General features: G+C 46.5%; 39 protein-coding genes and 1 tRNA gene (2 of these 40 cut by a window edge). 16 read left to right on the top strand and 24 right to left on the bottom strand.

What is annotated here, in order from left to right; all coding sequences use genetic code 11:
- The 7 genes from C5O19_RS15805 to C5O19_RS15780 all read right to left on the bottom strand — a co-directional run.
- Window positions 1-58: the 5' portion of a glycoside hydrolase family 88 protein gene (locus C5O19_RS15805; RefSeq protein ID WP_104714337.1), read on the bottom strand. 2,195 nt of this gene lie to the left of the window's left edge; the window shows 58 of its 2,253 coding nt (coding positions 1-58); it begins with the start codon at window positions 56-58; its stop codon lies beyond the left edge, outside the window.
- A 248-nt stretch (window positions 59-306) separates the two neighbouring features.
- Window positions 307-3,411, bottom strand: coding sequence for a sensor histidine kinase (locus C5O19_RS15800; RefSeq protein ID WP_104714334.1), 3,105 nt, complete (start codon window positions 3,409-3,411; stop codon window positions 307-309).
- Window positions 3,412-3,485: 74 nt separating this feature from the next.
- Window positions 3,486-4,139, bottom strand: a complete 654-nt coding sequence (locus tag C5O19_RS15795) for a response regulator transcription factor (protein ID WP_104714332.1) — start codon at window positions 4,137-4,139, stop codon at window positions 3,486-3,488.
- A gap of 522 nt (window positions 4,140-4,661) precedes the next feature.
- Window positions 4,662-5,390: a LytR/AlgR family response regulator transcription factor gene (locus C5O19_RS15790; RefSeq protein WP_104714330.1), complete on the bottom strand. Its 729-nt coding sequence runs from the start codon at window positions 5,388-5,390 to the stop codon at window positions 4,662-4,664.
- 1,204 nt (window positions 5,391-6,594) lie between these two features.
- Window positions 6,595-6,753 (bottom strand) — tRNA-Ser (locus C5O19_RS26055).
- Between the two features lie 132 nt (window positions 6,754-6,885).
- The gene (locus C5O19_RS15785; protein ID WP_104714328.1) at window positions 6,886-7,644 is read right to left on the bottom strand and encodes a nucleotidyltransferase domain-containing protein; all 759 of its coding nucleotides are present in this window, start codon (window positions 7,642-7,644) and stop codon (window positions 6,886-6,888) included.
- 255 nt (window positions 7,645-7,899) lie between these two features.
- Window positions 7,900-9,462, bottom strand: coding sequence for a TROVE domain-containing protein (locus tag C5O19_RS15780; RefSeq protein WP_104714325.1), 1,563 nt, complete (start codon window positions 9,460-9,462; stop codon window positions 7,900-7,902).
- A gap of 101 nt (window positions 9,463-9,563) precedes the next feature.
- Between C5O19_RS15780 and C5O19_RS15775 the strand changes: the two genes are divergently transcribed.
- The 3 genes from C5O19_RS15775 to C5O19_RS15765 all read left to right on the top strand — a co-directional run bounded on the left by C5O19_RS15775 (window position 9,564) and on the right by C5O19_RS15765 (window position 13,863).
- Complete coding sequence (locus tag C5O19_RS15775; protein WP_104714323.1) at window positions 9,564-10,616, top strand: helix-turn-helix transcriptional regulator; 1,053 nt, start codon at window positions 9,564-9,566, stop codon at window positions 10,614-10,616.
- Window positions 10,617-10,762: 146 nt separating this feature from the next.
- Window positions 10,763-11,464 (top strand): NUDIX hydrolase, encoded by a 702-nt coding sequence (locus C5O19_RS15770; protein ID WP_104714321.1) that lies wholly within the window; start codon window positions 10,763-10,765, stop codon window positions 11,462-11,464.
- 293 nt (window positions 11,465-11,757) lie between these two features.
- Window positions 11,758-13,863 carry an alpha-glucuronidase family glycosyl hydrolase gene (locus tag C5O19_RS15765; RefSeq protein ID WP_104714318.1) on the top strand — a complete coding sequence of 702 codons (2,106 nt, stop codon included), beginning with the start codon at window positions 11,758-11,760 and terminating at the stop codon, window positions 13,861-13,863.
- Between the two features lie 269 nt (window positions 13,864-14,132).
- Here C5O19_RS15765 and C5O19_RS15760 read toward each other — a convergent pair whose 3' ends face one another.
- Entirely contained in the window at window positions 14,133-15,365 is a 1,233-nt protein-coding gene (locus C5O19_RS15760) for a PQQ-dependent sugar dehydrogenase (RefSeq protein WP_104714316.1), read from the bottom strand.
- A gap of 1,050 nt (window positions 15,366-16,415) precedes the next feature.
- On the opposite strand from C5O19_RS15760, the gene C5O19_RS15755 reads away from it, so the two are divergent.
- The 3 genes from C5O19_RS15755 (at window position 16,416) to C5O19_RS15745 (ending at window position 19,955) form a co-directional block, all read left to right on the top strand.
- Window positions 16,416-17,369, top strand: coding sequence for a ParA family protein (locus tag C5O19_RS15755; RefSeq protein ID WP_104714314.1), 954 nt, complete (start codon window positions 16,416-16,418; stop codon window positions 17,367-17,369).
- Window positions 17,370-17,374: 5 nt separating this feature from the next.
- Window positions 17,375-18,226 carry a hypothetical protein gene (locus C5O19_RS15750; RefSeq protein WP_104714312.1) on the top strand — a complete coding sequence of 284 codons (852 nt, stop codon included), beginning with the start codon at window positions 17,375-17,377 and terminating at the stop codon, window positions 18,224-18,226.
- Between the two features lie 736 nt (window positions 18,227-18,962).
- Window positions 18,963-19,955 (top strand): replication initiation protein, encoded by a 993-nt coding sequence (locus C5O19_RS15745; RefSeq protein WP_104714309.1) that lies wholly within the window; start codon window positions 18,963-18,965, stop codon window positions 19,953-19,955.
- A 159-nt stretch (window positions 19,956-20,114) separates the two neighbouring features.
- Here the strand turns inward: C5O19_RS15745 and C5O19_RS15740 are convergent, their stop codons facing one another.
- Window positions 20,115-21,215, bottom strand: coding sequence for a DNA alkylation repair protein (locus C5O19_RS15740; protein ID WP_104714307.1), 1,101 nt, complete (start codon window positions 21,213-21,215; stop codon window positions 20,115-20,117).
- A gap of 343 nt (window positions 21,216-21,558) precedes the next feature.
- On the opposite strand from C5O19_RS15740, the gene C5O19_RS15735 reads away from it, so the two are divergent.
- The 3 genes from C5O19_RS15735 to C5O19_RS15725 all read left to right on the top strand — a co-directional run bounded on the left by C5O19_RS15735 (window position 21,559) and on the right by C5O19_RS15725 (window position 26,538).
- Entirely contained in the window at window positions 21,559-23,985 is a 2,427-nt protein-coding gene (locus C5O19_RS15735; RefSeq protein WP_104714304.1) for a TonB-dependent receptor domain-containing protein, read from the top strand.
- Window positions 23,986-24,573: 588 nt separating this feature from the next.
- Window positions 24,574-25,290 (top strand): DUF92 domain-containing protein, encoded by a 717-nt coding sequence (locus C5O19_RS15730; RefSeq protein ID WP_207766445.1) that lies wholly within the window; start codon window positions 24,574-24,576, stop codon window positions 25,288-25,290.
- A gap of 330 nt (window positions 25,291-25,620) precedes the next feature.
- Window positions 25,621-26,538, top strand: a complete 918-nt coding sequence (locus tag C5O19_RS15725) for a DUF808 domain-containing protein (protein ID WP_104714302.1) — start codon at window positions 25,621-25,623, stop codon at window positions 26,536-26,538.
- 504 nt (window positions 26,539-27,042) lie between these two features.
- Here C5O19_RS15725 and C5O19_RS15720 read toward each other — a convergent pair.
- Window positions 27,043-27,825: an acyl-CoA desaturase gene (locus C5O19_RS15720; RefSeq protein WP_104714299.1), complete on the bottom strand. Its 783-nt coding sequence runs from the start codon at window positions 27,823-27,825 to the stop codon at window positions 27,043-27,045.
- 434 nt (window positions 27,826-28,259) lie between these two features.
- Here C5O19_RS15720 and C5O19_RS15715 point away from each other — a divergent pair, with 434 nt between their 5' ends.
- Entirely contained in the window at window positions 28,260-28,652 is a 393-nt protein-coding gene (locus C5O19_RS15715; RefSeq protein WP_104714297.1) for a response regulator, read from the top strand.
- A 428-nt stretch (window positions 28,653-29,080) separates the two neighbouring features.
- Here the strand turns inward: C5O19_RS15715 and C5O19_RS15705 are convergent, their stop codons facing one another.
- The 10 genes from C5O19_RS15705 to C5O19_RS15660 all read right to left on the bottom strand — a co-directional run bounded on the left by C5O19_RS15705 (window position 29,081) and on the right by C5O19_RS15660 (window position 39,386).
- The gene (locus C5O19_RS15705; protein WP_104714293.1) at window positions 29,081-30,721 is read right to left on the bottom strand and encodes a serine hydrolase domain-containing protein; all 1,641 of its coding nucleotides are present in this window, start codon (window positions 30,719-30,721) and stop codon (window positions 29,081-29,083) included.
- A 72-nt stretch (window positions 30,722-30,793) separates the two neighbouring features.
- Window positions 30,794-31,597 (bottom strand): helix-turn-helix transcriptional regulator, encoded by an 804-nt coding sequence (locus C5O19_RS15700; RefSeq protein ID WP_104714291.1) that lies wholly within the window; start codon window positions 31,595-31,597, stop codon window positions 30,794-30,796.
- A gap of 312 nt (window positions 31,598-31,909) precedes the next feature.
- Entirely contained in the window at window positions 31,910-32,656 is a 747-nt protein-coding gene (locus tag C5O19_RS15695) for an SDR family NAD(P)-dependent oxidoreductase (protein WP_104714289.1), read from the bottom strand.
- A gap of 10 nt (window positions 32,657-32,666) precedes the next feature.
- Window positions 32,667-33,500 carry a universal stress protein gene (locus C5O19_RS15690; RefSeq protein ID WP_104714287.1) on the bottom strand — a complete coding sequence of 278 codons (834 nt, stop codon included), beginning with the start codon at window positions 33,498-33,500 and terminating at the stop codon, window positions 32,667-32,669.
- 297 nt (window positions 33,501-33,797) lie between these two features.
- A complete protein-coding gene (locus tag C5O19_RS15685; RefSeq protein ID WP_104714284.1) occupies window positions 33,798-34,697 on the bottom strand; it encodes a glycerophosphodiester phosphodiesterase family protein in 900 nt (299 codons plus the stop codon).
- Between the two features lie 290 nt (window positions 34,698-34,987).
- The gene (locus C5O19_RS15680; RefSeq protein ID WP_104714282.1) at window positions 34,988-35,800 is read right to left on the bottom strand and encodes a helix-turn-helix domain-containing protein; all 813 of its coding nucleotides are present in this window, start codon (window positions 35,798-35,800) and stop codon (window positions 34,988-34,990) included.
- Window positions 35,801-35,823: 23 nt separating this feature from the next.
- Window positions 35,824-36,795 (bottom strand): aldo/keto reductase, encoded by a 972-nt coding sequence (locus tag C5O19_RS15675; RefSeq protein ID WP_104714280.1) that lies wholly within the window; start codon window positions 36,793-36,795, stop codon window positions 35,824-35,826.
- 90 nt (window positions 36,796-36,885) lie between these two features.
- Complete coding sequence (locus C5O19_RS15670) at window positions 36,886-37,770, bottom strand: helix-turn-helix domain-containing protein (RefSeq protein ID WP_104714278.1); 885 nt, start codon at window positions 37,768-37,770, stop codon at window positions 36,886-36,888.
- 125 nt (window positions 37,771-37,895) lie between these two features.
- Window positions 37,896-38,210: a putative quinol monooxygenase gene (locus C5O19_RS15665; RefSeq protein ID WP_165796038.1), complete on the bottom strand. Its 315-nt coding sequence runs from the start codon at window positions 38,208-38,210 to the stop codon at window positions 37,896-37,898.
- 81 nt (window positions 38,211-38,291) lie between these two features.
- Complete coding sequence (locus C5O19_RS15660; protein ID WP_207766444.1) at window positions 38,292-39,386, bottom strand: NADP-dependent oxidoreductase; 1,095 nt, start codon at window positions 39,384-39,386, stop codon at window positions 38,292-38,294.
- 849 nt (window positions 39,387-40,235) lie between these two features.
- Here C5O19_RS15660 and C5O19_RS15655 point away from each other — a divergent pair.
- The 6 genes from C5O19_RS15655 (at window position 40,236) to C5O19_RS15630 (ending at window position 50,613) form a co-directional block, all read left to right on the top strand.
- The gene (locus C5O19_RS15655) at window positions 40,236-40,895 is read left to right on the top strand and encodes an RNA polymerase sigma-70 factor (protein ID WP_104714272.1); all 660 of its coding nucleotides are present in this window, start codon (window positions 40,236-40,238) and stop codon (window positions 40,893-40,895) included.
- Window positions 40,896-40,940: 45 nt separating this feature from the next.
- Window positions 40,941-41,948 (top strand): FecR family protein, encoded by a 1,008-nt coding sequence (locus C5O19_RS15650; RefSeq protein WP_104714270.1) that lies wholly within the window; start codon window positions 40,941-40,943, stop codon window positions 41,946-41,948.
- 15 nt (window positions 41,949-41,963) lie between these two features.
- Window positions 41,964-45,395, top strand: coding sequence for a SusC/RagA family TonB-linked outer membrane protein (locus C5O19_RS15645; protein ID WP_104714268.1), 3,432 nt, complete (start codon window positions 41,964-41,966; stop codon window positions 45,393-45,395).
- Between the two features lie 21 nt (window positions 45,396-45,416).
- Complete coding sequence (locus C5O19_RS15640) at window positions 45,417-47,027, top strand: RagB/SusD family nutrient uptake outer membrane protein (RefSeq protein ID WP_104714265.1); 1,611 nt, start codon at window positions 45,417-45,419, stop codon at window positions 47,025-47,027.
- Between the two features lie 173 nt (window positions 47,028-47,200).
- Entirely contained in the window at window positions 47,201-49,411 is a 2,211-nt protein-coding gene (locus C5O19_RS15635) for an alpha-N-acetylglucosaminidase (protein WP_104714263.1), read from the top strand.
- Window positions 49,412-49,434: 23 nt separating this feature from the next.
- Window positions 49,435-50,613 (top strand): acyltransferase family protein, encoded by a 1,179-nt coding sequence (locus tag C5O19_RS15630; RefSeq protein ID WP_207766443.1) that lies wholly within the window; start codon window positions 49,435-49,437, stop codon window positions 50,611-50,613.
- A gap of 141 nt (window positions 50,614-50,754) precedes the next feature.
- Here the strand turns inward: C5O19_RS15630 and C5O19_RS15625 are convergent, their stop codons facing one another.
- The 4 genes from C5O19_RS15625 to C5O19_RS15610 all read right to left on the bottom strand — a co-directional run.
- Window positions 50,755-51,780 carry a hypothetical protein gene (locus C5O19_RS15625; protein WP_104714258.1) on the bottom strand — a complete coding sequence of 342 codons (1,026 nt, stop codon included), beginning with the start codon at window positions 51,778-51,780 and terminating at the stop codon, window positions 50,755-50,757.
- 326 nt (window positions 51,781-52,106) lie between these two features.
- Window positions 52,107-53,330, bottom strand: coding sequence for a PQQ-dependent sugar dehydrogenase (locus C5O19_RS15620; RefSeq protein ID WP_104714256.1), 1,224 nt, complete (start codon window positions 53,328-53,330; stop codon window positions 52,107-52,109).
- A 384-nt stretch (window positions 53,331-53,714) separates the two neighbouring features.
- On the bottom strand, window positions 53,715-55,586 hold the full coding sequence (locus tag C5O19_RS15615) for a RagB/SusD family nutrient uptake outer membrane protein (RefSeq protein WP_104714254.1): 1,872 nt from the start codon (window positions 55,584-55,586) through the stop codon (window positions 53,715-53,717).
- Window positions 55,587-55,604: 18 nt separating this feature from the next.
- Window positions 55,605-57,671, bottom strand: the 3' portion of a protein-coding gene (locus C5O19_RS15610) for a SusC/RagA family TonB-linked outer membrane protein (protein WP_104714252.1). It continues 981 nt past the right edge of the window; 2,067 of the gene's 3,048 nt are visible here — the last part of the coding sequence; its start codon lies beyond the right edge, outside the window; it ends in the stop codon at window positions 55,605-55,607.

The following is a 57,671-nucleotide window of genomic DNA, read 5'->3' as shown; positions in this document are numbered from 1 at the left end:
AAACCTGTTCGGTACGAACAAAGGGCTGCCCAAAAGCATTTTTGTCAGTAGTCAGCATAGTTTATATACTTGCTTATGTAATTACAAAAAAGTGGGGATCGGTATACATTGTAAAAAAAACATTCCTTCGAAGGGGAAGTTCTACCGGAATTCGATAAACGTTTGAAGCTGAACGGAAAGGCCGGAACGCATGGGTAAGGCGTATACCTGATGAAGCTATACGTCAAAAGTACTGTGGATCGTTTTGGGCTAAACGATCCACAGTTTTCTGAGTCGAGATAGACCTACGGTTCGATCAACTGTTTGTTAACTGAAATGAGTGTTTACTTCAAAATCTTCCGGCATCTGGTTTTGAAAGATGAGTAGCACCTCCGTACCTCCCCTTTCTTGGGAAAGCACCGTGAGTCGGATTTTTAATAACTGACTTAAATCTTTAAGGATAATCAATCCCAGACCCAATTGCGGCGGTAGTTCCTTACTTGCCTCTTCTAAACTACGCGATTGGGGCTGATTGATCCAGTTTACTAAAGTTAAAGGCATGCCAGGGCCCGTATCGCGAATGGACAAATGAGTTTCGGACTCCATCTCCTGAGCTTTTATCGTTACGTAGCCATTTTTAGTAATGCGGATTGCGTTATCTAATAAGTTATGAATAATGATGGCTAGTAATTCGGGGTTACTGGTCACGCTCAAGGCATTCGCCACACGATTTACCACGGTTGTACTATTTTTACGGGCACTATCCCGGAAGAATGAAATTTTATTCGTGACCAGCTCGTGAAGATTCACCGGTTGCAAGGATACGCTTCCCGACTGCTTCATTTGGGGTTTTACGTACTCCAGTAAATTATTGATCAATTGTTGAATTCGAAAGGTCGAATCATAGATTCCCTTAGTCATTTCCAACATTGTAGGGGAAGTTCCTTCTTTCTGAAAATGCTGATAGACGAGCTGATTCAAGTCGACGACGTACCTTAAGGGAGCTTTTACATCATGACTTATGGCCGCAATGATATGATCCTGAATGAATTTTCGCCAGAGCAATTCCTGCTGTGAGTTTTCTACGAGGGCGAGCATTTGTTTGAGTTCACTCGTTCGTTCGGAAATGACGGCTTCCAGCTTCCGGTTTTTATTCTTTAAGTACGAAGATCGAAGTTCAATCATTCCGTACACGCATAACATTGCGATGACTCCAATGATTATCAAAAATGCCGTACGCAAATACCAAGGCTTTTGAATGATTACCGTAAGGTGGCAAACCGAGTAATTATCGTTTCCGAAACCATTCGTAAGCCGAACGGATAGCTTGTACGTACCGGGACTTAAGTGCGTAAGTTGAAAGGTTCGATTAACGCTATTGAGCTCATTCCAACTGTTTGCTTTTTCATCATCGGCGGTAAACGCGTAGGACAGGCGTAGGTTATTGACATTACCAAAGTATGGCGTAGTAACGTAAATGGTTAAGGGTGTATGATTGGGGGGTAGTACAAGGGTATCCGAAGACAGAAATTGCGTAGCTCCATCCAGGCTTATACGATCAATGAGTACTTTCTGCTCCGGTAGTTCCGGCTTAATCTTTTCCGGTTCAAACCACACCAATCCATTTAAAGTAGGTAAGGAAAAATACCGATCTTGTACGCGTAAACCACAGGGTTCACAGCCACCGTTGAATTCATTGATACGAAAACCGTGCTCTTTGGTATAATGATGGTAATAAATAGTTCCGTCGCTTTTTCCTTCAGCAAACCGAAGCAAGTCCTCCTTAGCCGCCTGGAATAAGCCTTTATTAGTAGTAATCCAGAGATAGCCCTTACGGTCTTCCATCATGCAATGGGCCTGGGCCATATAACGATGCGGATCTAGGGGTAGGTGTGTCACTTTTGTTCCCTGAATCAGATAAATACCATTTTCAGCAGTGCTAACCCATACTTCACCGATTTTGGAAGTGTGTAAACTTCGAATATATATCTGATCAAATGCTGGTACCCAAGTCACCTTGCGGGCAGAGCCTTGAATATTAAAAAGTCCAGCGTAGGTCCCTACCCATAACTTATCGGCATTTTCGTATAGAAAGTAGGAGACGCGTACCTTAGGCATTTTGAGGTAAAGCTGGGGAGCTTGCTGCTGTTCATCTACCTGGAAAATACCCTGCCCATCAACGCCAATCCAGAGGGGTCCTTGATCACCCTGATAGATACAGGAAATGTGCCCAGGAAGCTGCCACTGCTGCAGTAGACGGTCGCCAGTTGCATTGAATTTATAAAGTTTATTTTCGCTGGTAGTCCAGATATTCTGATGGCGATCGAGGGCCATCATATACCGATCAAATTTAGTTTGAGCAAGAGCGGTCAAGTACTTACGTACGGTTCGCTGGTGATTGGGCCGCATGACCACCCCCTTATTCGTTACTACACTCGAATCCTGAAATCGAGACTGGGCATAGAATACATTCGTCTGACCACCTTCCTTCAGGTACAGGGTTTGAAAATCCATTCGGGTACATACGTATAGCCCTTGACTTAAGCTTCCCAAAAAAACCCGTTTATATACTGAATCATAATATACACTAGCAATGTTGACTTGTGAGAAATCAAAGTCTTTTAAAATTAGCTCGGTTTTTAAAGCATCCGTCGTTTGGCTCAGTTGGTACAGACAACCCTCCAAATACAGGAAGGCCTGATCCGCTGCATTGTTCCAGTAGAGTTGTATAGTAGGCTTTGACGTTTTATACGAAGGATTAAGAAGAATATCTCCCGTTAACGGAAAAAGGCGTGGTTGTTCTTCGCTAACCCGTTTCATCTTTCCATCAGGCCGAAACTCGAATAAACTAGTACCCAGCCGGAATAGGTGCTTGAAATTGCTGAATTCCCTTTTGAAACTACACGCTTTTTTGCCCTGTACATATGCATCCAGGGTAGTATGTGTACACAGAAAAAAACTACTATTCTTTATAGGAATCAGATACTTGCGAACAGTGTCTAACATGAAATAATTATCCGGTAATCCCGTAGAAATGCTCAGCGGGAAAGAGGGTAATTGGGGTTTGAGATGGGGTTGATAGTAGGTCTGCTTGGGATACGTTTTACCGTTCTTAATTTTTATAAACTCGTTTTTTTCATTGATGGCATATAAACTTTTCCCCTCGGCAGAAAGATCTGGATACAATGACTTAAAACGTTGGCTATGCGTATGAAGGGACGTGTAAAATTGTTTCCCGTCAAATCGTACTAGCCCGGCTTCCGTCGTTAGCCAAAGAAACCCTTCAGCATCCCGAGCAATGCTTTTTACGCTGTTTTGAGGCAGACCATTATCGTCTGTATACTGTTCGATGTGAAAGGTTTGAGCATAACCCGGTAAGCCTACCAATACGCCACAGCTAATCAGCCAAACTGTAAGTATTCTTGATACCATGAAAGTAGGTAAAAAGCTTGACCAGCTACTCTGAGGTTTTCAGAGTAGCTGGTCAAGCTTCGTAAACAAAAAGTCTATACTGCTACGGAAGGCGTACTTTGAAGTACTCGCATGGTTTCGAGTAAGGAGACGATACTGTTGACCCCTAACTTACTAAAAACCCGATTTTTGACCGTGCTGATGGTGGATATATGTAGGTTGAGCTGCCGTCCAATATCAGCGGGGCCATAGCCCTTTACCAGGTAGTGTAAAACTTCCTTTTCGCGATCTGATAGATTTTCCAAAGGATTGTTATGGACTTCCTCGGCCTGATGGAGCAGTTTGTCAATACTAACCTGCCGCATTTGAGGACTTAAATATTTCTCATTATTAAATACTGTTTTAACCGCCAGCAGTACCTCTTCTTGAGCAGCGTGCTTGGAGATATAACCTTTTGCACCCGCTTTCAGACAGGGTAAAGCGTAAACTTTTTCATCATAGGCCGAAAAAACCAGTATGCGAGCTTGCTGTTGTTTGTAAAGAAAAGTTTCCAGCATTTTGATTGAATTACCCCCCGGCACATTCAAATCTAGTACTAGCATATAAATGGGCAATGTGCTAAAGTAGTGCAAGGCTTGCTCATAATCACTACAGAGGTAAACGTTCAATTTAGGAAAGTTAGATTCTAATAAGTACTTGATTCCTAAACCTACGACGGGGTGATCTTCGCAAATGAGGACATTTTTCATAGAATAATTGGACTCGAAAAAGTTTGGTATTGAAAAGTATTAAGACTCAAGAATCTCCGTTTTCGAAGACCTGGGTGTGGGAAAGTAATCGGTTGGTTCTGCCTCGCGTAAGCGGTTCCTATACTATATAGCATGTTCATAAACAGATTCTCTCAATCTTTAAGATTGATACTATCCCGACAAATTGCTAGATGAATGCGGAGTATGAAATGAAAGTATATTTCAAATCTCTAGCAGGCCAACATTAGAAATGAACGTAAACTGTTTTACTAACAGATGGTGTATCTGATATATAAATAGGCAATGTGTAGCAAGGAGCAGAAAATTGCTTGAAAAGCATAAAGGCGGCATGATAATTGATCGTTAATACTGTTAAAAAAATCTGCTTAAGTGTGATTCTGATAAGCGGCTCTCTCTAACGAAATTAAGTAAGCAATTGATAATATTAGCCTATAAAATGCTGAAGTGGGCAAAAAACCGACTGAAGAGGACAGTCATGGAAAATTATTTTTCTGATTACAACTAGTTTTTCAGCCATTGTAAAAATTCAGATGCTCTGGCTTTACTAACTACAACGGGTTGAGGAGTAGGTACGGTTAATTTTACGGTCAATTTTCGGGTAAAACTACGTTCTACGTGCTGTACTTTTCGCTGTGGAATGATGTATTGTCGATTAGCCCGGTAAAAATCACGCTCAGGCAGTAGTAAAGCAAGTTCATCTAATGTTTCACGGATCTCATACTGCTGGGAATCCGTGTGAATGTAAGCGACATGGTTATGTGTATATATATAATTGATCGCCGTAGGCTCGATAGGAATTAACTTATCACGAAAGTGAACGAATATATTCTTTGGGCGACTCATGTCTTCGAGAAAAGACTGATGCGAAAAAACATTTTTCAGCCTTTCTACCTTTTCCAAACTTCGCTGTAGCTTTTCTTCTTCAATGGGTTTTAGTAAATAATCAATGCCATTCGCTTCAAAGGCTTCCAAAGCGAATTCATCGTAAGCGGTGCAGAAGATTACGGGAGACTTTACTTCTATCTCTTTAAAGAGATGGAAGACTTTACCGTCGGATAAGATTATATCAGCAAAAATAAGATCTGGTGCATCATGAGTGGACAGCCAAGTACGTGCTTCTTCAATGGACGGCAGGATAGCACAAACGTGAAGGTCGCTCCTCAGGTTTTCCAAAGATTGTTTCAATTCATTCGCCGCTTTCCGTTCATCTTCTAAAATCAATAAATTCATGGTATTTAATCAGGACTAATAGGATAACTAGAGTTGCCATTATTGCTAAATCATGTATCAGCTGATAGGAAGGATCGTAATTTCCTATACATTTTGATTCAATTATTCGAAAACAGATCCTCGAATTCTGACAAAACCTAGTTCGGAAATTTTAGCTCAGCTAATCACATAATAGATAGCTAAGTACTATTAAATGTTAAACTTTGATATTTTTTCAAACTAACAAAACTACAATTTCTTGAGTAATTATTGTACAAACTTATACGTATATAAGAACTAGCTTTACTATAAAAAAAAGATACACTGAAACAAATACTAAATATCTTACGCATTTTATAGTAGTAATTATGATATTTAATGACATATATTAATTGCTTAATATCATCAAATGAGCATTACTTCTTAAGTACAAAATGTATTTGTAGTATTAATACTACAAAATAAATCAATAATTACTACAACACAATTCTACATCACGTTATTAGATGAATTCTGAGCATATTTTGATGAAGGCTATGGGCATCGAGCTAGCTACTACATCGTACATTTCTTACTCATTGAGCCTTACTTAAGCATCTTGATCATTTGTTAGGTCAATTATTTTAGAGGAATATTATTCTTAACTACATTTATTAAGTGTAGTTAAAAAAGAGTTGCCTGTAAACTAACAGGCAACTCTTTAAAATGATTAATGAAAACACTTTTTATTTAAAATCTTCTATCAAAATATGAGGTTAATACCTGAGTAAATTAAATAATACTTATGGATTAAATTATTTTATTACTTAATTAATATTTAAAGTTTAAATCGTTTAATTTACTGCAAATCACACCACTTGATAAGCAACTATTTAATAAGGATATTTACTAAATACAATCTTACATATTACTACCTAATGTATACTTAGAGAAGAATTAACAATTCGTTGATTATAAATATTAAAGTCATTCAAGTTTTGTATTATAAGTTTAAGCGTTTAAAATAAGTATAGATTAGCGTATTAATCCAATGCTACACAAATAATAAAGGGCAACAGGCAAACAGTGCTTTATTAACTGAACTATAAGGCAGGGCTCGAACCTGCGACCTTCCGGCCCATCGGCACGGATGTTCTAACCGAAGGATCACTGTTTTACGGCACCTTTAAAGGTGGAGAAGGGTAATAAGCTCGGGGCAAAAATCTGCTCTACCTACTGAGCTACCTGGCTGACCAGAGCCGGATTCGAACCGGCGACACGAAGCAACGCCGCGATACGACACCTTCTTTTCTTGTTAACGGGTGGGTTGTAATGATTCAGGAGTAACCAGCAATTCGGGTGGGTGACCTTTCAGAGGATTCGAACCTACCTACTGACCTGGTCAATAGGCTCACTCTCAGTAGATTCCATACGAAGTAACCCGTTTCTACGACATCCTTAAAACTAGTTTTTGCTACCAAGTCAGTAACACCTTCGGCTTTGTAAAGCTGCATTTTTAATACCAGCCGGTATCCATTCAGGCATAAAACATGGATTTTATTTGAACACTATAATTCGTTAGAACTCTATCCAATTTTGCCTGAGTTGAACTACCTCCTGGCGTAATGCTCTCAAAACGATATAAATAAGCTTTAATGCCTTGTATGATCTTTTGTTTATCTTCTTCCTTTATTTCTTCTTTTTCCGTTTGCTGTCTTTTTCTTTCCAGACTAGCCTTTGCAAGTTTGATCACCTCAGATTCAGTATTAAACTGCTTGAAGAGATCGTCGATCAAAAGCTCTGGCACTACTTGCCGGCTGGCTAATTCCGCGGACAGAAGACCCCGCATGCAGTAAAACGCTACTTTATACGTAAACTTCTGATCGCTTTCCAGCTTGTAAAAGTGACTCTTAGCCAACGAGTGGTAATGATAGTAAAGAGCTTTAAAATTGATATTTTCGCTAACTTCACTACGAAATGTATCCCAATCAGGTAGTTCATTCCAATACATCAGATCGGCTCGCACCCACTCAAAAACTGTAGGGTTACTTTTTTGTAACAATCCAAACATCTTATCCAGATCGTATGATACAAAATCCAGTTCTCCATCCATTACCTCCCATACATCCCGCTGTTTCTTAAAATCGAAGTAATTTGTTTTGGCCGGAAGGTGAAAACCTCGCACATCAAAGTCACTATCGGGACTGGCAATCCCCCAAAGCCGACTCCCACTTTCAATGTAAAAAAGCGGAATTTCGCTTTTGTCCATAAAAAGGCTAGCGATTCTATCTTTCATATAAAAGCATTTAGAAAAGTAACGAACGGATTTCAAGTTCAATAACGATATTGAAAGGAGCGACGGGCGAATCGGGAGCGGGGTATCGCAAAGAGGACTCGAACCTCCATCCTGACCGAAGTCATAATGCCCCCCCCTACATGCTGCGAAGTATCCCGATGCTACGGCATCCTTTGGGCTGGGCTTCTAAAACTTAGCCCGTACCGTACTAAGCACAGTTAGGTGTGAAAACCTTACCGTTAAGCGTTATTAAAATCAATAATTCATAATCATTTCCAGAATTGACTCACCCTTTTCAAGGGCTTCCAGTACCCCGAAGATTTTATCACTCCAGCCCGCAATCAGGTATACATCATTCCGGAGGACTTGTAGGGGCGTTTTGCCGTAACCACTTAAGTCAAACAAATACAGACGGGCTGAAGGGTGAATCTCCTGTTTATACTTCCCCCACAGCTTACTTAGCTGATCGCTCCCTGAGCCGCTGTTCCAGAGCTGCAAATCCGTGAAAAACATGATTTTATCCATTTTCTGGCGGCGGTCTATCAGTTCTTTTAATACTAGATAACCATTAGTAGCATAGCCTACCTCTCCCTCTCGTTTATAGAATTCATGCACATTGGCGAGGATTCGATTTTTAGGAACCTGAATTCGCTTCCAGCTATCGCCGAACATTCCAACCTGTACATTCCTGCAACGGGATTGTAACAGCATAGCTAGCATCAAACCAATATCGTAAAGTAAGATACTGGACTGCGGTGAAACAGGCTTCTGCATCGAGCCCGATACGTCGCAGGCTAACAGTACGCGGGTATGTTCATCGAAACCCTGAATCCGACGGGCACTTTGAACTACGGCCTTTTCCAATCCGTCCAAAACCTCTCCTACGTACCCTTGACCACTGAAAACTTTTCCAATCCAGCCTTCCTGCTTAGGACGTTTCATTTCCGTTCCCTGTAACTCACGATAAGCGGCTAAATAGCGGAAGGGAAACTGCTTCGACCGGGCGACCTGTTCAGGCGAGGCTAAAGTATTGACGGCTTTTTTCAGATGTGCATACGAGACCCCGGCTTCGAACACATTTCGCAGGTTTCGCAGCAAAGCCATGTACCCCAGTTTGTTACTATCGATCAGTTCTTCCCACTTTTGCTGAAAGGCAGCCTCTTTTTCTGTGGCTAATTTAAACTTTTGCTGCCCCAACGCTGACAATTCGGTTTCCCAGGTATAGGGTACAGGTAATGTGTTGGTTACAATCTGATTGAAAATTTCCTGTTGAGCTAGATTTTTAGCTTTGGGATGAACTAAAAACAAGGCATCCCGCAGTTTGATAGCCGTATTTCGATTGTATTTAGCAAATTGATACGCATCAAATTGGTTAAATGCCGAAGCCAGCCCTTTTTGCAGTTGCTTAGATAACCGATTGAGTTTTTTCAAACCGGTTCGTTCGTTTAGAGCCTGATAGCAGGCCAGCAGCTCCGTAATTTCATCGGCACGGGCAATGACCCGCTCCGTCATTCGGGCGACGAGGTCATCCCCGGAGTGAATACGGGCCAATTCTGCCAGTAGTACCAGAGGAGCCGAACGCAGATACATCTCATGCCGGGCGTAAATGGCCAGTTTTGCTACAAAACCCGGATCATTCTGAGCAATCAGATTGCGTATCCGGATGAGTCGCTCATCATTGGGCTCGTAAAAGGTATCATTCAAAGACCAGGTTACTACGGTTGAATACAACTCCAGAGCTGGATTCATGCGGTAGGCTTTCGCTCCTTCATGGTTCAGGATCGGCTGACTTTGTTGAGGCGTTGTATTGAATTTCATAACTGTCTTTGTTTTCCGTTGACGATACAAAGGTTTAAGTCTACTACGCAGTCTTTGTGCGTAGTAGAAAATAATTTCTAATTTTCTGAAATTTTTTTCTCATGCCGCTCAATCGCAACGCCCTCATTCGCTACCGAACCATTGATCAATGTCTGCAGAATCGATACCGCACGTGGACTCTGGAGGATTTGATGGAAGCCTGTTCACAAGCCCTGTACGAGTATCAGGGCCTTGAAAAGGGGGTAAGCCGTCGAACCGTTCAGTCCGATCTGGAGATGATGCGAAGTTCGAAACTGGGCTATGAAGCTCCCATTATCGTAGTGGACCGCAAGTATTATACCTACGCCGATAAGCATTTCAGCATCACCAACATTCCTTTGAATGCTCAGGATATGCAACTCCTGGGGGAAGTGGCGGGTTTATTACAACAATTCAAAGGACTGAACCACTTTGCGGACTTGCGGGAAATGGTTAGTAAACTGCAGGACAAGATTTACACCCAGCAAACGAGCAGTTTACCAGTAGTGGATTTTGAAAAGAATGAGCATTTACTGGGATTGAATTACATCGAAACCATTCGGAAGGCCATTGTTTCGAAAACAACGCTTTGTATGACGTACCAATCCTTCCGGGCCCGGCAGTCGGCTACGTTCTGTTTTAGTCCGTATCTGTTAAAAGAGTATCGCAACCGCTGGTTTATACTCGGGCAATCGCATCAGAAGCGTAAGCCTATTCTCACGTTAGCCTTAGATCGGATTCATGCCTTGCAGGAAGATTTGAATGAAGCCTATCGCCCCAACGAGATCCTGGATTTACAAACCTTTTATTCCGATGTAATTGGCGTAACCAAGACCCCTGGTCAGAAAAACTGTGAAGTGGTTTTCTGGGTTGCTGCCTCCAATGCCCCCTATGTGGTTACGAAACCCCTGCATGCGTCGCAGGAGTTGCTCTCCAAAGATTCATTGGGTTCAGTATTTCGCATCCGGGTTATTGTCAACTTTGAACTGGAACGGGAATTCCTTGGCTTTGGCGGGAAGATAAAGGTACTACGGCCCCGCATGCTCAGGGATCGAATGATGAAGAACGCTCGGGCAGTCCTAGAACATTACCAAGAGGACAGTTCACCTCTGATAATCGAGCAGCCTTCCGGCTAAAATGGACTGCTATGATTCGGGGGAATGTATAACCATAAACCCGGCTTGAAAGTCTATCTTGAACTTGTAACAAAAAGTTAACATTTTCGCTTTATCTTGGGAGAAAATACATTTTTAAAGCGTGGTCCATTCCTGAGTGAGCGTTCATGTTAGATCAATACCAACAACAGCACCCTTATTTACTGGCTTTAGATTCCATTATTTTCGGCTTTGATGGCGAAGGCCTAAAAGTATTACTCGTTAAGCGAGGGATCGAGGCCGAAACTTGGTCATTGATGGGGGGATGGCTGCAACCGAATGAAAGCCTGGAGGATGCCGCAAGCCGTATTCTTTTTGATCTGACGGGCCTGACAAATGTATATCTGGAGCAACTGTATGCCTTTGGTAACCCCAATCGCGATCCTATCACACGTACGGTGTCCGTTGCTTACTTTTCTTTAATTAAAATTGATGATTACGAGGCCACCTTATCCGATACGTTTCAAGCTCGCTGGTTTTCTATCTACGACCTACCACCCCTACTCTTCGACCATGGAGACATGGTAGACTTAGCCCTTAAGCGGCTTCGCTACAAGGCCGCTCAGCACCCCATTGGTTTTGAATTATTACCCGAGAAATTTACAATTCCTCAGTTACAAAAGCTATACGAAGCGATCTATAATACTGAATTTGATAAACGTAACTTCAGTCGTAAAATACTATCAACCAGCCTATTAACTAAATTAGATGAAAAACAGAAGGGATATTCCCGCAGAGGAGCTTATCTGTACCAGGTAAATTCCAATAAGTATCAACTTACACATAATGCTTTCCTAAACTTTATTCCTAGTCCGGAGCTAAGCGTTTAAGGCTCCTATTTTTAACTATTCGTATATTTTTTTTAAAAAAAGTACGAGTGGTTCGTTGTGCTTTTCGAAATAAGTGTCATTTTTACACGTAAAATTTACGCTCCGTTGTAATCCCCCGACTTACTATAGATACAGGTAATAGAGTGTCAGGGTCGCTTTGCGAATGATGAACTGCCAAACCTGGTAAAACAGATATACGCCTGGTTACTGACGTTTATTCTGCAAAGCGATAATCCATTGCTCTCAAGCCTTCATTCGTTTGTATAACATACGTATAACTCTCTGTTCTTTTGATGAAGCGATTATTATTCTTGTACCTGCTGCTACTGGCTCCTTTGGCTAAAGGCGACGACGGGTACCAACTCTGGCTCAAATACGACCGAATTTCGAACGCTTCCCTTCGGACGTCTTACACCCGATCCATGCAGTTCATCGCAACGGAAGGTTCATCCCCCATCCTGAATACGGCAACGGACGAGTTACGGCAGGGCTTGAAGGGACTATTGGGACAATCCATACCCTCCGTAAAGGCTTCTGGCAACCGGACTGGCGGTATCCTGTTACGCGTTACGCCGATGGGTGCGGATGTAAAGGATCTTACCCCTGAAGGCTACCGTATTGTCAAACGGCAGGATAACCTCCAGATTATCAGCCAAACTGATGCGGGTGTCTTATACGGTGTCTTCGCCCTGCTGCGTCAGTTACAGATGAATCGGCCCCTGGATTCACTGGCCGTCGTTAGCCGTCCGAAAGTAAAATTTCGGATGCTTAATCACTGGGACAATCCCAACGCAACCATCGAGCGGGGCTATGCGGGGGAATCGATGTGGAAATGGTATGAATTACCCGAAACCATCAGTCCACGGTACCGCGATTACGCCCGGGCGAATGCTTCCATAGGCATTAATGGAACAGTGCTTAATAATGTCAATGCGAGTCCTCGCCTGCTGACGGGCGAATATCTGAAAAAGGTAGCCGCTCTGGCCGACGTACTCCGACCTTATGGTATCAAGGTCTATCTATCGGTGAACTTTGCAGCCCCAAAAATACTCGGTGGTTTAAAGACGTCGGACCCTCTAGATCCGCAAGTTCGCCAGTGGTGGTTCAATAAGGTGAAAGAAATTTACCAGACCATTCCAGATTTCGGTGGTTTTCTGGTGAAAGCCAATTCAGAAGGCGAGCCTGGTCCACAGGATTATGATCGTACGCACGCAGATGGAGCCAACATGCTGGACGAAGCCATGAAAACCTACCCCGGTGTGGTCATCTGGCGAGCTTTCGTGTACAAAGCCGACCCCAACGCTGATCGCTTCAAGGCTGCTTTCGAAGAGTTTGTGCCTTTTGACGGAAAATTTGGTTCCAAGGTGATCGTACAGGTAAAAAACGGTCCGATTGATTTTCAGCCCCGCGAACCTTTTTCACCCATCTTTGGTCGGATGCCCCGTACGCCCCTGGGCATGGAGTTTCAACTTACCCAGGAATACTTGGGTTTTGCTACACATCTGGTATACGAAGCTCCCCTGTTTAAAGAGTGCCTCGATGCTGATACCTACGTTTCGGGGAAAGGCTCGACGGTAGCCAAAGTAATTGACGGCAGCTTACACGGGTATGAACGAACACTGATGGCGGGCGTAGCCAATACGGGTTCGGATCGCAACTGGACGGGTCACCCGCTGGCTCAGGCGAACTGGTATGCGTTTGGAAGACTGGCCTGGGACCATTCCCTGACTTCCGAACAAATCGCTGAGGAGTGGATTAGGATGTCATTGACGCGTGAGCCCAAAGCGGTACGCAGGATTCGTCATATGCTGCTCCGTTCGCGGGATATTTATGTCAATTACAACGCACCTATGGGCCTTTCCCGGCCCTGGGCAGGAGTACACTTTGCTCCAGAGCCCTGGCAGAACAAAAGCCCCCGTCCGGACTGGACCGCCGTTTATTACCACCGGGCAGATTCCATAGGACTAGGTTTTAACCGTACCGCTACGGGTAGTAATGCACTTTCCCAGTATCACCCCGAGGTTCAAAAAGGCTGGGCAGATGCGGAAACGTGTCCTCTCCCCTACTTGCTCTGGTTTCATCACGTTCCCTGGGACAAACCCCTCTCCTCGGGTCGCAACCTCTGGGATGAACTTTGTACGCATTTCTATACGGGTGCTGATTCCGTACAATGGTTGCAGCGGGAATGGGCTCAGGTTAAACCAGCCGTTGACCCTGTCTTACATGCCGACGTCGCAGGGCGACTTCGTACGCAATATGAGGAGGCCATCTGGTGGCGGGATGCCTGGGTACTTTATCTACAGGAATACGCCCAACGTCCTATTCCGGCTCCATTTCAAAAACCCAAACGTACCTTAGTAGACGTGAAAGAATCGGTAAACGTTTATTTATTACGGTAATAAATTTCTTCGTTGAAACTCAGTTCAATGAAGTACGTAATTCAACGTTTTACACTCTTTTGAATGCCCTGAGATTTCGATATGCGTCCGTTCCCTCGAACTAAAGCATTGTATCGAAATCTCAGGGCTTATTTTTTGTGATTTTATTCCAGGAAATAAGCCTTTCTCAGGCCATCAATGGCGATTTTTCGGTGGGAAGAGAACTGCAGGAAAGAATACATAAAAAAGAACCCGAACCCACTTTGTCAGCGGATCCGGGTTACAAGGGTTTACTTTTTGTAAATTCGGTAGAGTCTTCCCTGATCGGTGATCGCGTACAAGGCTCCATCTTTGCCCTGGGTTACGTCACGGAAGCGTTGACCTTCTTTATCCAGCAGGCGTTCTTCACCTACCACTTTATTATCTTCAATCACTAGTCTGACAATGTGCGTGCTACTCAATCCTCCGATGAACAGGTTGTTTTTCCATTCGGGAATACTGTCACTGCTGTAGAAGGTCATACCGCTGGGAGATACCACCGGGTCCCAGTAATACACCGGCTGCTCCAGGCCTTCTTTCTGCTGAATGGCCGCTCCTACTTTTTTACCGCTGTATTCAATACCGTAGGTGATGGTAGGCCAGCCGTAGTTTTTACCCGGTTCAATCCGGTTTACTTCATCACCACCCCGGGGTCCGAATTCATCCTCCCATAGGTCGCCCGTAACGGGGTGAAATGCTAAACCCTGTACATTTCGGTGACCGTACGAATACAGTTCTGGCTTGGCTCCTGCTTTCCCTTCGAAAGGATTTCCTGCCACGGCTTTTCCTTCTTTCGTAATCCGAATGATTTTACCGAGGCTTGAATTAAGCAGCTGAGCCTGCGGCCGGGTAATGGTATCCGAACGTTCGCCCGTACTGATAATCAGGTTTTCCTGTTTGTCGAACAAAATGCGGCCCCCATAGTGTAAGTCCCCTTTATACGCTGGCGTAGCCCGGTAAATGACAGTAGCACCTTCAATTTTCTTTTCGTCAGCGGAAAGCTTTCCTTTGGCTACTGCCGTCAGGTTTCCTTCGGGTAGTTTTTCCGAAAACACCCAGTATACCATCCGGTTTTGCTCAAAGGCAGGGTCTACCCGCACGCCCAGCAAGCCACCCTGGCCATCCGAATTGACGGTTGGAATACCCGTAATGGGTGCACTCAGTTCACCACTAAGTTTGGCAATTCGCATCGTACCTCCTTTTTCGGTAATCAGCAAACGGCCGTCAGGCAAACTGGTAACTCCCCAGGGATTTTTAAGTCCTTCGGCAAGGACTTTGCCTTCATAAGCGGTTTTTGATTTAACACCGGCGATTCTCGTCTGACCCGGGAAAGCTGGTTTGTAATCGGAGTTAGGGGCATTGGTTTCAACCGAAGCCAGGGTACTATCGGCTGCTGCGGTCTCCGCATTTTTACTGTTGTTTTGCGAGCAGGCGGCTAGAGTCACCCCTGCACCAGCGATAAGAGCCAGAAAAGGTTTAGTCATTGGTTTATGTTGTTCTACAGGTGTAATGAATTTGAAGGAGATCTTCCGACACGTTCTGTCTACAAAAATGGTAGGAAGATCTTAATATCAATCCTTCACTGATTGGATTGCTTTGAAAATTTATTAAAGAAGGATACTACAGGTACGTTAAAGACGCATAAACAGGCAGTAAATCATTCATCCTGAAATTCAATCATTTACTAGTCATCCAGTTTCGGCAAATTCGTTTCCGGATTTCCTTCATTGGTCTTGTCAAGATGGGTTTATCCTATAAATGGCCCCTCTCCAAACCTCATCTTTCCATTTTTCCCACTCGTTTTCTGGTTATGCTACTATAAAAACAGTCCTTTTAATTCCTCTTTTCGCTAAGTTGTTGACTACTAGATGATGTGAATGCCAATCCGCATTTTTATAGGTTTAGTCTAAAACTCACCTTTGGGAGGCTGCTTTTTTTAAGATGTTTCCAGGCCTTTGATGGTCGCTTTGCCTTCCAGGTTTTGAACTTATTAAGGGATAAGGTTTTCTGTTTTAGATACTAAAGTGTTAGTCCAAAACTCACCTTTAACACAAAAACAGGATTTAGTTCTGTCCGAAAAAGGCGACAAAAACCCAAATAAGGGATGAAATGTTGCTAGTCCAAACCTCACTTTTACCTTAGTCTGAACCTCACTTTTAATTGTACTGCTTTAGTCCAAGCCTCACTTTATGCCTAGTCCGTCCCTCACTTTTATGAATACCTAATTAGTCCATCGCTCACCTTTAATTAGTCCAAACCTCACTTTTTTACTCATAACTAATTGTCTTACAGTCACTTACAAAGCTTAAAATCAATCAGAAATATTTGATAATAATAATATATCAAAGACTGATCGTTTCATTTAAAGTGCATCACTCGCCCATTTCTCACTATTCGAGCAATAAAAAAACTTCGCGAAAACTAAATATTTAGTTATACAAATAAAGCGTTTTTAAAAAATCGGTCCGATTACGATGGCACAAGCAAATAAAAGGCTTACTATTGTCTTTTAATTTTGACAAACCTCCTTGCCCATGTTATCACACGACGAGGTCCTTCACTTTTTCAAGAAGAAGACGGCCCTATCTATGTCAGTCATTGAAAAAGAAGCTGGCCTTCCCGTTAGCACCTTACCTAAAGCTTTAGCAGGTCAACGTACGCTAAATCAGAAACACCTTAAAGCATTAGAACCCGTGTTACTGCAGTACGGACTCGATGAGTTCAGAAATCGCAAAGCTCGGGTAATTAGTATCGTTAACCATAAGGGCGGTGTCGGTAAGACGACCACCACCATTAACTTAGGGAGTGCTCTGGTACTGGCAGGCTACCGGGTATTGGTTATTGACATTGATTCTCAAGGCAACCTTTCTCAAAGTCTGGGACTTGATAATCCGGAAGTGCAGCTTTACGAGGCTCTCTTGCAAGGTAAACCTTTACCTATTGTTCCCATCGTTCCTAATTTTGATCTGGTTCCCAGTAGTCTGGAGCTAGCCAAATACGAACGTGAACTTACCCACTCTCCTAGCGGTGCTCTACGCCTGCGTACGGCTTTAAATGCTGTACTACCACAATATGACTATATTCTCATTGATTGCCCGCCTGCGTTGAACGTATTTACGAATTCAGCCTTGATTGCCTCCAACGCTGCTCTGGTCACGCTGGAACCCGAAACGTCGGCCATCAAGGGCATCAATAACCTTTTTGAATTAATTAATGAAATTCGTCAGTTCTTCAACGAGTTTCTAAGCATCGAAGGTATTCTTTTCACCCGCGTAGATCGTCGCCTTGTCCTTCATAAGGAACTTATCCAAACCATTCGGCAGGATCTACATGATTTTCGCGTATTTGATACTGAAATCCGTCTGAACGCAGCTTTGAAAGAATCTCAGTACGCACAGGTTGATATTTTCCGCTACGCTGCCGGCTCTCCCGGTGCTCAGGATTACAAGCAGTTAGCTCAAGAACTTCTCACGCCCGTAACGAAATAATCCGTATGAAGAAAATTGTCAATCAGTTCGGTACAAAGGATCTCATCAAAAAAGACAGTGGTTCGCTAGTGCAGCAGGAGTTAATCAAAAACCAGATTACGATCATTCCCGAACTGGAAACGCTAATTCCGCCCCTGTTAGACGATGAATACAAGCAACTTGAAGCTAATATTTTACGGGAAGGCTGCCGTGAACCCTTACTGGTTTGGGAAACTCCCGCCAGTAGCGTTCGGAATACGGATGACAATCATTCTTTGTTTGTACTCGTGGATGGTCACAATCGCTATCGGATCTGTAGCAACCACGGCATTAATTTCCGGATTCTTCTAAAGGAATTCCCTGGACTAGAGGAAGTTCGAGCTTATATGATCGACAATCAGCTCGGTCGCCGAAACCTGACGCCTGAGCAAACCTCGTACTTACGCGGTCAGAAATACCTTTCCCTCAAGAAAGACAGCGGTCGGCCCGTGGGAGAAACTGCCGGAAAACGCACGGAGGAAATTCTAGCGGAGCAGTTCAACGTCAGTCCAAAAACCATTCGGACGGATGCTGAATTTGCCAAAGGATTAGATAAAACTTCGACGGACCTGAAAAAGGAAATTCTTTCACGAAAGTCGAAAGTAAACAAGGGAGATATTGTCAAACTAGCTGATACGCCAACATCTGATCAGCCCATTTCATCTGTAGAAGAACTACAGCAGGTCATTAGTAAAAAGAAAAAGCCCGTGAAGGCTTCTCAGCCTCAGAATGAATTGGTTCGACTCAAGCAGTTAGTCGAGCAATTAGAAACAGGTTCTAGTCGAGCAACTTATCAGGAAATCATCGATTTGGCTCAATCGCTACTGAATAATCTTTAAATTGAAATGTGGTAAAATTTACCACATTTCAATTTAAAGATTATTCATCCATTAAGGAAAGCTGACCAAATGTTCAACTCTAGTCATCTCATGGGCGAACCTAATTACGTAATGTGGTAGATTTTACCACATTATTTTTTTGTCTATATCTGACTCAAAGTCTAGACTCAACACTTCGAAAAAAGCCTTCGTCCAAACCTCACCTTTTGAACTATTCAGTAATGTGGTAAATTTTACCACATTACTAGTCGAGTGGTAAGAACTAAGCTTTCTACTATTTACAACACTTAGTTTGTGCATCGGCTAAAGCTACTTGAGTCGCTCTATGAATAGGTGGGGCCTGTAACTGGAAAGAGTTTGTTTCTGTATAATCAACCAGTGGAGTTAACTAAAGTTGAACAACAGTCATGGAAGCATTCAGACCATATCTTGCCTATTCCTTCTTTGCAATCAGATCCCAGATTTGATTAGGATAAACATTTTCAAAACGACCTTAGTTAACTAGAACTTCCTATCGCTCGGAATGAAGTCTATACTGCTATACAGAAGCAAATAAATGATTCCAGCATAGAACCCCTTATTAATGTGGTAAAATTTACCACATTAATCTAAGTCCTTGTCATACAAACCTCTAAGAAAGTGTATGACGCGAAATAAATTCTTACAATTAAAAGTGAGAAAAAAAGGAGAGGTCTCACTTTTAATCCGTACTTTTCCGTCTGAGAGGGAATAACCTATGGATAATTCGGTAAGTTTTCAGAAACGCCTTAATAACTTTCAGCCTAATTTCATTACGGAATCAAAGCAACAATTCTCGGAATTGGAGAAGCGGATTGTGGTTATGATAATCAATCAAATTCGTAATGTCAAAGATTACCAGGAAGGGCAAAACTTACGTTTTACGATTCCCATTACGGAATTAGCCAAGTCCAATAACTACCGAAAGCTGTATCAGGCGGCTAAATCACTAACGGATAAGAAGATTCTGTACGAAGACTTTTCCAATCCCAAAGCTCCCAGTTTTGCTTCGCTGGTACCTTTTCCGTTGGTACGGACGGTTAATGAAGACGGCCGAAATTTGCTTGAAATCACCATGCTGGCAAACGTAGTGCCGCAATTCATTGAATTAGGTAGTCGATACACCAAATACAGTATTGACGTCATGCTTTCGCTGGAGTCGGTGTATTCCCAGCGAATCTATGAACTGATGATGATGTACTACAACCGCGGGCAACGCGTGTTTACGTATTCCGTAGACAAACTCAAATTCATGCTCAATTGCCCGGATAGCTACAATTTCAAGGAGATTCAACGCTGGGCATTGAAAGTAGCCCAAGCAGAGTTGTTCAATAAGGCCAATATCATCTTCGAATACGTTCCCAGTAAGAAAGACCGTAAGAAAATTCTCGAACTGGAATTTACCATCAAATCATTCATGGATGTAGCTACCGAGGCCGTTGAAGAGGAGATGGACAGTTTTTACCAGGCTTCGGAAACCAACAAATATCTTGTAGCCCGCAACCTTCTCGAAACACAATACACGTTTACCCAGCAGCAGATCGAAGAAATTCTTTCTTTCCCGGAAAAGCTTGAGAAGTTTGTCAAAGTCAATTCTGAGATTGAAAATGGAAAGATTGTGGTGAAGACTTCCAAGACTCAGTACATGGCTACCGTCCTCGGGTACAAAACGCAGAAAGGTGAGGTTCGGACTAAGTCTAAAAAGACTTAATGAAAGCGAATCTCAGGACCAAGAGGTATGCAAGTAATTTACTCAGGCACAGTTTTTTACAAAGAAATACTCGTGTACTACTTGAGACTTAATCCATCTTTACAATTTTCATTCACTTTATGTAAATAGAATTTAACACGTCTGCCCGCTAAGCCTGTACTAAAGAAATAACGTAAAAGGCAGTGTACATTTTTCTTCCCCATTTACGATGATCGAAAGCTGGTGCTCCCCGGCATAGTATACTCGCGTGGTGATAGGTCGGAATGCATGCCGTCGTACCACCGTAGTCGATTCGTTGGCAGGATACAAGCGTTCACTAATTTTAAATACTTTACGGCTCAACTGTCCATTCGCTTTACGGAAATAAATGCCGTATTCCAATCGCACCGTATGAGGTCGTGTTTTTTGATTCGTCAATACGAATGAAAAAGTTAGTGATTCACCCATCCGCACCTCTTTTGTTAAAAGTTGCACGTCCGTTAAAGTCAAATCATCACTTTCCAGTCCATAATAGGCTAATGCTTCCGGATAACCCCGTTTCAAAAGAGTACGACAGGCGTGTTTAATCAATGCATCGGTCTGAGAACTATGGCCCGCCCACTGACGGGCTATTTGCATAACCACTTCCGGGTGATCTTTGGCAATGTCATTGAGGTGATTCGCTACACTGCGACGAACCGACTCGGAAGGATCATTTTTCAGGTTTTCCAGGATCGGTAGTGTAGGCGAGGGGTCTTTTTTGAGGGCCGGAATACCAATCCCCCAGGGTAAACGCGGACGACTGCCCTCGCTAGCCAGTCGCCGAACCTGTGGCGAAGGATGATGCGACCAGCGAAACATTTGCTGAATCATGGCCTCTGGGTACGTTAAAAGGAAAGGACGCACGGCGAATTCAGCACTGATCAGCTGCGTCGTTCGTTCAAATAAGGCTATAGAGGTAGAAAAGTCGGAAAGCCCGTAAGTAGCAATATACTCGGGAAGAAAGATGTACACCAGACTATCCCCACTAGTCCGCTGCTTCAGTAATTTTTCTACGATGTTTAATAGATAAGGAGCCGCTGTTTCGAAGTTTTCGGGTAAAAATTCGTGCAATACGTGGCTCGTATGCTGCATCCGCTCTTTCCAGGCCATAGCGGCGAACGCAGGAGTGAAAATGCGTTGTAAGAAGGTTTCTTTCGCAAAGTCAGGTAACACTTCTTGCAGAAGCTCCGTAAAGTGATCAAAAAAATCAGGTGAGTAAATATCTTTTACTAAACTCATCAGTAAATCGTGGATAGGTTTGTTGACTAGGGGAGTTGCCTTGTACTTATTAACAAAAGGCAAGCGGTTGTAGATAGGTGTACAAGACAGGTCGGAAAACTAACGATTAATTCCCAAACATCACGTATGGCGACCAACGTGTAGGCGTGAAATTTGAAAGAAGGTAGGCTACCCATTCAAATACTCGTTTTTTCTCGCCGAAATAAAGCTTCAAAAAAGAGCTAAACTTTTTTTCAGTAGGCTGCAACATTTTCATTTTTTCCGGCTCTTTAGCCTGAAATCAACCAATCATTTCCTAATATCCAGGCCAATCCTGGTACGATCACCTTCACATCCTCCTCCTATGAAATACGTTTTAACCATAGCCACACTGGCTCTATGGTTGGGGCAAGCTTTGTCCCAATCCAGCCACCCCGGTACGCTGAGTGGTACGCTCCTGGATTCCACGACGCGGCAAGCCATTCCCTTTGCGAACATCGCTCTGTATGAGCAATCCCGCTTAGTGAGCGGTACCACTACGGATGGAGTAGGGACTTTTAAGATTACTAATGTACCTTTAGGTACGTATACGCTCACAGTGACATCCGTCGGCTATCGTAAACACAGTCAGTCGATTAGCCTAACCGCCCAGCAGCCTCATTTAATAGGTGCTAGTCTGAACTTAATCCCGGAAAATCGAACGCTCAGTGAGGTAACCGTATCCGCTCAGAAAGCCTTGATTGAGGATAAAGGAGATCGATTGGTCTATAATGCCGAAAAAGACATTTCCAACGCTGGCGGCTCCGCTGCTGACGTACTGCGTAAAGTGCCTTCACTCAGTGTGGATCTGGACGGTACCGTGCAAATGCGGGGTAACAGCAACATTCGCGTACTAATCAACGGCAAACCTTCGGCTATGATGGCCCGTAACCTGGCCGATGCCCTCCGCCAGATGCCCGCTGATAACATTCGTTCCGTAGAGGTGATTACCAGTCCCGGTGCCAAATACGACGCAGAAGGAGCGGCCGGAGTAATCAACATCATTACCAAAAAAGCTCTGCAGGGATTCAATGGTTCGGTCATGGCTTCCGTGGGAACCCTGAATCGCAGTGTTAATGGGAAATTGTCCCTTAAGACGCCCAAAATCGGCTTTTCGTTATCGGCCAATGGATACCAGTTCCGCAATATCCGGGAAGCCGAGCTGGTACGTACTACCTTAGCCGATGGAAATCCGTTAAATATCCTTCGACAAAGTAGCCGAGCCGACAATACGGGTACGGGAGGGAACGGCGAATTAAGTCTGGATTATGATCCGGATTCGACTCAGCATATCAATTTTTCGGCCAATGGCTGGGGTGGTTATTATCCCAATAATAGTCAAGTCATTAATCAGCTTAGCGACGGAGCCGGCCAACCCTTGCAAGCCTTTCGCAATGACATTCGGTTGCGAAATCCGTACGGGAACAGTCAATTCGATTTGGGCTATACCAAAACCTTTCGCAAGCCAAACCAGGAATTCTCCCTATTAACTCAATTTAGTCGCATGCCCGACAACTATTTTTACGATACGGATCGCTATTCCCTGGAAGAGCAGTTACTGTTGCGGGAACGGAGTACCAACTATAGCCGTAACAAAGAATACACGCTACAGGCCGATTATACGCAACCGTTTCAGGTACGTACCCGGCGGGATACGTTTAATTTGAAACTGGAAGTGGGTTTGAAAGCTATTCAACGAAATATTGGTAGTGAGTTTCGCGTCGAGCAATCGGCGAATGAACAGTCGCCCTGGGAGGTAGATTTAGGTCAATCTAATGATTTTACCTATCTGCAACGCGTCTACGCGGGTTATTTGGCACTGCGGGCAGAAACCAAGTCCAAGCTAAGTTTTAACCTGGGTACACGGCTAGAGCATACCGCCATCTCAGGTGATTTTTTAAGTACAAAGACGAGCTTAGCCAATGCGTATACGAATCTGATTCCAAGCCTCACCGTTTCAAAAACCTTCCGTAAGCATACGTTTAAAGCCAGTTATACCCAACGCATTCAACGTCCGCAGCTTTGGAATCTGAATCCCTGGATTAATTCCAGTGACCCGAGAAACCTGCAAACGGGTAATCCGTATTTGCAACCTGAACTCAACCACGGCGTCGAATTAGGTCACAGCAAAACAACCTCATCGGGTTTATCAATTAATTCAGCCCTGTACGGACGGCTGACGAACAATGCCATCGAGTATATACGAAGGGTTGATAATGCGGGCATTTCAGTGAGTAAACCCGAAAATATTGCCCAGCGAAAGTCCTTAGGATTAAACGTAAATCTGTCGGGCCAAGTCAATAAGAGTTGGACGTTGAATGGAGGAGTAGACCTCCGATACGTCGATCTGTATAGCCCCAGTCTTCAACAGGGTAATTCCGGTACGGTAGGGAATATCAATGTTAATAGTACGTATAAATTACCTAAGAACTATACCTTTCAGGCCAACGGTAATTTTAACTCGGGCTGGATCAATATTCAGGGAACCGGCTCAAGCTTTTATTGGTACGGCTTCGCTCTCAAACGGGAATTCTGGGAGAAAAAAGCCAGCTTAACGCTGGGAGTAAATAACCCTTTCAATCAGGGAATGCGGCAAACGTATCGGCAGGTTTCACCCACGTTTGTATCAACGTCACAATCCTTTTTTGTGAACCGTTCGGCCCGGCTAGCCTTTGAATGGCGGTTTGGTCAAATGACTGCCGTAGGCAAACAAGGTCGTAAAATTCGTAATGACGATGCCGGAGGACGCTAATCGGCCTTGCTATCCATTCAAAAACCTATTCGTGGAAACCGCCAGTTTCTATGGAAAAACTAATGAACTATTATGTGTAATAGCCTGACAAAGCTTATTGCTATCGCCACTATAGTTAGTATTTTTAAATATATGTAATTATAATTTAGATTAGTTAGTTAAGTATTTTAACTATAAGTATTTACTTAGTAATGAAAGTTAATAAACTGTGTTCATTTATGTCTCACCTAGAAAGAGTTCTTAAAACACTTGCTGAATGATCTGTAATTAGTAAAACGAAAGTATTTGCCTTGTGCTAGACAGAAAGTTCATGACTTAGGTCCGTCGAAAATTGGTGGCTCGTTGGTAGGTAATAGGCTTGTTCCCTTTCAGGATACAGGTGTGTACGGCGGTCTGGGAGGCATACTTGGTCAGGTGAATTTTTGAAGTGCTAATCTTCTGTAAGATACCAGCTATTCCTATTTTGAAAGAAACGTAAAGCCATTTGATTTTTCAAAGCGTGGATGCCAATTTGCAGCTCAGCTCTAAGGATAGTACGCTAGTCCTAGCGCAAAAAACTAATCTGGTATGAATTAACATCCATCAAGCGTGAGTATACAAGCCTGGGCCGTAGCTGGCTTTTTAGTAGTAGGTATGTGGCTGAGCGTTAAAGCCGGCAAGTTAACGATTCTGGGGGCTTTGACCGGAGGCCTATTGGGCTGGGCTATTTATTCAGGAGCCGGTTTGATGGGGCTAAGTATGCTGGGAGCTTTTTTCGTACTGGGATCACTAGTAAGCTCATTCCGGTTTCGTGATAAAGCAGCTTTGGGATTGGCTGAAGCGAATAAGGGGCGACGGAAAGCCAGTCAGGCCTTGGCCAACGGTGGGGTAGCTGGACTAATGGGTTTGTTTAGTTGGGCTTATCCTGCCCAGACGGAACTCTTTCAACTCATGTTGGCTGCCAGTTTTGCCTCGGCTACAGCGGATACGTTCGCTTCCGAACTAGGCAATATATACGGCCGAAACTATTACAACATCCTCACGCTAAGACCCGATACCCGGGGGCTGGATGGCGTCATAAGCCTGGAAGGAACCCTGGCCGGTGTAGGGGGTAGTACGATCATAACGGCTCTGTACATCCTGGGGCAGGGCTGGGGGCTTCTGGTGGGAGTAGTCTGGATAGCCGGAATACTAGGTAATCTGGCGGATTCGGTGCTGGGAGCTACCTGGGAGAGAAAAGCCTACCTCTCCAATGATGCCGTAAATTTTTTAAATACGCTCATTGCCGCCTTGATTGCCGGAGCCCTGTATCTACTCCTAGTTTAACGTAGTCTCCATTCCAGCGTCTTTACGGAGCTGGGTACCGTCACTTACCACTGGACCATTAATTCCCCCGGATCTTCACGAAAAGTAGCCGTAGGGCCCATAAGGCGAGATAAGTATACGAGTTACCCTGTATCTTCGCCCCGAATCTTTCGGTAATTCAGGAAACAAGCTTCGACTTCTCTTGGGCTTATTTTGTGGAAAGAGGGGCGTTTTTGAAACAGGCCCATTCTTTTAAGCGAAAACAACAGAATCACTAGGAGTCCGGGGACGCGAGTTAATGAGATGTCCTGTACGAAGCCGAAACGATTCATCACCCTTAAACCATCACTAATGGCAACTGGATTGCTAGCCCTTTTAGATGACGTTGCAGCCCTGGTAAAAGCCAGTGCTGCCAGCCTGGACGACGTTCCTACTCAAGTCGCTAAAAGTACGGGGAAAGTTTCGGGCGTCGTCATTGACGATACCGCCGTAACCCCCAAATACGTGGTAGGATTAGACCCCTCCCGTGAAGTGTCGATCATTTATCAGATCGCCAAAAAATCATTAATTAATAAGGTACTCATCCTTACGCCAGTAGCCCTGCTACTGGGTTTTTTCGCTCCCTGGATTATCACGCCCATTTTGATGTTGGGGGGAGCGTATCTGTGTTTCGAAGGCTACGAGAAGGTACATAGTATGTTTAGCTCACACGGAGATGCCCACGGTGATTCCGAGGATGAACTTAAGGTCATTACGCCCGAAGAGCTGGAGAAAACCCGTATCAAAGGAGCCGTACAAACCGACTTTATTCTTTCCTCAGAAATCGTTGCCATTACGTACGGTACGGTATCGGATCAGCCCCTGCTGACGCAGATTGCGGTTATGTTTTTCGTAGCGATTTTCATTACCGTAGCCGTGTATGGATTCGTAGCCTTACTGGTGAAAGCGGATGATCTGGGCGTGTACCTGGCTCGGGAAAACCGACCTTCTGCGATTCGTAAAATAGGATTTGGGCTGATTCGCTTTATGCCCCGTTTCTTAACCATTCTGGGATACGTTGGTACCGCGGCCATGTTGTGGGTAGGGGCGGAGATCATTTCGCATGGTATTCCCGTATTGCATCACGGCCTAGAAGCCATTGAGCACGCCCTAGCGGACGTACCCGCATTAGCGTGGGCGGCGAAAGTGGTGGCTAGTGCCCTGGGTGGCTTAGTCATCGGAGCGATTATTGAAAAAATCGTAACGCTGGTTCGGAAGATGCGTAAATAAGATCGTTTAGTGTTTTTCTTGTACAGCCCGGAAGTGATAAACTTCCGGGCTGCTTTTTTACAAAACGAGTGTAGTCCCGTAGGTACGGCTAGTTGATAGCTCATAAGTCTTGCGGGCTGGGCCTCTTCAACACTAACCATTCCATAAGGGGTAGGGGGGAAGTGATCAGGTATACAGTTTATTATCTCTAAAAGAAAACAGTCAAGAACTATTTCATAGAGCCTATGACACGAAACCTGAAGAAAGTCAGGTTTCGGTGCGTATACCATTGTTCGTTAGTGGGTTACTGAATCTGCGACCATCAACGCAGGCAATCGAAAGAAAGTACGCGTTTTCAACAAATGTACACACGTCTAATGAATAACCTTTGAAGCTACTTCAACCAGGAACGCGGTTTAGCTTACTGACTGCTAAACCAATACGCACCAATCTACCCAAGTATACAAAACGACAGGAGCCGGAAGGATTCATCCCTCCGGCTCCTGTTTATATTTAAAACAAGCCTTACGAAGCCTTAGCCAGCTGTTTCTTTTTCATAAACTTCTGCGTGCGTCCTTTTTCCTGAGGCAGCTGAATGATACCCACGACGTTGAGCAATTTCATGATCTGATATGAAGGATCGATCTCAAACCACTTGTAGGCAAAATTAGCACGATTGCCATACGTGTGGTGATTGTTATGGAATCCTTCACCCATCATTAGGAAATCAACGGGCATGAGGTTACGGGACGTGTCATTGACCTTGAAAGTAGTATACCCGATTTTATGGGCAAACCAGTTGATGATCGCTCCATGAATGGGCGACATGAGGAAGTGCACTGGTAAGAGCAAAAACCAGCCCCAGCTTGGAGCAAAATAGATGTAAAAAAGTGTATACAGCGTTCCCCAGACCAGACGAGTGTAGCGATGGGAAGCAAAGTCATCAAAGGCTCGCCAGTCGGGTACACCCGCCGTGAATTTAGGATCTACGTCCATGCTACGCGTGCGGATGGCGGAGTACACTCGATACGTTTTCCACATCATATCAAAAATTCCCGTACTGAAGCTCGGCGAATGCGGATCTTTTTCCGTATCGGCATAGGCGTGGTGCATGCGGTGCATAACGCCGTAAGCATAGGCACTCAAATAATTCGACCCCTGAAAAATGAATGTTCCGATGAAGAACATACGTTCCCAGGTTTTTGACATGGTAAAGGCCTGGTGAGCGGCGTATCGGTGCAGAAAAACGGTTTGGAAAAACAAGGCTCCGTACCAGTGCACGGCAAAGAAAATCAATATAGCAACCATATCTTTTTTTGGACAAAGATTCCGTCCCTGGCCGCCGAAACCAGTTTGCTGCCGACGAATGGTTGAATATAGTGACCGAGTGGCCGAAATACTTTTCCCATTTACCGGACGAAGCAATGCACTAAAACAAACCATGTGGGATTTAGACCGAAAAGAGTAACCCCAATTGGTAATAAAGGACTGTAACAATTAATAGACAAGCTTTAACAGATGAAGGGCCGTTGAACGTTATGGGTATGGAAACTTACGAAAAGCGGGTTCAGCGAGGAAAGTGAAATTGTAGTCAAACCCCAATGGTACCCGGACTTTACCAGGAGTAGTGGTTTCAATTGATACCACTTGCCTGTATTACTAACTGAACCGCTTGGAATCGAAAAACACGTGAGTTGAGGTGTACTACGATTGAAAATCACTCAGCCATTTTTTTAACGTTTATGGCTCATTCCCGCATAGTTTATCTGGTTGACGATAATGCGGACTATCGCTTTCTGGTCCAGCAGGTCTTTACTCTATTTTTACCAGAGCATCAGGTCCATTTCTTTGCCGATGGTTCCCAATTGGTGGAGAGGATGGACGCTCTACCGAAAGTATCCAGGCCTGATCTGATCGTACTGGATATGGACATGCCTCAGCTGAATGGCTTACAAACGCTGTTTTTGTTGAAACAGAACCCGGATTGGAAAGCAATACCAGTAGTCATGATGACTAACCGGGATCAAATGGAAATTCGCCGGAAAAGTCACCAACTCGGTGCAAATGCCTTTCTATTGAAACCCCTGAATTTGCTCGAAATGAGGAATGTCATGACCCAGCTTTGTGCGTACTAGTGCCTTTTATTTATTATACTCATCGAATACTAACAATGGTTTTACTGAAAGCTGGAAGATTATTCGGTAGAACGTACCTAACTAGCAAGTCCATTCTCTACCCTAATGAAACAAATCATTTCGTGCCTGCTTGTAATAGGATCTTGTCAGAAACCGGACTTTACGATTGATTCCACAAAACTCGATACGCCCTCCGAGCTGAATGCCAAAGCTACTGGTAAGTGTGAGCCAATACAAGCTTGGGTAGGTCAGGTCCGCGGTCGAATGGACCAGCCCGCTTTGTATGAAACCCAAAATGGGGTAAATTCTGGCTTCGCGATGGAAAGAGTTTCATTTAAGTAAATGCGAACCCAATTCAAGTATAAAAAAAGCTTATACGTTGAGATCCGACAGGCGGAGGCCATTGATTTTAATCGTACCTACTATGCTTACTTAAGTACGGCGGGTAGTAGATAGTCCTGCATAAGACGATCAACCTGAGCGTGAGCGTAAGACGTATTGTATGCTGTAGCCGTAACGACCACTACCAGCGGTCGATCCGTAAAGACGAAGATTTTGTTGCCTCCATTGCCCGTGCAGTAGTACGTTTCAAGCCGTTTTCCCTGTACTGTATACGTCTTATTCCAGAATAAATAGCCGTAATATTCCTGCGAACGGCCGGGAATGGCTTGGTGTTTAGTAAAGGTTTTCGTCACCCAAGCTTCTGGGACCAGTTGCCGTCCCTGCCACTTTCCTTTGTTTTTATACAGTTGCCCGTATTTCGCCAAATCGAGGGCATTGAGTTGAATACCTCCGGCTGTACTAACCACTTTTTGGGGCGTGTACGGCCAGCGGTACTGACGGATTTCGAGCGGGTTAAAGAGCTTATTTTGGGCGTAGGTCTCTAGATTTTGCGGTACTTGTTTGTTGAGAATGTCACCTAGCAAAACTACGCCCGCGGTAAAATAATGCCATTTTCCCTGGTACTTGGCTGGTAAAACGGGAAGATTTAACGTAAAAGTGATCCAATTCGGCTCGGGGTACATGTACTCTTCATTGCCGGGGGAATCCATATTGTCATCATCCCCGTCGAAAGCAGAACTCATCGTGAGTAATTCATACAAAGTAGTTGAGGCTTTCGCGGCTGAGTAATGTGAAAAGGATTTCAGGTCATAAAATTCCCGTAATGTTTGCTTTTCGTGCACATACCCCTCGGCTTGGGCAATGCCGGTTAAGGTAGAAGCGAAGGACTTACCTACCGAACGAACATCGTGTAAGGTGCTCCGATTTGTTCCATTAAAGTATTCTTCCAGGAGGATACGGCCCTGTTTAAGGACTACGATACTAGTAATGTGCTTGAATACCCCCGCCTCAATAGTACCCCTAAGTTCTTTGATTCTACGCGTGTCGAAGGAATCGGTTGAAACATGGAGACCCGGATAGGGCTGAGGAGTCGTCAGCCGTACCGTATCCAGATTAAAGCTTGGCTTTCGTTTCACCTCCAGCTGTACTTCACCCTGGGCTAGAATGGGACCGACGAGCACCTGAGATAACGTTAGGTAGGGCCTAATTTCCAGTGTAAACAAGTGTTCTCCCTCGGTTAAAGCCTGATCTCCGCCCTGGTTCATAAAGCGATTCCAGGCCGATTGGCTCCACCAACGTCCCTCGTGCTGGTTATCAATCAGCGGTTTACTGATTACTGTTTCTTCGTTTTTAATCCGGGCGTAGGGAGCTCCGGGGTGAAGGTTGGTTTGGTAAATGAGTTGATGATCGACAAAAAAAGAAAACTGGTAATTACCCACCTTCGTCAGACTGTCGGCAGATAGGGTAGGAGCCAGGGCATGCAGATAGTTGGTTAGCGAATTGGCCAGGAATACCGTCATGAACAGATTACTACGATTGGTCAGCTGGTAGCGGGTCAAAAAGTCACGGGTCTGTACCTCGGCCGGAGAAATTTCCCGGGAAGTAAAAAGAATTTTCCCCTGATTGGCCCGGTGCAGGGAAGAAGTAATCCCTTGATTTTGAACAAGCTGAGCCTGGAGGGGTAAGCAATACAACCAAAAGAGTGCTAACCGTACGTAGAAACGCATAACCTTCGTAGAAAGATGGATGAGCTACAAACCTAAACCCTGAATCAAGCCGGAAATAGAACCCAATTAACCTTACCCGACAAAAAGTTTTCGGTACGCAAAGGGCGTAAGCTCATACTGGTTCCGAAAAGAGCGAATGAAGTGACTCTGATCGGCAAAACCGCAATCCAATGCAATGTGCGTCAGCGATAAGCCTTGCTTAAGGAGCAAGGGTAAGGCTTTTTGAAGTCGGATCATCCGGAGGTACTCCCCAAAACGACAGTTGAAATAGCGAGGCATTTCCCGGCAGAGATAAACGGGATGGAGGGCGAGGTGCTCGGCTAGTTGATTGAGCGTCCAGGGTTCTTCCGGAGCATCGTGTAAGAGTTCCCGTAGCTGCTTAACCCAGACAGGCTCCCGAATGTACAAGCGATTAGAGGTCTGTGTAAGCTCACCAAACAGCTCAATCAGTAAAGCCTCCATGGCCAGGGGCGTGTAGGAAGCGTGGCGTTTGGCTTCTTTGACGAGGTTGTACATGAGTCGTTTTGCCTGCGGATGTTGAATGTCGATACTGCCCTGCAAAGGCTTTATCTCGTACGATTGAAACCAATCGGCGTTTAGCTCGACGTGAAAGCCCCGCGTGTAGCCTTCGGGTTTTTGATTGTAATGAGCCTCCTGCCAGTGGTGAAACAGCAGGCTACCGGCGGTACAGGTGTACCTTTCTTTCCGGTTCCCTTCTAAAACCTTACCCTGTAAAATGAACGTAAAGTAAGCGTTTTCGTGGTAATGCCAATCCACCCAGGGATGCGTGTATTCGGTATCCGTGAGCGTTAGATGGCCCACTTGAAGTTTTTGATTGGTCTGTCCGTAAAATTGACCCGTGGGTAGAGCGTTCATGCCAGAGAATCAGGAGCGTAGGTGAAGAGGCGTACACGCGTTGGTGTACGTAACAATACCATTTTTTTCTAAGAATGGTACGAGAACGAAAAGAAAATTAAAAATCTTCGTGATCAAAGTAGCGACTGGACAACCCGACGTTCCGGTAATAAAAGCCTATTGAAGCCTTAGGTATGGAACAGGAAGCAAGCGTCGTAAAATGATTTCGACGAGTAGCACTAGTAACGTATAAATAGAACATTGCTCTAAAAGCTTCCCGGAAGAAGCTTTTAGAGCAATGTTATGAGCTTTATTAAGCTACGATCAAGAAGATTACTGAGCCAAATATCCGCCGTCTACGGGATAATACGCTCCGGTCACGAAGGAGGCTTTGTCGGAGGACAGCCAAATGACTAATTCAGCGACTTCTTCCGAACGTCCCAGTCTACCTATCGGATGCATCCCAATCAGCATTTGCCGGGCTTCGGACGGTAAGTTTTTAAGTAGGGGCGTATCAATGTAAGCCGGGCCAACCGTGTTGATGCGGATACCCTTGGAGGCGTATTCCAAGGCCGCCGTTTGCGTCAAGCCTACTACGGCATGTTTTGCCGCTACGTACCCGGGCGAGTGAGCGGTACCTACCTGACTTAAAATGGAACCCATGTTTACAATCGATCCCGAGCCTTGGACCCGCATCGCTTCCAGCTCGTATTTCATGCAATAGAATACACTATTGAGGTTTACATCCATAATTTTTTGCCAGCCCTCTAGCGAATAATCGGCGGTAGCGTTCAATTCGCCGCCAATACCGGCATTATTACAAGCAAAGTCCAGTCGTCCGAACCGATTAATGGTTTCCTGTACCAATTGCTGGCATTGCCGGGGGTCGGCTACATCGGCTTGGTAGAACTGGGCTGTTCCGCCAGCGGCGGTTATTTCCTCAACCACGGCCTGCCCATCGGAGAGGTCCGATACCATAACCTGAGCTCCGTACTGACTATATAGCAGGGCTACGGCTTTACCGATACCCGAAGCGGCACCCGTAACTAAGGCCGTTTTTCCTTGAAATAACTTTTCCATAAGTAATGAATTAAGATAGATGAATAATTAAAACGGGTAGCTCGGCCCGGTTTAGTACGGATTCGGCCACACTGCCGTAGAGAAAATGCTGGATTCCTTTCCGGGCGTGCGTAAACAGCACTACTAAATCGGCGGAGACTTTCGCAGCGTATTCCAGAATACCGGTAGCACTGGAGGAATGGCGGATAATGTGTAAACGGGAAGTATCCAGCGGCTGGTTTTCGTCCCAAGCGGTCATCAACTGCTTGATTTCTTCCTCTGAACGGGTATCAAAGGGCTTCATCACAAACAGGTAATCGTCCCATTCGCGGGTACCCATAAAAAAAGGTTTGGGTAGGGTAGTGGGTATTCGGTTGTCCACATCAATGGCCGTTACGATTCGCTCGGGATGAAACGGTTTGATGGGTTCTTTTAAGATTAATACGGGACAACAGGCTTGCCGCATAACCGCTCCTGCGTGTGAACCCTCCGTCCAAGCTTTGAGGCCCGACGCCCCTTCCGAGGCCATGATAATCAGGTCAGGGTTATAATCCGACAGGCAGTCGAGGAAGCCCTTTAGCGTTTTACCCACCTCAATCTGAATTTCGATCCCCTGATACAAAGGGTCGCTCAGTAAGGCTTTTAGCTGAGCTTCGTCGCGGTGACGGGCTTTTTCGAACGCTGGTAATAAGTCCTCGGAGAATTCTAACGTCGAGTCTGCGGAAGATAAATACGTCAGGTCTTCATCTATTACGGTATGAAGCAGCAGAATTCGGGCTGAGTACGTCCGAGTCAGCTCAGCGGCCCTTTCTAAAGCCTGTAATGAAATAGGACTTAGATCCGTCGGAACCAGAATTGTTTTCATGGCATCGCAGCTTGGTTTGACGGCTCAAAGTACGCGGTTTCCTTAGAAACATGGGCTGAGCTAAGCGGGAGTTTTAACTGATTGAAATCACCTTTTATCAGTTGATATTTTTATTCTAAGGAACGGATTGATATTGTTCTAAAAGTCCTAGGCTTCCTCTAGTACGTTCTCCTCTGTTTTTGCTTTTAACTTAAAAGAGTAACCCATTTAGGGTAAAAATTAGCGTTTAGCAAGAGGTGTTGAATGCGTTTATTACCAGTAGCAATGAAGCATTAGGTCTAATGTAGGATAAAGAGTTTAAGGGTGTAATCCTTTTTTTCGAAGGTAAGCCAGCAATTCCTGGGGTCGGTCGGTTTGAATGAGGGTAGCTCCGTGGGCAATCAACCAGCCCCAACCCGCTTCAGGATCGTTTTCTTCGATACTTTTCTCGTCATCGTGCCCACCATTTAAACTAGCCCAAAGGCTATTGAGCCAGATTTTGGAGCCGCTTTTAGGAATAGACTGATAATTCGAATGAAGCAGAACACTATCGGTTGCGAAGTTAAGTTCATACGCAACGGGTTTTAGATGCTTTTCGTAGGATTCAATCACCGACTGAGCCTCGGGCTTTGCCAGGTTCACAATCGGCATAAACGCTAGCTTTCCACCCAGTAGATCTCCGTTTTCGGCTTTTACCTCTTCGTAGGTTTTCCCGGCTTTAATAATGGCGTGATCAATCGTACCCGTTGCCTCCAGAATTTGGTAGGCTTCTTTAAAGTACTCGTAGCCTTTATCAATATTGATCATGACCCGACCCTTGGCTCGTTTCATGCAGTCTTCGAAGGTCATGATCTTTTGGCGGGTCGGTCCACCATGCTCATTTTTAAGGGTAAGCTGCTGGAGTTCAGCCCAAGTATACTCACTGGGTTTGCCGTGGCCGGTAGTGGTACGATTGAGCGTAGCATCGTGTAAGAGAATCAGTACCCCGTCTTTGGTTTTCTTCAGATCAATTTCGACAATATCAACGCCCATTTGAATGGCGTGTTCGAGGCTAAGTACGGAGTTTTCGGGGGCATACCGCCAATCGCCCCGGTGAGCTACGACCAATACTTCCGCAGACTTAGGATTGTGTAATTGACGAATAATGTCCTGTACGGGCCGGGTTTGCCCCTGAACCGAAAAAGCAAGGAGCCAGAAAAGGAAGGTAAAACGAAGCATAGGGAGGAAGTAACTATTGTTTCTTGGGATGACGGGATTCTATACACGCGTTTTTTACGCTGACTGGATACATTCCCGCAATTGTCCCGAAATTAGAGCTTAGCTGCTCTGCCTGCACGCTTCATCCGTATACTTCACAATATGATAACATCTTTTTCAACAACTAGATAAGCCGCAAAATGCTCTAAGTAGTTACGGGTATAGTCCATTATCAATACGCATAAACCGGTAGGTATGAAACAAAAGAAATCGGATACAAAGACTTTTGTGCCTTTAAGGTAGTCGCTCTTCTATACACTCCATTCAGTAGGAGCTTTGCCAAATTTCTTTTTAAAGGCGTGAGAAAAATGCGAAAGGCTTTCAAAACCTAAGTCAAGGTAGATAGTCGAAGGTTTCCTGTGCTTGGATTCGATCAGGTGCCGGGCTTCCGTTAATCTTCGCTCCTGTAACCAATGCCGGGGAGCCATCCCGAAGGTTTTCTGGAAATCACGTTTGAACCCGGCTAGACTCCGTCCCGTCAGTCGGGCGAATTTTTCGACGGGAACGTTGTAGTGAAAGTTCGTAAGCATGAATTTTTCCAGATCCATCTTGTAAGGTTCCGAAAAATCAAACAAAAACTCCCGGAGTTCGGGTAATGTGTAAAGGAGGAGGTGTACTGCCTCCTTTACTTTGAGCATACCCAGCGTGTGCGTTATTTTTTCTTCCGGATGACGAACGTATGGAATAATGGACTGAAAAAAAGCCCGCAGAAAATCGTTTGTCGGAATCAAGAGATTGGCCGGACCTGCGTACTTTCGGTTACTTTCCCATTGCTCTTCCAGAGCGATAGTTCGCAGAACATCTTCCGGTAGTCTGATTACAATGGTCTGATAATCTTCGCCTTCCAAGGGCATTTTTGTGATTTCTGCTAACTGATTTTTTTGAATCAGCAGTACCTCACCCCGATTCATCGCGATGTGCTGATGAGCCGTTTGCATGGCGAAATGACCCGAAACCACAAATACCAGGGTGTTGTGTTCAAGAAAGGCCACTTTCTCCTTCTTCAGCTTGGATAAATACGAGAAGAAAATCAGTCCCGGAAATAATTCAGTTGGATTCCTCACGGAGTAAAGCTAGTAAAATGAATCTATCGTTGCAGGTAAGTACTGCCCAGAATCGCACCCGGTGCAAACGTGGTGTTGAGCGTGTGCATCTCCTCGGGGGTAAAGTCAATAGACATCGCCGCGAGGTTTTCGGGAAGCCGGGACCGTCGACTCATACTTACCAGGGGCATAATAGATTCGCCCTGAGCATTGACCCAGGCAATCGCTAGCTGCGTGGGCGTACAGCCTTTATCCTGAGCTAGTTGTTTCAACACCTCAACCTTTTCCAGATTCTTGAGCAGATTTTCTCCCTGAAAACGCGAGAAGTGGTTGTGGTAATCGTCGGCAGGAAGGGGAGCATTCATGGTTCCGGTAAGTAAGCCTTCCGCCGTATTGGCAAAGGCCACTACGCCAATGCCCAATTCCTTGGCCGTCGGGAGCAGGTCGCTTTCAATCTGACGATCCGCCAGGGAGTAGCCAATTTCCAGAGCCGTTACCGGATATACGCTATGGGCTTTGCGTAACTGATCCGCCGTAATTTCCGAAACACCCAAGTGGCGAACCTTGCCTTCTTTGATCAGGTCGGCTACGGTTCCAATCACGTCTTCTACCGGAACGCTGTCATCCAGTCGGCAAGGCTGGTACAGATCGATGGTATCAATCCCCAGTCGTACTAACGAATAGTTGATAAAGTTTTTGATGGCGATGGGACGCAGATCCAGTCCGATCCATTGGCCGTTATAGAAAATCGCTCCGAATTTCACACTAATGAAAGCCTCATCGCGTCGGCCTTTGATGGCTTTTCCTACCAGGATTTCGTTGTGACCGCTACCATAGAAGTCTCCGGTGTTGAGAAAGTTAATACCGCTGTCCAAGGCCAGTTGAATGGTCGCCAGACTTTCCGTTTCGTCAGGAGTTGGGCTTCCCCATACCGACGACATACGCATACAGCCTAAGCCGAGTTTAGAAACCAAGGGGCCTTCCTTACCGAGTTTGATTTGGGATATCGTTGTCATCGTATTTGTTTTTGATTTGACATGACAAAAGTCGGTACGGTTCCATGATCCTTTATTTCCTCTACGGCTCAAAAAACTTGTCTGTACGGATCAGCCCTTGCTGGCCCCCTTCCGAAAAGCCAATGGCGTATAACCCGTATGTTTCTTGAAAAAGTTGTTGAAATAGGTCGGGTAAGCAAAGCCCAGACTATAGGCGATTTCCGCCACACTCCAGTTCGTATGTTGCAACAGGGCTTTGGCTTCGTCGGTAATGCGGTTGGTGATGTGCGTACTTGTGGGTTTGCCCGTGACTTCCTTCACCGCCCGGTTCAGGTGGTTTACGTGTACGGACAGCCGATCCGCAAACTCCTGAGCCGTTTTTAGCGGTAAGGTCTGCTGCGGGTTTTCCAGAGGAAAGAGCTGTTCCAGCACTTCTAAAAACAGGGAGGCAAGGCGGGAGGAAGCGTTTCTGGGCTGAAAGAAAGTTTTCGCGGGTTCTAAATGCAGGGCTTCGTGAATCACGAGTTGGATATAGGTGCGAATCAGTTCACCTTTAAACGCATAGTCGGCTTGCTGCTCCTCCAGCATCTTCTGAAAAATGTTTCGCATAAACCGGGCCTGCTCCTCATTAAGGGGAAAGAGTGGGGTACTGCCGATTTTAAAAAAGGGCGAGTGTTGTAGGCTCTCCAGGCGGTCAAGCGACTTGATAAATTCCTCGGTAAAGAGACAGGCGTAACCCTGATCATCTTCCGCGAGCCTTTCCATGGTATAGGGAATGTGCGGATTGGTAAAAAACAGGTAGGTACCGTCAAGTTCCAGACTTTCGTGGGCATAGTGAAGCCGCGACTTCGTAGTCATCAGCGTAACCTTATAAAAGTCACGCCGACTGAGTTGAGGCTTCATGGTACAGAGATGGTCTACCGCATATACCTTGAAGCCTTTTAACGCCAGGTCCGTGGTATTCAGCTCAAGGGGTGAAATGGGAGAGTCGATCATTCAGTAAAACTACGAAAATCAAATAATCATTATTATCCCAGATGGCGGTCTAAGAATCTTCTAAGAACGATCAAGCCTGAAATAGATCACTAATGAGGTTTCCACCAGTGATCCATTGGTAAGCATCAAACCGGATTCTCGCTCAATCGCCGTGTGGAGAGGCTCTGAATAGGACGGGCCAGCAGTGGGGTCAATTGCCCGACTACACGGATGGCCTGCGGTTGGGACTGATGTACATCTAAGGCTTCCTTAGTAGCCCAGCCCGTTAGGATAATGAAGGTATGCAAGTCTTCAGTTGGCTGAAAAAGGTTGTAGTACAGACAGCCGGCTTCCCTACGGATCGGGTCCACCTGAGCGAGCAAAAGCTCCCGGATTTGGGTTTGGTGCTCAGGTTTGCTCTGTATGGTAATGATAAGGTGAGATTCGTCGGAGGAATTCATAGACGGATACATTAAGTCGGAAAAATGGTTTCTTTGATAACCCAGTACCGTACGACGGTGTGAGTACCAGACCTGGAGCTTCTAGACTTCCGCGACGGTAAGTACAATCTTGCCCTGGATGTGACCACGTTCGGCTCTTTCATGAGCCTTTCGGGCATCAGCCAGCGGAAAAGTACTGTCGATGACGACGCGAATTTTGCCCTCATCGAGCAAGGTCGCCAGCTCGGCCAGTTGAGCCCCGTTCGAACGGACCTGCACGGCCGAGACGGTAACACCCCCTTTCTCGGCCTCTTCAGTACCGGAAAACCCTAGGGGATACACGGGAAACAAAGCTCCGCCCCGCTTGAGCGTCCGCAAAAAACGACTCGTAGTCGGACCGCCGAGGGTATCCAGTACCAGATCAAGGTCATGCACCAGCTCTTCAGGAGGCGTTTTTGTGTAATCAATGAATTCGTCTGGACCCAGTTCACGCAGCAGCGACTCGTGCTCACCCGAAGCAACGGCGATGACGTGTGCTCCTTTCAGTTTGGCAATCTGTACGGCCAAGTGACCAACGCCGCCCGCAGCACCGTTGACCAGTACCGTCTTTCCGGCTAATGGCACGGGTACGTGCGGAGTAGATTGCAGGGGGTTAGGGAAATCGTGGCCTACTTCAACCAGGTACTGCCACGCCGTAAGTAGCGACATCGGTGCTGCCGCCGCGTGTACATGATCCAAGCGGGTGGGTTTGCGGGCCAGTTCTGACGCGGGTACCGTGACATATTCGGCGTAGGCCCTACTTTCACCCACGCTGAAAAAACGAACCATGGCGTACACCTCATCGCCCAGGGAAAAGTCCGTCACGTCCTCCGCCACTGCTGTAATTATTCCTGAGAGATCCGTACCTAAAATAATGGGGAAAGGCACCTGCGGACGCCATTCCGGGGGAAGTGCTCGGTACCCATCGCGTAAGTACCAATCCGGAGGATTGAGCCCCACTGCATGCACGCGGACGAGTACTTCACCAGGTGCTAGCTCGGGTAGGGGTGCTTCTTCATACCGCAACACTTCGGGTCCACCGAACGCATGTAGGCGAATGGCCCGCATGGTAAGGGGTGGGTTTGTTTCTGTTTGCTGGGACAATGCTGTATTAGATGATTCAGAGTAGATATCCACGGCTATGTTTTCGACTTTCATGCTATTCCTTTTCGTTGAATGGTTCGTTGACATGCCCCTTTCAAGGAGGTGCAATCGTCCCGACAAAGGTCACCTCTGGGGACTTCGGCAAAAAACAGGATTCAAACCAAAAAGTATGAATATCAAGTAAGGGGTAGTGGGAGTAGTTATTTTACGTATTCGTTTCTCTTACTAGGATAAATAGGCTTCTGGAATGTTTTACAAAATCAGTATTTCGTCCCGTAGATACGGCTGGTCTTTTAGTCCATATGCATTCCATGAAGAGGTTAGACTATATACTAATAACTGTGAACGATCAACCAATTACTTTTACTTGAAGATAACCCCCCTCCGCTAAAAAGCTCTTAGGTTAATAGCCCTATTAACGAACAACCCAAGCTTTTGCCGTCTTTAAGCTATAAAAGAAGAACTGATTAAAAATAGTATTATTCTAAGTTCGCTTCTTTGGAAAATCTTTTCAAAACGCTACATAGCGTATTATCTATCAATGCCGTTTTATAATTTTTTTCATAAAGACCTAATACATTAGCCTTTTACAAGAGAACCATAACGAATAAAGCTCTTTGAACTATAATTTAAAATGATCTAATAAAAAAGTGGTAGCAACCATTTTTACCTCTCAATTATATGGAGCGACTTGCTAAGGATTTATATTATATTTGTTCCTTCTTTTTGTAAAACGCCGCCACGACACCTTCTTTTTTGCTAGGTTTAAGCAGATTTTTAACTCTTACAGAAGGAGTTAAAAAAAAATATAAAAATTTTCCAGTTTGGCTTAAGGGATTTTTAGGGCTCCCGTGTCTTCCCCCTGAATTGTCACCACTTGGCATACCGATAATGTAAGATTCTATGCAGCTAGCTAGCACTTGGAACTCTTTTCTAACGACTGATCCCGTTTCTCCGGCCGATGAAACGGAACATGAGCCGTTAAAAAGCTCTGATCAGGAGCTTTTCACCCGAAAAACCTTCGAGACCAATCCAAGGCTAGGTTGTGAAATACTTTTTCGTCGGCACTACGTGGAGCTGTGCAGTCACGCCGTACGTTTTGTAGGATCCAAGTCGGTTGCTGAGGATCTGGTCGCTGAAGTGTTCTGCCAATTCTATGAAAAACAGGTTTTTTCGACGATTACCAGTTCGTACCGGGCTTATCTCTTTAAAACGGTACGCAACCGGGCTTACAACTACATTCGGCAGTCCTTTCAGCGAGATGTACCTATTGAAGAGGCGGAAGCTTACCTGAGCGAACATAGTCAGCAACCGGATGCACTCACTCAATACGATGAATTGTATCAGGATGTAGAAAAAGCCATTGATTCCCTGCCCGTACAACGTCGGAAGATTTACCTGATGTACCGTTTTGAAGGCAGAAAGTACGCAGAAATCGCTGCTGAGTTGGGCCTGTCCGTTCGTACCATCGAAGTACAAATTCGCCTGGCCAACCAGACCATTCGAGAAATGCTGAAATCCCGCTGGTTCCAGCTCCTTTTAGGAATATTCTTTATTCACTAAGGTTGCCTGACGTTCCTTTCTGCCTTGCTCAATAACATCCGTACCATGAATCCACTCATTAATAAACAGCTCATCTTTGATTTCTTTTCGGGCAAAGCGACGGTTTTGCAGCGAAAGCAAATCGAAGCGTGGAGTCAGAACCCACAAAACGAAGAATTATTTTACGAGTGGTTGCAGGAATGGGAACGTTCACACCTGCAATACCACCCGGATGAGGAAAAAGCGTACAGTCAGTTTAAAGATTTTCTGTACAATGATCAAAGACCTACGTTTTTAAAAGCCGAACCCGAAAATAAAGATCGTTGGAGTAACTATTTGAAGTGGCTGCTTCCTTCCATTGCGGCGTCCATTCTGGTTTTACTGGGATACTTCTACCAGGATCGCTTACTGAACCAACGTTACGCTACGGGGTATGGACAAATCAAAGTAGTACAACTGACCGACGGTAGCCGCGTAACGCTGAATGCCAATTCCACACTGCAAGTACCGCGTTTCGGCTTCTGGGGAAAGCGTCGGCTAGTGAAACTTGAAGGAGAGGCCCTCTTTTCTATTACGCATACCCCAGATGATCAGCCTTTCGTCGTAAAAACGGATCATGGTTCGGAAGTAGTCGTATTGGGTACGGAGTTTAACCTTTTCACGCGTTCCCGGGCCACCGAAGTAGCTTTACTCCAGGGCAGCGTCGAATTTCATTACCAGAAACAGGGTAACAAAGGGGATGCCGTCCGACTTAAACCCGGTGATCTGGTAAAGCTTCCCTCAAAAGGCAACGTTCAGCTTAAAAAATGGGATCGGAGCCATCATTTTTCCAGCTGGCGTGAACACCGCTACGTTTTTAAGGAAACGTCCCTTCAGGAGCTGACGTACCTTTTTGAAGAAAATTTTGGGATCGTCCTGCGTATCCCCGAATCCCGAACCGCTGCCCTTACCTTGTCAGGAGCCTATCCGGCCGAAAGTGCCGAAGAGCTACTCAGCATTATCGCCGAAGTACTGAACTTACGTATCATCCATCAGGACAAAGAAATTATTTTACAATCTACTTCTCTCACATAATCCCTCTATCTCCGTATGTCTCTTTTTTTTACTAGCCTACACACGTGGGGGCTAGTGGTTTGCCTGGCTTTACCTGGCCAGCCCGCTAGTCCTTTGCTGTCACCGACGGAGTGGCAGTCCTCGCTTCAGCTAAAAAATACCTCCCAACGGAAACTTAAGGATGTATTGCATGAGCTAAAAGAGCGGTTTGGCGTTGATATTCTTTTCGGCGATCAACTGGTGCAGGGTCTGACGGTACCTAAAACGGCTCTCGATCCCAAAGCCAGCCTGGAGGAAAATCTGGACCGGGTGCTGAAAAACTCCGGTCTTCATTACCGCAAGGCGAAGGACGGTGCGTATCTGATTGTCGGACAACGTCTGGACAAAACGACGGAGCGGGAATTACCGCAGACGTCCGCCCGTCCCAGTAGTCCGGTGGCTACACAACAAGTGAGTCTGGAAGTACAGGACCAGGTTATTACGGGTAAAGTAACCGATGAAAAAGGAGAAGGCCTACCGGGAGTGAACATCCTCCTAAAAGGTACCTCCCGGGGAAATAGTACGGACGCGGAAGGAAACTTCAAACTAACCATTCCCGAGAACGCGGGTAACACTCTGGTCTTTTCCCTGGTAGGATATCTGAGCGAGGAAGTAGTCGTGGGTACGCGTACGACCATCGATGTTCAGCTCAAACAGGACATTAAAAGCCTGGAAGAAATCGTCGTAATCGGTTACGGAGCCGTGAAGAAATCAGACGTCACGGGTGCCGTTGCTTCCATCGATTCCAAAAACATTGAGAAAGTAAACCGCGTGGATGCGGCATCGGCCATTCAGGGACAAGTACCCGGGGTGATGGTGCAGCGGACGGATAACAAACCCGGTAGCGGTGGATTCAACATCCGGATTCGGGGAGCCAGTACCATCCACACGACCGAAACGGCGGCCAATGCTGGGTATACGCCCGGACAAAACCCCCTGTTTATCGTCGATGGTATCTTCGTGAATGATATTTCGTTTCTGAACCCAGCTGATATTGACCGGATGGACGTGTTGAAAGATGCGTCGGCCACGGCGATTTACGGTTCGCGGGGTACCAACGGGGTTGTGATTATCCAGACGAAAAAAGGGGAAAGTGGTAAGCTCACGGTTCGGTATAACAACTACGTGGGTGTCAAAGAAGTGTATCATTTACCACCCATTTACAATACGACTGGCTACGTAGATTACCTGAAAGATGTAGTGGTAGGCAATCAATACGCTTCGGGTAATTACAATTTTACCCGTAATGACGTTAACCTCCCCAATTACTTAAACGAGGAAGAGTTAAAAAACATCAACGACGGCGTTAGTACCAACTGGATCGACCTGATTACCCGGAAGGGCTTTCAGACCAATCATACCCTGGATTTAAGCGGTGGTAATAAATCTACCGTGTACGCGATCGGTTTTGGTTATACGCAGGACAAAGGTACGACGCGTGGCGAAGATTTTAACCGCTACACACTGCGGGGAAACCTGAGCAGTGACCTGACGAGCTGGTTGAATTTGAGCTACAACAACTATGTGACGGTAGCTACGCAAAATGCGGGAAGTTTTGAAGCCTTCCGAAGTGCGTATCGGTTGAAACCAATCGGAAGAGCGTATAACGAAGATGGTAGTTTGAAATTCCTCCCAACGGCGAAGGAAACGCAGGTGACGAACCCTTTATTGGATATTGAGAACGAGATTCGGGAAACCAAGTATCTCAATTATCTGGGCGACATCGCTGTGCGTTTGAAGTTAATGCCCGGTATGACGTTCACGTCCAAGTTTTCACCCAACATCAAGTATACCCGTTACGGTGAGTACCGTGGAAAGTATACCAAAAGCTCCGTGGGTAATCAAAGCAGTACGCGGGCTCAGGTGGAAAACTACCTGGATTTCTCGTATACCTGGGACAACATTGTCAATTACGATACCAAGATTAACGACGATAATAAGATTAATGCGACGTTTGTTTATTCGCAGTACAACGCCCAAAACGAATCCTATGCCCTGCAAGTAAGAAACTTCTCCTCCGACGATTATCTGTTTTACAATCTAGGAGCGGGTTCTACGGTCAACAATTACTCCAGTCGGTACCTCAAGCAAACCCTTGAATCGTTTACGGGTCGGATCAATTACAGCCTGAAAGACAAGTACATCTTTACGGTAACGGGTCGTTACGATGGTTCCTCCATTCTGGCGGAAGGTAACAAGTGGGCCTTCTTCCCCTCGGCGGCTTTTGCCTGGCGTATGATCGATGAAGGGTTCCTGAAATCTCAGAACCTTTTCTCCGATGCCAAACTTCGGCTTAGCTACGGTAAGACGGGGAACAATGGTGCCGGAGGCGGTCTGGCTCCGCTGGGTTCTTTGTCGCTGCTGTCACCGAGCTATACTAACATCAATGATCAGAGTATGAGTACGCTGTTCATCACGGGTCTTGCCAACAAAAACCTGACCTGGGAGCACACGGCTGAAATCAACGTAGGGCTTGACTTTGGTCTTTTCAAAAACCGCCTGACGGGTTCTTTGGATGTGTACGACCGGACGACGAATAACATCATTTTCTTCCGTCCGCTACCCCTGGCAACGGGCTTTCCCGGTACGTATGATAACATCGGAAAAGCGAGCAACCGGGGTGTGGAGCTGGGCTTGAATGCCGTCGTGATTGATGCAAACAAATTCCGCTGGTCGGTGAATCTGAACTTTGCTGCCAACCGTAACAAAGTGCTTAAACTCAACGGAAGCAGCGACGAAATCATCTTCGGTTCGCAGGGAGCGACGTTGATTCACAAAGTCGGCCAGCCGATGGGTTCCTTTTACTACTTCAAAGCGAATGGTATCTGGGGAACCGATCAGGTGGAAGAAGCGAGAAAATACGGTCAAAAACCCGGACAGGTTCGCGTAGTTGACGTAGACGGCGACGGACAAATCACCGAAAGCAAAGACCGGATGATTATTGGTAACTCCGCTCCAAAATGGACGGGTGGCATGACGCATTCCTTCACGTACAAGAATTTCGATCTTTCCGTGTTTGCCTATACCAGTCAGGGAGCAATGGCCGCTAGTAACTTCCACCGGTCCTTTGCCTTTGCTTACGACAACGAGCCCGCCCGCCTCTGGAATGGCTACCGTACCGACTACTGGACGCCCGAAAACCAGACTAACAACTGGTTCCAGCCCGGCAACGGTGGTACTTATTCGAGTGCCTACAAGTACATGGACGTATCCTTCGTGAAAATCGGTTACATGACACTGGGCTACCGCCTGCCATCTGATCTGCTCAGCAAAGCTCGCATCGGCAGCCTTCGGGTGTATGCAACGGTTCAGAACCCCTTCACCTTCACTAAATACGATGGTTGGGATCCTGAAAATGCCTCGCGTAACGACTGGGGTGGAGCCTTCATGTCGCGGACCTATATGGCTGGTTTGAACTTAAGTTTTTAAAGCATCGAAACACGCATTCTGATGAAGATTAATAAATTATTACCCCTCGCAGTAGCGTTTTTAGGCATGTCCTGTCAGGGATTTCTGGATGAAACCAACCGGCAGTCGCAAACGCTGGAAGATGCCAGTAAAAACGCTGTAACGTTTAATCAGTTACTCGCTCGGGTTTACGAAGTTTCCCGGAACAACACCACCCGTTACGCTTCCGACATGTTATATGTGCTGGAAGATCTGGGTACAGATATTGTCACCCGCAGCAGTCCGCTCACGGGTACGGATGCCCTCAATGATTACGTGGACTTGAACCCCTCTACCTACGCTTTACAGGTATACTGGGGTAATCAGTACGCCAATATTGCGGCGGCGAACACCTTACTCGACAATGCGGACCTGATTCAGGGCGTTGAGGCAAACGTCAAGACTTCGGGTATCGGACAGGCCAAGTTTTTCAGAGCCTGGGCGTATTTCAACCTGGTAGAAAACTACGGCGGAGTACCGCTGGTACTGAAGCAGGTCAATACGGCTCAGACGTCCTTTCCCCGGGCTTCCGAAGAAGAAGTGTATAAGGCCATTGTAGCTGATCTGGAAGATGCTCTGAGTAAAGTAGAGGACAAACCCAGCGAATACGGACGGGTTTCCAAAGACGCCGTACGTCACCTGTTATCGAAGGTACTGTTGACCAGAAGTTATAAAACCTTTGCCGTCAGCGAAGATGTAACCCGCTCGATCAGTCTGGCAGAAACGGTGGTAGCCAATCACCCGCTCGAATCCTCGTTTGCCCGTTTATTTTCAACGGAAAATGTGAGAAGCCAGGAGACGGTATTTTCCTATCTGTTCGGCAGCGTTACATCCAGTCTGGGCTGGGGTAATACGCGTCACATGCTGTACAAGTTCGAATACTTTAACTATCCCGGCCTGACGCGGGGCACTCTGTACCAGAACGGAATCGGTCGTAACCCGACGCCCTACTTCTACAGTCTCTTCGACGATAAAGACCAGCGGGCAGAAGCCACGTTCCGCCGGGCCCTGATTGCCGACAAGGTAAGTACGGATGGTTTGATCAAGATTGGTGATACGGCGATCTACTTTCCCAAAACCTCCTGGACGCAGGCTCAGATCAGTGCGAAACGCTACAAGGTCATCAACCCTGATCAGTACTTCACGAACGATGGGGTGACGAACGTGCATTACCCGATGTTCCGCAAGTTTGATAACCCCGGAGCACCGTTTGTGTACGCGGATCAGCCGGCCTTAGGTACTCGCGACATGATCATGATGCGGGCCGGTGAAGCGTATCTGCTGGCCGCCGAAGGTTATTTAAAATCTGGAAATACCACGAAAGCAGCCAGTTTAGTCAATACGCTCCGTTCGCGGTCCGGACTGACGACGGCTCTGACGCCCGCTCAGATCACGCTGGACTTTATTCTCGACGAGCGGGCCCGGGAATTAGTAGGTGAGGTAAACCGCTGGATGGATTTGAAACGGACCAACAAGCTCATCGAGCGTACCTTAGCGTATAATCCACACGCGAAACTGAATAATTCGTTGACGACCAAGCATTTATTACGCCCTATTCCTCAGTACGAAATTGATGCTTCGGGCGGCACGGTCGTTCAGAATAGTAACTACTAGGTTTTCACAGACTTCTAGTATCAAAACAAGTTTTTTCAACGAAGGACGATCCGTCGTTCTTCGTTGAAAAACTTATCCTACCATTTTTGCACAGCAATGAAGGGCTTTGAGATCCTTTCATTCGTTTGCTGTCCGAGGACCTTCGGTCCGTTTTCCCGCTACGTTTTTGAACCATGAATCTATCCCGTTCCTGCTCTTCGCTGCTACTGGCTGGTGTACTAAGCATTTCGGCGGCCTGGGCCCAGCTGAATGTACAAGCCTCCCGTCAATTGATCCAGCGGGTAATTCCCAATCACCATTCCGCTTTTACAGTGGAGGCTTTACCCAGTGCTTCCGATGAAAATGTTTTTGAAGTAGAAAGTGCCCAAGGGAAAATCGTTCTCCGGGGAAATAACGGCGTAGCCGTAGCCTCGGCCCTGTATCACTACCTGACGGAATACGCTCATTGCCAGGTTACCTGGAACGGCACAAATCTTAATCTGCCCTCACCCTTACCCAAGGTCCCTACGAAAGTAAGCAAAAGCTCACCGTATCAGTACCGCTATTACCTCAACTATTGTACGTTCAATTACAGCATGAGCTGGTGGGACTGGCCTCGCTGGCAACGCGAAATTGACTGGATGGCTTTGCACGGGATTAATATGCCGCTGGCCATTACCGGAGAGGAGTATACCTGGAATGAAGTCTACAAGGAGATGGGCTTCACGAAAGAAGATTTACAGGATTTCTTCAGCGGCCCAGCGTATTTTTCGTGGTTCTGGATGGGAAATCTAGACGGCTGGGGTGGGCCCCTGCCGCAAAGCTGGATGGATAGTCACAAAACGCTTCAGGAACAGATTGTAAAACGGGAACGGGAATTGGGTATGAAACCCGTATTGCCCGCCTTCACGGGACATGTACCCGCCGCTTTTCGCAAAAAATATCCCCAGGCGAAACTCAAGGCCACCAACTGGACCAACGGTTTTGCCGATACCTACATTCTAGATTCCGAAGATCCTTTGTTTGCCGAAATTGGTAAGAAATTCCTTGAAAAACAGACGAAACTTTTTGGTACGGACCACTTGTATTCTGCCGATACCTTTAACGAAAACGAACCGCCTACCGACGACCCCGCGTACCTTTCCGAGCTGAGCAAGCGGATTTACGAAGGGATGCGTCAGGCGGATCCCAAAGCGGTTTGGGTTATGCAGGGCTGGTTGTTTTACAGTGATCGTAAATTCTGGAAAGCTCCGCAAATTGAAGCTCTGCTCAAGGCTGTACCCGACGATGGGATGATTCTGCTGGACCTGGCCGCTGAAATCGAGCCCGTCTGGAAGCGTACGGAAGCCTTTCACGGCAAACCCTGGATCTGGAATATGCTCAATAACTTCGGCGGTAATGTCAACCTCTTTGGCCGTATGGAAGGCGTAGCGGCGAATCCAGCAAAGGACTTGAACGATCCGAAAGCGGGCAAGCTGGTGGGTATTGGTTTGACGATGGAAGCCATTGAGCAAAATCCCGTCATTTATGAGTTAATGATGCAGCACACCTGGCAGCGGGATGCGATTGAACTGGACTCCTGGCTGGCTAAGTACGCCCGGAATCGCTACCGGACGACTAATCCTAAATTACTCGAAGCCTGGCAGGTGTTACGCCGCACAGTATACAATGGCAAAGATATTCGCGATGGAGCCGAATCGATTGTTACGGGACGACCTACGTTTGATTCCACAACGATTTGGACGCGTACTAAACTTAACTACCCGCCCGCTGAGCTATTGCCCGCCTGGGATTTGTTCACCGAAGCCGCTCAGCAGGGCGTGGACAGTGACGGGTTCCGGTATGATTTGGTCGATGTAACCCGGCAGGTGCTGGCAAACTACGCCCTGATTGTTCAGAAGCAATGGAAAACGGCTTATCAGAAAAAAGATCAGGCGGCCTTTGCCCGCTACAGTAAGGACTTTCTGGACCTGATTAGTGATATGGACCAGCTACTGGCTTCCCGTAAGGATTTTATGCTCGGTCCCTGGCTGAAAGATGCCCGGAGCTGGGGAACGAATGCCGAGGAAAAAGCCCTCTACGAACAAAATGCCCGGGATTTGATTACGCTGTGGGGAGATGCGAATAGCCCCCTGCATGAATACTCGAATCGGCAGTGGAGCGGTTTGTTGAACGATTTTTACAAACCCCGCTGGGAACAGTTTTTCCAGCTGTTGACGAAGTCGCTTCAGTCCAATCAACAGCCGAACCTTCAGGCCTTCGATCAGCACATCCGGCAATGGGAGTGGCAATGGGTGAAAAAACAAAATCCGTTTCCGGCTAAGGAGAAAGGGAACTCGATTCAGCTTTCCGTATCGATGCATAAAAAGTACCGGGAGCGTTTATCGCAAGCCTATCGTCCCTAATCTCCAGTCCGTTTTTAGCTGTTATGAAATCATCTCCCGCCCTGACGGCCCCTGGTACCCCGGTTGCTCCGATCGCAACCGGGCGACTGGTTTCGCTGGATGCCTTACGCGGCTTTGATATGTTCTGGATCATGAGCGGCGAGCACATCATCCACGCCCTGGCCAAAGCCACCGGTTGGCCGGTGCTGCTCTGGATGTCTTCTCAGTTACATCACGTCGACTGGAACGGGTGTACCTTTTATGACATGATCTTCCCGCTTTTCTTATTCATTGCGGGCGTATCCATGCCGTATTCATTACAGGGAAAACTCAAGCGGGCGGGACTTGATTCAGCCGAGCAATTGTCCTTCGCCGCTAAAAAGCCGATTTATCAATCCATGCTCCGACGGACCCTGATCCTGATTTTTCTGGGGATGGTGGTCAATGGCCTGTTTGCGTTTAAAGGCTATGAACAAACCCGCTTTGCCAGTGTACTGGGACGAATTGGCCTGGCCTGGCTGGGAGCGGGTATCATTTTCCTGAATACCTCTACGCGTGGGCAGATTGGAGCAGCGGTTTTGATTTTATTGGGATACTGGGCTACTTTGATGTGGATACCCGTACCCGGTTTTGGAGCGGGCGTGTTGACTCCGGAAGGCTCGCTACCTTCGTATATCGACCGACTGTTTTTGCCCGGAAAACTCCACCGTACGGTGTATGATCCGGAAGGCTTATTTTCTACGATTCCCGCAGTTGCTACCGCTTTGCTGGGTATGCTGACGGGTACGCTACTGAAAGATACCCGCCGATCCATGAATCAGAAAACGCTGGCCATGCTGGGTTTAGGTGTAAGCCTGATTTTGCTGGGCTTGCTTTGGGATCAGATCTTTCCGATCAACAAACGACTGTGGACCAGTTCATTTACCGTCTACGTAGGGGGCTGGAGTTTAGTATTTCTTGCAGTGTTCTACTATATTATTGATGTGCAGGGCTTTCAAAAATGGGCATTTCCGTTCGTACTGATCGGGACCAATTCCATTTTAATCTACCTGGCTTCCGATGGTATTGTCAATTTTGCTCATACGGCTCATTTTTTGTTCGATGGATTTAGCCAGTTTTTCACGCTGCCTTGGCAACCCGTTATTCAGGCACTAGCCGTAACCGCTGTTCAACTCTCGTTACTGTACGTTCTGTATCGAAATAAGCTCTTTTTGAAAATCTAAATGTCCTTAAAACAACTAGTACAAAATCAATTACCATTACTTCTACTACGTAAAAGGCTGGCCGCTCGCCCTGCCGGGTTCGTTACCCGGTAGGAGAGCGGCCAGACCATTCATCCGATTATAAAGGGGTGGGGTAATGAGTTAAAAAGAGGGACGATACGCCGCCAGATTTTCCGTTGAGGACGCACCCAGTTTTGCACCGATACCGGCGGCAACAATACCTAACAATAATCCGAAAAATCCGAAAATAGCTCCTTTTGACGCAGCTGAAGCGGCTGCATCAGCCGCCTGACGGGCTTTGGCTTCGGCCTCCTGTTTGGTTTGTTCAAACTTGGCTACGGCCTGCTTATAGCTGTTGATCCAATTGTCGACAATTTGTTGGGATTCCTCCCGGCTCTTGCCCGTCCGTTTCATAACTACGTTGACGGCATCTTCCCGCTCTACCTGACTGACCGTGGCCTGACCTTGTTTAAACAGACGGCCAAACAACATATTGGCTTCTTCATTGGCAGACTGTGGATCTTCCGCTGCTCGTTCCGCAGCAGCTTCTGCCTGATTACCCGCCTGTTTGGCTTTTTGCTCCAATCGATTTGGATTTAACGCCGGGTTCCCCGTTTGCCGCAAGATCGTATTGACTTCGTTACGTAAATCACCGAGATCGAGATTCTTCACATCAATTCCATTTTCAGCCAGTTTATCTTTTACGGCCGCACCTAGTTCCGGCCCCGCTGCTGAAGCTACCGTACCCGCTGCTGAGCCCGCTGTCCGAACGACTGCACCCATCAATCGGCTCGCTCCACCAATGATATTACCAATTGTAGTAGTTAAGAAGTAAATGGTTATTAATGTGACTAAGCACCAGGTTAAGACGCCGTGAATGATGCCATCAAATCGATAGGCTGTACCGGATAGTCTTCCGGCTACCCAGCCCCCGGCCAATAGTGAAAGCAAACTACTAATGATGTACCAGATGGCAGTCCCCGTACCTAAGCCTGCGGTTGGATTTTGTTCCTCCACAGGGTTAATGGTTGACAAACCAATGCCTAAGCCTAACAAACTGAGCAACATTTGCGTAACGATAGCAACCAAGACGCCCGCAAACACGGCACTCCAGGAAATACGCTTGACAAAACCGGGTTGTTCAGAATAAATAAGTTCACGTTCCATAAATCATGTTTTTAGTTTAAGTTTTATTGTGATTACTCAATAAGTGAGTAAAGGGTTAGGTAAAAACTCTGTACCAGTTTTAGTAGGAATCCGACGTATATTCATAGATGTTAAAAAGGTAGAGCGTGCGTATGTGGAATGGAGCATTCCGTACTTTACAAACGGAAGCGGGAGATGAGTACTAGGCTGCAATGAAAGGGTAGTTGGATTAGTACAGAGGTACGAGAACTCGATTTACGAACGATACGAGGATATCAACAGCAATCCCGCAGTCAGAGCGTTTTAGCTGACTGCGGGATTGCTAAATTCAGGATTCAGAATTTGAATTACTTCCGATCAATGCGGTACAAACGACCCTCATCAGTGATCGCGTATAGGGCACCATCCGTTCCTTGCGTAATATCCCGGAAGCGTTGTCCTTCGTCAGCCAGTAATCGCTCTTCGCCAACGACCCGATTATCGGTAATCGCCAAACGTACAATATGCTTGCCACTGAGCGAGCCGATGAACAGGTTGTTTTGCCACTCAGCAATCCGGTTTCCCGTATAGAACGTCATGCCACTAGGTGATACGACGGGGTCCCAGTAATAGACGGGTTGTTCCATGCCTTGTTGCTGCTGAATACCTCCGCCAATGGTTTGGCCACTATATTCAATACCATAGGTAATCGTGGGCCAGCCGTAATTGGCTCCCGGCTGAATACGGTTGATTTCATCACCGCCTCGGGGACCATGCTCCCCTTGCCACAGATCGTTGGTTACGGGGTGCAAGGCCAGTCCCTGCGGGTTTCGGTGGCCATAGGAATACAGTTCCGGACGGGCTCCCGATTGCCCGGTTAAGGGGTTGCCCGTTGCGGCCTGACCTTCTTTCGTGATTCGGATGAGTTTACCCAAACTGGAATTCAGTTGCTGAGCCTGGGGACGAGTCGCCAGATCCGAACGTTCACCCGTACTGATAATCAGATGACCCGTCCGATCAAATAGAATCCGGCCACCGTAGTGCAGGTTTCCATTATACGCCGGAGTAGCCCGGTAAATGACCTGAGCGTTGAAGATGCTGGTTTCATCCGCGGATAATTCGCCTTTGGCTACGGAGGTTACATTACCACCGGAAACGGCCTCCGAAAACACCCAGTACACGAGTCGATTACTGGCGAAATCCGGATCAACCCGTACGCCGAGTAAGCCTCCCTGACCTGCCGGGTTTACCTGAGGAATACCCGTAATGGGTTGACTCACCTGACCAGCCGTAGTAACGATCCGCATGGAACCGGCTTTTTCGGTAACGAGCAATCGGCCATCGGGTAGGGGAGTGATTCCCCAAGGAGACCGAAGCGATTGCGTAAGGATTCGGCTTTCATAACCGACGGAAGTTTGAAGCCCCGCTACCCGGGTTTGCCCTTCAAATGCGGGTCGGTAGGAGGTATTGGCCGGAAGGGTTTCTACGGGAGCTAAATCACCAACCGGGCCCGATTCTTCATGATCGGTGGTGTTACAGGCGGACAAAGCGACTACGCTCAAAGCCAGGGCGAAATGAAATGATTTTTTCATAGATGTCAAGAGTAATTCGTGAGTGAAGTGGGAATGGTTACAAGTACGAGCGAAGCGTGAACGGAAGCATTCTCAAAGGATAGTAGTTGGGGAATTTCATTCAGTTCAACTTCGCTACTAATCCCTAGAAAAAATGAATTCCACCCCAGAAGAGTAGGCTGTGGAGGGAGCTATTCATCAGACTATCATACATCCCGTTGCCTTAGCTGGTTTTTTTAGGGATCTTGAAAGAACAGTAACAGGACATTTAAAACATCTTCCGAAACCTGTACAAGATGAATAAATCACTACTTTTTCGATAAGTAAAAACGGCGAGACTCGCTAACGTGTGTCGTCCCGATTACACACGCTAGCGAGTCTCGCCCGTAGAGAAAGTACTAAAAATTACCAGCCGTAGTTCTGCACCAGTTCACGGTTGACGTCCATTTCCGAAATCGGTATGGGCATCAGGTAATGGCGGTACTGGAATACCCGTGTTTGTAAGGGGACGGCTTTATAGAATACCGCCAAACCCGCTTCCTGACTATTGATGTCCAGTCCCGTGGCCCGCAGTTCTTCCGACATCGGACGGGAATTGAGTCCGTGTACGGGGCCACTGTTTACGGTTTCCGCAATGAGCCAGCGACGAACGTCCCAGAATCGGTGAGCTTCAAACGCAAATTCCACGCGATTTTCATTCTGTACCCGTTTGCGGAACCCTTCCAGCGTCTGATCCGCCGCTAGGATGGGGAGAGCAGGCATGGCTACGCGAGCCCGAACCGTATTGATGGCCTGATAGGCTTCGGGCGTCGGTTTACCATTGTACTCGTTCAGGGCTTCGGCGTAGGCCAGATAAAACTCGGCCAGTCGGAAAATCGGGTAATTACGGCGAGCCTCGGGTGATGTATTCCAGTTTCCAATATCAACGGCAGGATCGAGCCATTTACGGACTGTGTAGCCGCTGATGGACGTCGTACCGCCCCCCTGCATGGGCCAGCCGTTAGAACCGTTGGCTTGTCCATTACCCCACCAAGCTAGGCGAATGGGTACTCGCGTACGAGCGGCCGCCCACATACTGTTTTGGTAGGAAATCGTCGCATAAAATCGCGGATCGCGGTCTTTGTAACGGTTGGAAATATTGGTTAGCGTCACTGAATTCGTCGTACCATCGGCTCCGACCATCGCTCCCGTCCAAGTGCCCGTTTCGGTATAACCCGAAGTTGGGTCGGTAATGGGCTTGCCATTTTTCATTTCATAGCTGCTGATCAGCTCTTCGAGGGGACTATAATGCGACCAGCCCCGGAACGCACCTCCATACGGCAGGTGGTACTGTTCCATCATTTTAGTGTTGGGGTGATTATAAGGCAGAATGGTTTCCTGCCATTCCCGGGTATAAAACAGCTTTTCGTAGCTATTGATCGGGTCGGTGGATGTGTAGAGTTTATAATCCAGATCCAGTACCTTTTTGGCCGCTTCGGCCGCCCGCAGCCATTTATCCCGGTTATACGTTTGGGAAAACAGAGCCTTACCATCTTTATTGACAATTGACGCGTATTTGGTATTTCCGTTGAATAAAGGACTTGCCGCGTAGAGTAAGGTACGGGCGGCCAAGGCCAGGGCCGCTCCTTTATTGGCCCGTCCAAGTTCGCCGTCCGGATGATGGTCGGGTAATTTACCCGCAACCTCATTGCATTCGCTGACGATAAAATTTACGATCTCATCCGTTGAATTACGGGAAACCGAGTATTGGCTCTGATCGGTGTAATCCAGCGAACGGGTAATCAGCGGTACGGCTCCGTAGCGTTTGAAAAGCTCAAAATAAAACATCGCCCGGAGGAATCGGGCTTCCGCCACGTACTGCGGAATCAGGACCGCGTATTTCGAGCTTTGTTCAGCCGGAATGGGTACGGATTCAATCTTTTCCAGGAAGATATTGGCCTTACGGATGTCCTGGTAGCGAACTTCCCAGTTACCGTATGGGTTATTTCCCGCATTCCAGGCACCCAGGTTATACTGCTCAGGTCCGGAGCCCGCGTACCAGTGAAAAATGGCTTCATCCGTCGCACAGGCTTCATCACTAATGTACTCACCATTGTTGCCAAACCCCGTAGGTAACTTACTGTACAGGTGAGCCAGTACGTTGTTGGCACTGTTGATGTTTGCCCAGACTTTGTCTTCCGTTACCAATTCCGAAGGCACTACGTCGAGATACTTCTTACAGGAAACGAACTGAGTCGCGGCAGCCAGGAAAAGGATTTTGATATATTTCTTTTTCATTTGTTCCGTGCTAAAGACTTATAAACCAATTGTTAAACCACCGTTGAAGACTTTCTGCTGGGGATAATTCCGCGAATCGTTCGGAATTTCTGGATCGAAAATTTTCAACTTATCCCAGGTGATCAGGTTAATACCATTCACGAACAAGCGAGCCGTTTTAACGCCAATTTTGCTAAGAAGCGTCTTCGGCAGCGAGTAACCGATTTCTACGTTTTTCAGACGAACGTAATTCCGGGAAGTCATCCAGTAGGTAGAAATCTGATTGTTGTTCACGTTGTTGGAAGAGGTCAGCCGAGGATATTTGGCATTGGGATTTTCGGGCGTCCAGTAGTTGTCTTTCACATCCGCCATCACCCCTACATCACCGTCGAAGGGCCAAACGGCGTTACCCGTCAACCAGACGTTACCACCGAAGGCTCCCTGGAATAACACGCTCACGTCCAAGTTGCCCGTATTAACGCCAAAAGCAAAGCCAGCCATCGTCGTGGGCACCGTGAGCTTCCCGTTGTAGGCTCGATCCAGTTCGTTGATGACGTTGTCCCCGTTCATATCCTTGAATTTGATATCGCCCGGAATGATGCGTCCGTACTGCGACTGGTCAGGACTGGCGTCGATGTCTTCCTGACTCTGAAACAATCCTACCGCAATCATCGAATACTGTTCGTTGATGCTGCGTCCGGTACGTTTGATGTAGGGACGATCCTGGTAACTCGGTTCATCCATTTGCAGGATTTTATTCTGGGCATACGATACGTTACCCTTGATGAAGTAATTGATATTCCGGAAACGTTTCCGCAGCTGAGCTTCGAGTTCGAAACCTTTGTTTTGTACTTCACCCAGGTTCAAGTACGGCAAGCTGGTAATGCCCAGCGTAGCAGGCACCGTACCCGGCTGAGCCAGAATGTTATTCCGACGCTCGTAAAAGGCATCGCCCGTGAAGGTCAAGGCATCATTGAAGAAGCCCAAATCCATACCCAGGTTGTATTTGAGGGCTTTCTCCCAGGTCACATTCGTGGCTCCCAGCATATCTTCTGCCGCACCGCCGTAATTAACGCCATTATAATCTCGGCCAAATCGGTAGCCATCGGTAGCCAGGGTCCAGGTACTTTGATACAGGAAGCGTCGCTGACCAATTTTATCGTTTCCTACGGTACCTACTGAACCCCGCCATTTGAACAGACTCACGAAGGACAATTCTTTCATGAAAGCCTCATTGGACATAATCCAGGCGGCGGACATGGAGGGAAATAAGTCGTACCGCCGACCCGCCGGGAAGTTTTCCGACCCGTTGTACCCAAAGTTGACCTCAGCAAAATACGTGTCGTTATAGGCATACGTCCCTCTACCCACAAAGCCGTTGTATTTAAACGGTAGGCCTCCAATGGCATCCCCTGTTCCGACCTGGTCGAAGTAACTCTGCTGATTGTACAAAAGCATACCCGTCACGGCGTGTTTTTGAGCGAAAATCCGACTGTAATTGGCGTACAATTCCAGCCACGTACGGCGGTTACTATTGGCCGTCACATCATAGCTAAGGGTATTGGTACCTTCCCAGATCCGGCGATACGTTCCCTTGGACAGATCCGTTTCGTTTTCATCGGCCAGTGAATACTGGTACGTCCACAGATTCTTGATCCGACGCACATTCCGGTAGCCGTAGGAATCGAAGGAAAGCCGACCCCGCACGCTCAGGCCCTGCGTAACAAAGGGAAGTTGCAGCGTAAAACCGCTGGTGGCCTGTAAGGTATTCTCGAAATTCCGTTGGTACCCGCCCTGCGTCATCCGGCCGTAGGGGTTAGTGGCCTTGGAATCCAACCCGGAAATACTGCCGTCTGGATTAGTCATCGGATACAACCAGGGTTGCATGGATTGCAAGGCACCAAAAATATCTCCCGCACTAATCGGTGGGAAATTGTTATCCCGAATGATGCTACCCAGATTCAGCTCCATCATCAGGTATTTGTTGATGTCCAGGTCAATGTTCGAGCGGAAGTTGTAGCGATTCGAACGAGCCTGAATGTCATAATCCTTGATCTGATCGGCGAAATTGTAAAGTCCGTTCTGACGTAGGTAGGAAAGGGAAAC

The sequence above is a fragment of the Siphonobacter curvatus genome, from assembly GCF_002943425.1.
Classification (GTDB): Bacteria; Bacteroidota; Bacteroidia; order Cytophagales; family Spirosomataceae; genus Siphonobacter; species Siphonobacter curvatus.
This window is presented reverse-complemented; position numbering and strand designations above follow the sequence as displayed.

Excerpts from the sequence above, each read along its gene's own strand:
- C5O19_RS15785 (WP_104714328.1), bottom strand. The coding sequence starts at position 7,644 with ATGAAAGATAGAATCGCTAGCCTTTTTATGGACAAAAGCGAAATTCCG.
- C5O19_RS15780 (WP_104714325.1), bottom strand. The coding sequence starts at position 9,462 with ATGAAATTCAATACAACGCCTCAACAAAGTCAGCCGATCCTGAACCAT.
- C5O19_RS15630 (WP_207766443.1), top strand. The coding sequence starts at position 49,435 with ATGAAATCATCTCCCGCCCTGACGGCCCCTGGTACCCCGGTTGCTCCG.
- C5O19_RS15690 (WP_104714287.1), bottom strand. The coding sequence starts at position 33,500 with ATGAAAACAATTCTGGTTCCGACGGATCTAAGTCCTATTTCATTACAG.
- C5O19_RS15745 (WP_104714309.1), top strand. The coding sequence starts at position 18,963 with ATGGATAATTCGGTAAGTTTTCAGAAACGCCTTAATAACTTTCAGCCT.
- C5O19_RS15675 (WP_104714280.1), bottom strand. The coding sequence starts at position 36,795 with ATGACAACGATATCCCAAATCAAACTCGGTAAGGAAGGCCCCTTGGTT.
- C5O19_RS15740 (WP_104714307.1), bottom strand. The coding sequence starts at position 21,215 with ATGAGTTTAGTAAAAGATATTTACTCACCTGATTTTTTTGATCACTTT.
- C5O19_RS15695 (WP_104714289.1), bottom strand. The coding sequence starts at position 32,656 with ATGGAAAAGTTATTTCAAGGAAAAACGGCCTTAGTTACGGGTGCCGCT.
- C5O19_RS15700 (WP_104714291.1), bottom strand. The coding sequence starts at position 31,597 with ATGAACGCTCTACCCACGGGTCAATTTTACGGACAGACCAATCAAAAA.
- C5O19_RS15720 (WP_104714299.1), bottom strand. The coding sequence starts at position 27,825 with ATGGTTGCTATATTGATTTTCTTTGCCGTGCACTGGTACGGAGCCTTG.
- C5O19_RS15665 (WP_165796038.1), bottom strand. The coding sequence starts at position 38,210 with ATGAATTCCTCCGACGAATCTCACCTTATCATTACCATACAGAGCAAA.
- C5O19_RS15650 (WP_104714270.1), top strand. The coding sequence starts at position 40,941 with ATGAATCCACTCATTAATAAACAGCTCATCTTTGATTTCTTTTCGGGC.
- C5O19_RS15715 (WP_104714297.1), top strand. The coding sequence starts at position 28,260 with ATGGCTCATTCCCGCATAGTTTATCTGGTTGACGATAATGCGGACTAT.
- C5O19_RS15625 (WP_104714258.1), bottom strand. The coding sequence starts at position 51,780 with ATGGAACGTGAACTTATTTATTCTGAACAACCCGGTTTTGTCAAGCGT.
- C5O19_RS15685 (WP_104714284.1), bottom strand. The coding sequence starts at position 34,697 with ATGCTTCGTTTTACCTTCCTTTTCTGGCTCCTTGCTTTTTCGGTTCAG.
- C5O19_RS15660 (WP_207766444.1), bottom strand. The coding sequence starts at position 39,386 with ATGAAAGTCGAAAACATAGCCGTGGATATCTACTCTGAATCATCTAAT.
- C5O19_RS15750 (WP_104714312.1), top strand. The coding sequence starts at position 17,375 with ATGAAGAAAATTGTCAATCAGTTCGGTACAAAGGATCTCATCAAAAAA.
- C5O19_RS15645 (WP_104714268.1), top strand. The coding sequence starts at position 41,964 with ATGTCTCTTTTTTTTACTAGCCTACACACGTGGGGGCTAGTGGTTTGC.
- C5O19_RS15615 (WP_104714254.1), bottom strand. The coding sequence starts at position 55,586 with ATGAAAAAGAAATATATCAAAATCCTTTTCCTGGCTGCCGCGACTCAG.
- C5O19_RS15735 (WP_104714304.1), top strand. The coding sequence starts at position 21,559 with ATGAAATACGTTTTAACCATAGCCACACTGGCTCTATGGTTGGGGCAA.
- C5O19_RS15760 (WP_104714316.1), bottom strand. The coding sequence starts at position 15,365 with ATGACTAAACCTTTTCTGGCTCTTATCGCTGGTGCAGGGGTGACTCTA.
- C5O19_RS15755 (WP_104714314.1), top strand. The coding sequence starts at position 16,416 with ATGTTATCACACGACGAGGTCCTTCACTTTTTCAAGAAGAAGACGGCC.
- C5O19_RS15770 (WP_104714321.1), top strand. The coding sequence starts at position 10,763 with ATGTTAGATCAATACCAACAACAGCACCCTTATTTACTGGCTTTAGAT.
- C5O19_RS15790 (WP_104714330.1), bottom strand. The coding sequence starts at position 5,390 with ATGAATTTATTGATTTTAGAAGATGAACGGAAAGCGGCGAATGAATTG.
- C5O19_RS15635 (WP_104714263.1), top strand. The coding sequence starts at position 47,201 with ATGAATCTATCCCGTTCCTGCTCTTCGCTGCTACTGGCTGGTGTACTA.
- C5O19_RS15775 (WP_104714323.1), top strand. The coding sequence starts at position 9,564 with ATGCCGCTCAATCGCAACGCCCTCATTCGCTACCGAACCATTGATCAA.
- C5O19_RS15795 (WP_104714332.1), bottom strand. The coding sequence starts at position 4,139 with ATGAAAAATGTCCTCATTTGCGAAGATCACCCCGTCGTAGGTTTAGGA.
- C5O19_RS15800 (WP_104714334.1), bottom strand. The coding sequence starts at position 3,411 with ATGGTATCAAGAATACTTACAGTTTGGCTGATTAGCTGTGGCGTATTG.
- C5O19_RS15725 (WP_104714302.1), top strand. The coding sequence starts at position 25,621 with ATGGCAACTGGATTGCTAGCCCTTTTAGATGACGTTGCAGCCCTGGTA.
- C5O19_RS15670 (WP_104714278.1), bottom strand. The coding sequence starts at position 37,770 with ATGATCGACTCTCCCATTTCACCCCTTGAGCTGAATACCACGGACCTG.
- C5O19_RS15640 (WP_104714265.1), top strand. The coding sequence starts at position 45,417 with ATGAAGATTAATAAATTATTACCCCTCGCAGTAGCGTTTTTAGGCATG.
- C5O19_RS15705 (WP_104714293.1), bottom strand. The coding sequence starts at position 30,721 with ATGCGTTTCTACGTACGGTTAGCACTCTTTTGGTTGTATTGCTTACCC.
- C5O19_RS15655 (WP_104714272.1), top strand. The coding sequence starts at position 40,236 with ATGCAGCTAGCTAGCACTTGGAACTCTTTTCTAACGACTGATCCCGTT.
- C5O19_RS15620 (WP_104714256.1), bottom strand. The coding sequence starts at position 53,330 with ATGAAAAAATCATTTCATTTCGCCCTGGCTTTGAGCGTAGTCGCTTTG.
- C5O19_RS15765 (WP_104714318.1), top strand. The coding sequence starts at position 11,758 with ATGAAGCGATTATTATTCTTGTACCTGCTGCTACTGGCTCCTTTGGCT.